General features: G+C 70.7%; 52 protein-coding genes (2 of these 52 only partly in view). 34 read left to right on the top strand and 18 right to left on the bottom strand.

Translation table 11 applies throughout. The annotated features are described in order from the left end of the window. The 3 genes in view from recQ to ACQPYZ_RS14155 are tightly spaced (at most 58 nt apart) and all read right to left on the bottom strand, a layout consistent with a single transcriptional unit that may run on beyond the window. Positions 1-716: the start of a DNA helicase RecQ gene (recQ, locus tag ACQPYZ_RS14145; RefSeq protein WP_433168220.1), read on the bottom strand. The gene continues 1129 nt to the left of window position 1, outside the view; only the first 716 of its 1845 coding nucleotides appear in the window; its start codon is at positions 714-716; its stop codon lies off the left edge, out of view. Between the two features lie 58 nt (positions 717-774). Then, positions 775-1212, bottom strand: a complete 438-nt coding sequence (locus tag ACQPYZ_RS14150; protein WP_433168221.1) for a VOC family protein — start codon at positions 1210-1212, stop codon at positions 775-777. Further along, positions 1142-2053 (bottom strand): helix-turn-helix domain-containing protein, encoded by a 912-nt coding sequence (locus ACQPYZ_RS14155; RefSeq protein WP_433168223.1) that lies wholly within the window; start codon positions 2051-2053, stop codon positions 1142-1144. Before ACQPYZ_RS14155 ends, ACQPYZ_RS14150 begins: the two co-directional genes overlap by 71 nt. 121 nt (positions 2054-2174) lie before the next feature. On the opposite strand from ACQPYZ_RS14155, the gene ilvD reads away from it, so the two are divergent. Further along, a complete protein-coding gene (ilvD, locus tag ACQPYZ_RS14160) occupies positions 2175-4025 on the top strand; it encodes a dihydroxy-acid dehydratase (protein WP_433168225.1) in 1851 nt (616 codons plus the stop codon). Here ilvD and ACQPYZ_RS14165 read toward each other — a convergent pair. Genes ACQPYZ_RS14165 through ACQPYZ_RS14175 form a run of 3 tightly spaced genes read right to left on the bottom strand, consistent with a single transcriptional unit; the run spans position 4022 to position 5277 of the window. Next, positions 4022-4324 (bottom strand): type II toxin-antitoxin system PemK/MazF family toxin, encoded by a 303-nt coding sequence (locus tag ACQPYZ_RS14165; protein ID WP_433168227.1) that lies wholly within the window; start codon positions 4322-4324, stop codon positions 4022-4024. The two genes, ilvD and ACQPYZ_RS14165, sit on opposite strands and share 4 nt — an antisense overlap. After that, positions 4324-4569 (bottom strand): ribbon-helix-helix domain-containing protein, encoded by a 246-nt coding sequence (locus ACQPYZ_RS14170; RefSeq protein ID WP_433168228.1) that lies wholly within the window; start codon positions 4567-4569, stop codon positions 4324-4326. Before ACQPYZ_RS14170 ends, ACQPYZ_RS14165 begins: the two co-directional genes overlap by 1 nt. A gap of 39 nt (positions 4570-4608) precedes the next feature. Further along, entirely contained in the window at positions 4609-5277 is a 669-nt protein-coding gene (locus ACQPYZ_RS14175; RefSeq protein WP_433168230.1) for an LON peptidase substrate-binding domain-containing protein, read from the bottom strand. A 101-nt stretch (positions 5278-5378) separates the two neighbouring features. Between ACQPYZ_RS14175 and hisD the strand changes: the two genes are divergently transcribed. The 11 genes from hisD to ACQPYZ_RS14230 all read left to right on the top strand — a co-directional run bounded on the left by hisD (position 5379) and on the right by ACQPYZ_RS14230 (position 17622). Beyond that, the gene (hisD, locus tag ACQPYZ_RS14180; RefSeq protein ID WP_433168232.1) at positions 5379-6716 is read left to right on the top strand and encodes a histidinol dehydrogenase; all 1338 of its coding nucleotides are present in this window, start codon (positions 5379-5381) and stop codon (positions 6714-6716) included. Further along, a complete protein-coding gene (locus ACQPYZ_RS14185) occupies positions 6716-7834 on the top strand; it encodes a histidinol-phosphate transaminase (RefSeq protein WP_433168234.1) in 1119 nt (372 codons plus the stop codon). Before hisD ends, ACQPYZ_RS14185 begins: the two co-directional genes overlap by 1 nt. Before the next feature lie 76 nt (positions 7835-7910). Then, positions 7911-8510, top strand: a complete 600-nt coding sequence (hisB, locus tag ACQPYZ_RS14190) for an imidazoleglycerol-phosphate dehydratase HisB (RefSeq protein WP_433168236.1) — start codon at positions 7911-7913, stop codon at positions 8508-8510. Further along, complete coding sequence (hisH, locus tag ACQPYZ_RS14195; protein ID WP_433168238.1) at positions 8507-9172, top strand: imidazole glycerol phosphate synthase subunit HisH; 666 nt, start codon at positions 8507-8509, stop codon at positions 9170-9172. Before hisB ends, hisH begins: the two co-directional genes overlap by 4 nt. A 125-nt stretch (positions 9173-9297) precedes the next feature. Continuing rightward, positions 9298-10113: an ABC transporter ATP-binding protein gene (locus ACQPYZ_RS14200; RefSeq protein WP_433168240.1), complete on the top strand. Its 816-nt coding sequence runs from the start codon at positions 9298-9300 to the stop codon at positions 10111-10113. Next, complete coding sequence (locus ACQPYZ_RS14205) at positions 10110-10937, top strand: ABC transporter ATP-binding protein (protein ID WP_433168242.1); 828 nt, start codon at positions 10110-10112, stop codon at positions 10935-10937. The genes ACQPYZ_RS14200 and ACQPYZ_RS14205 overlap by 4 nt, the downstream gene beginning before the upstream one ends. Continuing rightward, complete coding sequence (locus ACQPYZ_RS14210) at positions 10934-12790, top strand: AMP-dependent synthetase/ligase (RefSeq protein ID WP_433168244.1); 1857 nt, start codon at positions 10934-10936, stop codon at positions 12788-12790. Before ACQPYZ_RS14205 ends, ACQPYZ_RS14210 begins: the two co-directional genes overlap by 4 nt. Next, positions 12787-13674 (top strand): branched-chain amino acid ABC transporter permease, encoded by an 888-nt coding sequence (locus ACQPYZ_RS14215; RefSeq protein ID WP_433168246.1) that lies wholly within the window; start codon positions 12787-12789, stop codon positions 13672-13674. The genes ACQPYZ_RS14210 and ACQPYZ_RS14215 overlap by 4 nt, the downstream gene beginning before the upstream one ends. Then, positions 13671-14774, top strand: a complete 1104-nt coding sequence (locus ACQPYZ_RS14220; RefSeq protein WP_433168248.1) for a branched-chain amino acid ABC transporter permease — start codon at positions 13671-13673, stop codon at positions 14772-14774. Before ACQPYZ_RS14215 ends, ACQPYZ_RS14220 begins: the two co-directional genes overlap by 4 nt. Positions 14775-14783: 9 nt before the next feature. Beyond that, complete coding sequence (locus ACQPYZ_RS14225) at positions 14784-16085, top strand: ABC transporter substrate-binding protein (protein ID WP_433168250.1); 1302 nt, start codon at positions 14784-14786, stop codon at positions 16083-16085. A gap of 136 nt (positions 16086-16221) precedes the next feature. Next, entirely contained in the window at positions 16222-17622 is a 1401-nt protein-coding gene (locus ACQPYZ_RS14230; protein ID WP_433168252.1) for an alkaline phosphatase PhoX, read from the top strand. Here ACQPYZ_RS14230 and ACQPYZ_RS14235 read toward each other — a convergent pair whose 3' ends face one another. The 10 genes from ACQPYZ_RS14235 to ACQPYZ_RS14280 form a co-directional block, all read right to left on the bottom strand. After that, a complete protein-coding gene (locus ACQPYZ_RS14235; RefSeq protein ID WP_433168254.1) occupies positions 17623-18000 on the bottom strand; it encodes a YchJ family protein in 378 nt (125 codons plus the stop codon). It abuts the gene before it with no gap. Between the two features lie 79 nt (positions 18001-18079). Continuing rightward, complete coding sequence (locus ACQPYZ_RS14240) at positions 18080-19318, bottom strand: ATP-grasp domain-containing protein (protein ID WP_433168256.1); 1239 nt, start codon at positions 19316-19318, stop codon at positions 18080-18082. Between the two features lie 10 nt (positions 19319-19328). Then, complete coding sequence (locus ACQPYZ_RS14245; protein ID WP_433168258.1) at positions 19329-20600, bottom strand: MFS transporter; 1272 nt, start codon at positions 20598-20600, stop codon at positions 19329-19331. Beyond that, positions 20597-21847 carry an ATP-grasp domain-containing protein gene (locus ACQPYZ_RS14250; protein WP_433168260.1) on the bottom strand — a complete coding sequence of 417 codons (1251 nt, stop codon included), beginning with the start codon at positions 21845-21847 and terminating at the stop codon, positions 20597-20599. The genes ACQPYZ_RS14245 and ACQPYZ_RS14250 overlap by 4 nt, the downstream gene beginning before the upstream one ends. A gap of 1 nt (position 21848) precedes the next feature. Continuing rightward, positions 21849-22223 (bottom strand): hypothetical protein, encoded by a 375-nt coding sequence (locus ACQPYZ_RS14255; RefSeq protein ID WP_433168262.1) that lies wholly within the window; start codon positions 22221-22223, stop codon positions 21849-21851. Continuing rightward, the gene (locus ACQPYZ_RS14260; protein WP_433168263.1) at positions 22220-24574 is read right to left on the bottom strand and encodes an FAD-dependent oxidoreductase; all 2355 of its coding nucleotides are present in this window, start codon (positions 24572-24574) and stop codon (positions 22220-22222) included. The genes ACQPYZ_RS14255 and ACQPYZ_RS14260 overlap by 4 nt, the downstream gene beginning before the upstream one ends. Before the next feature lie 4 nt (positions 24575-24578). Beyond that, the gene (locus tag ACQPYZ_RS14265) at positions 24579-25931 is read right to left on the bottom strand and encodes a class I tRNA ligase family protein (protein WP_433168265.1); all 1353 of its coding nucleotides are present in this window, start codon (positions 25929-25931) and stop codon (positions 24579-24581) included. Next, entirely contained in the window at positions 25924-26277 is a 354-nt protein-coding gene (locus ACQPYZ_RS14270) for a cupin domain-containing protein (RefSeq protein WP_433168267.1), read from the bottom strand. The genes ACQPYZ_RS14265 and ACQPYZ_RS14270 overlap by 8 nt, the downstream gene beginning before the upstream one ends. Before the next feature lie 283 nt (positions 26278-26560). Continuing rightward, entirely contained in the window at positions 26561-26971 is a 411-nt protein-coding gene (locus ACQPYZ_RS14275; RefSeq protein ID WP_433168268.1) for a ferritin-like domain-containing protein, read from the bottom strand. Beyond that, positions 26968-27519 (bottom strand): cell division protein FtsK, encoded by a 552-nt coding sequence (locus ACQPYZ_RS14280; protein ID WP_433168270.1) that lies wholly within the window; start codon positions 27517-27519, stop codon positions 26968-26970. Before ACQPYZ_RS14280 ends, ACQPYZ_RS14275 begins: the two co-directional genes overlap by 4 nt. A 186-nt stretch (positions 27520-27705) precedes the next feature. On the opposite strand from ACQPYZ_RS14280, the gene rimP reads away from it, so the two are divergent. The 12 genes from rimP to ACQPYZ_RS14340 all read left to right on the top strand — a co-directional run bounded on the left by rimP (position 27706) and on the right by ACQPYZ_RS14340 (position 43469). Then, complete coding sequence (gene rimP, locus ACQPYZ_RS14285; protein WP_433168272.1) at positions 27706-28227, top strand: ribosome maturation factor RimP; 522 nt, start codon at positions 27706-27708, stop codon at positions 28225-28227. A 1-nt stretch (position 28228) separates the two neighbouring features. Further along, on the top strand, positions 28229-29221 hold the full coding sequence (gene nusA, locus ACQPYZ_RS14290) for a transcription termination factor NusA (protein ID WP_433168274.1): 993 nt from the start codon (positions 28229-28231) through the stop codon (positions 29219-29221). 138 nt (positions 29222-29359) lie between these two features. Beyond that, positions 29360-29569 (top strand): YlxR family protein, encoded by a 210-nt coding sequence (locus ACQPYZ_RS14295; RefSeq protein ID WP_433168275.1) that lies wholly within the window; start codon positions 29360-29362, stop codon positions 29567-29569. 159 nt (positions 29570-29728) lie between these two features. Next, entirely contained in the window at positions 29729-32854 is a 3126-nt protein-coding gene (gene infB / locus ACQPYZ_RS14300; RefSeq protein WP_433168276.1) for a translation initiation factor IF-2, read from the top strand. 100 nt (positions 32855-32954) lie between these two features. Beyond that, entirely contained in the window at positions 32955-33392 is a 438-nt protein-coding gene (rbfA, locus tag ACQPYZ_RS14305) for a 30S ribosome-binding factor RbfA (RefSeq protein WP_433168278.1), read from the top strand. Then, entirely contained in the window at positions 33373-34275 is a 903-nt protein-coding gene (gene truB / locus ACQPYZ_RS14310; RefSeq protein WP_433168280.1) for a tRNA pseudouridine(55) synthase TruB, read from the top strand. Before rbfA ends, truB begins: the two co-directional genes overlap by 20 nt. 315 nt (positions 34276-34590) lie before the next feature. Continuing rightward, on the top strand, positions 34591-35451 hold the full coding sequence (qcrC, locus tag ACQPYZ_RS14315; protein ID WP_433168282.1) for a cytochrome bc1 complex diheme cytochrome c subunit: 861 nt from the start codon (positions 34591-34593) through the stop codon (positions 35449-35451). Between the two features lie 75 nt (positions 35452-35526). Beyond that, positions 35527-36996 (top strand): Na+/H+ antiporter NhaC, encoded by a 1470-nt coding sequence (gene nhaC / locus ACQPYZ_RS14320; protein ID WP_433168284.1) that lies wholly within the window; start codon positions 35527-35529, stop codon positions 36994-36996. A gap of 9 nt (positions 36997-37005) precedes the next feature. Further along, positions 37006-38451, top strand: a complete 1446-nt coding sequence (locus tag ACQPYZ_RS14325) for a basic amino acid/polyamine antiporter (protein WP_433168286.1) — start codon at positions 37006-37008, stop codon at positions 38449-38451. Between the two features lie 45 nt (positions 38452-38496). Further along, positions 38497-39753 carry an arginine deiminase gene (locus tag ACQPYZ_RS14330; RefSeq protein WP_433168288.1) on the top strand — a complete coding sequence of 419 codons (1257 nt, stop codon included), beginning with the start codon at positions 38497-38499 and terminating at the stop codon, positions 39751-39753. Between the two features lie 19 nt (positions 39754-39772). Next, positions 39773-40741 carry a hypothetical protein gene (locus ACQPYZ_RS14335; protein WP_433168290.1) on the top strand — a complete coding sequence of 323 codons (969 nt, stop codon included), beginning with the start codon at positions 39773-39775 and terminating at the stop codon, positions 40739-40741. 79 nt (positions 40742-40820) lie between these two features. Further along, a complete protein-coding gene (locus tag ACQPYZ_RS14340) occupies positions 40821-43469 on the top strand; it encodes a LuxR C-terminal-related transcriptional regulator (protein ID WP_433168292.1) in 2649 nt (882 codons plus the stop codon). Here ACQPYZ_RS14340 and ACQPYZ_RS14345 read toward each other — a convergent pair. Further along, positions 43462-43674, bottom strand: a complete 213-nt coding sequence (locus tag ACQPYZ_RS14345) for a hypothetical protein (protein ID WP_433168294.1) — start codon at positions 43672-43674, stop codon at positions 43462-43464. The genes ACQPYZ_RS14340 and ACQPYZ_RS14345 overlap by 8 nt on opposite strands. Before the next feature lie 156 nt (positions 43675-43830). Here ACQPYZ_RS14345 and ACQPYZ_RS14350 point away from each other — a divergent pair, with 156 nt between their 5' ends. From ACQPYZ_RS14350 to ACQPYZ_RS14365, 4 genes are read left to right on the top strand one after another with little or no spacing between them, the layout of a single operon-like run. Beyond that, on the top strand, positions 43831-44868 hold the full coding sequence (locus ACQPYZ_RS14350) for a lysylphosphatidylglycerol synthase domain-containing protein (RefSeq protein ID WP_433168296.1): 1038 nt from the start codon (positions 43831-43833) through the stop codon (positions 44866-44868). Positions 44869-44921: 53 nt separating this feature from the next. Then, complete coding sequence (locus ACQPYZ_RS14355; RefSeq protein WP_433168298.1) at positions 44922-46022, top strand: S1C family serine protease; 1101 nt, start codon at positions 44922-44924, stop codon at positions 46020-46022. 46 nt (positions 46023-46068) lie between these two features. Beyond that, positions 46069-46926 carry an LLM class flavin-dependent oxidoreductase gene (locus ACQPYZ_RS14360; protein ID WP_433168300.1) on the top strand — a complete coding sequence of 286 codons (858 nt, stop codon included), beginning with the start codon at positions 46069-46071 and terminating at the stop codon, positions 46924-46926. A gap of 28 nt (positions 46927-46954) precedes the next feature. After that, entirely contained in the window at positions 46955-47845 is an 891-nt protein-coding gene (locus tag ACQPYZ_RS14365) for an NAD-dependent protein deacetylase (RefSeq protein WP_433168302.1), read from the top strand. Positions 47846-47912: 67 nt separating this feature from the next. Here the strand turns inward: ACQPYZ_RS14365 and ACQPYZ_RS14370 are convergent, their stop codons facing one another. After that, positions 47913-48935: an SGNH/GDSL hydrolase family protein gene (locus ACQPYZ_RS14370; RefSeq protein WP_433168304.1), complete on the bottom strand. Its 1023-nt coding sequence runs from the start codon at positions 48933-48935 to the stop codon at positions 47913-47915. Positions 48936-49055: 120 nt separating this feature from the next. Between ACQPYZ_RS14370 and ACQPYZ_RS14375 the strand changes: the two genes are divergently transcribed. From ACQPYZ_RS14375 to ACQPYZ_RS14400, 6 genes are all read left to right on the top strand, one after another. Then, complete coding sequence (locus tag ACQPYZ_RS14375; RefSeq protein WP_433168305.1) at positions 49056-50018, top strand: bifunctional riboflavin kinase/FAD synthetase; 963 nt, start codon at positions 49056-49058, stop codon at positions 50016-50018. 116 nt (positions 50019-50134) lie between these two features. Then, on the top strand, positions 50135-50407 hold the full coding sequence (gene rpsO / locus ACQPYZ_RS14380; protein WP_131351575.1) for a 30S ribosomal protein S15: 273 nt from the start codon (positions 50135-50137) through the stop codon (positions 50405-50407). A gap of 281 nt (positions 50408-50688) precedes the next feature. Beyond that, complete coding sequence (locus ACQPYZ_RS14385) at positions 50689-52920, top strand: polyribonucleotide nucleotidyltransferase (RefSeq protein ID WP_433169682.1); 2232 nt, start codon at positions 50689-50691, stop codon at positions 52918-52920. After that, positions 52917-54230, top strand: coding sequence for a M16 family metallopeptidase (locus ACQPYZ_RS14390; RefSeq protein ID WP_433168307.1), 1314 nt, complete (start codon positions 52917-52919; stop codon positions 54228-54230). The genes ACQPYZ_RS14385 and ACQPYZ_RS14390 overlap by 4 nt, the downstream gene beginning before the upstream one ends. Before the next feature lie 87 nt (positions 54231-54317). Beyond that, on the top strand, positions 54318-55697 hold the full coding sequence (locus ACQPYZ_RS14395) for an FAD-binding oxidoreductase (protein ID WP_433168309.1): 1380 nt from the start codon (positions 54318-54320) through the stop codon (positions 55695-55697). Positions 55698-55845: 148 nt separating this feature from the next. Further along, a protein-coding gene (locus tag ACQPYZ_RS14400) for an ATP-binding cassette domain-containing protein (RefSeq protein ID WP_433168311.1) crosses the window boundary here: on the top strand, positions 55846-56775 show its 5' portion. Its footprint extends 753 nt past the window's final position; 930 of the gene's 1683 nt are visible here — the first part of the coding sequence; its start codon is at positions 55846-55848; the stop codon falls past the right edge of the window.

Raw genomic sequence — 56775 nt, forward strand, 5'->3', positions numbered from 1 at the left:
CCCGCGTGCTCGGTGCGCAGCAGGTCGAGCAGTTGCCGCTGCGGGTTGTCCTTCGGGACGATCCGGTACTGGATGTTCGGCCGGTCGAAGCTGGCGACGAAGTGCTTCGCGCCGGTCAGCTTCAGCCGGGTCGCGATCTCCTGGTGCGTCGCCTCGGTCGCGGTCGCGGTCAGCGCGATCCGTGGTACGTCGGGCCAGCGCTCGTGCAACTCCGACAGCATCAGGTAGTCGGGCCGGAAGTCGTGGCCCCACTGGGACACGCAGTGCGCCTCGTCGATCGCGAACAGCGCGATCTTGCCCTGGTCGAGCAGCCGGACCGTGGACTCGACCCGGAGCCGCTCGGGCGCGAGGTAGAGCAGGTCCAGCTCGCCGGCCAGGAAGGCCTGCTCGACCTCACGCCGCTGCTCGAAGTCCTGCGTGGAGTTGAGGAACCCGGCCCGGACCCCGAGCGCCCGCAACGCGTCGACCTGGTCCTGCATCAACGCGATCAACGGCGAGATCACCACGCCCACGCCGGATCTGACCAAGGCGGGGATCTGGTAGCACAACGACTTCCCGCCGCCGGTCGGCATCAGCACCAGCGCGTCCCCACCGGCCACGACGGTGTCGATGATGTCGGCCTGCTGACCGCGGAAGGCGTCGTACCCGAACACCCGGCGGAGCACCTGCAGCGCCTCGCCGGCGGATTCGTCCAGTACTGCGGCTGTCTCGGTCACCCGGCGATTCTACGGAGATCCCCGACATCACACAGGCCGACGAGCGGCCACCTGTGGATTACTCGACGATCTCGCCCCGGTAGGTGCCGACGCTCCAGAGGTTGCCTTCGTGGTCCTTGACGGTGAAGCCGCGGGAGCCGTAGTCCTCGTCGCGCAGGCCGCGGACGACGACCGCGCCGGCGGCGATCGCCTTGGCCAGCAGGCGGTCCGGGTCGTCGTGGACCAGGTAGACCGACTGCGGATGCTCGGCCAGCCAGGAGAAGTCGTCCTGCTCGCGTTGCCGGCCGACGGAGCTCACCATGACCCCGCCGCCCGGCGGCCAGGCCAGCTCGGAGTGCGCGATCGAGCCGTCCGCGTCACCGGCGTACAGGCAGATCTGGGTGAAGCCCAGGCCCTCGGTGAGGAACTTCAGGGCAGCTTGGCCGTCACGGTAGACCAGCGTCGGCCAGACGCCGACGACGATCTTCTTCTCGGTGGTCGTGTCTGTCGTGTTCATGCTCCGACTCTGCGCCCACCCCGCCCGGCTCGTCTTGAACGTTTGGGAAAACCTCCTCGGCGATCCACTGCCGTGGCGAGCAGCCGGCGATCGTGTTCCACTCCCGGGTCAGATGCGCCTGGTCGGCGTACCCGAGGTCGGCCGACAGGTCCGCCAACCGGAGCGTCGGGTCGCGGCGCAGCCGCCCGACCGCCCGCTCGAAGCGCATCACCCGGCCGGCGACCTTCGGCCCCAGGCCGTACTCGTTCGTGAACCGGTCGGTCAGGTGCCGCCGGCTCCAGCCGACCTCGGTCGCCAGATCCTCGACCCCGACCGCCCCGGCCGTCTCGCGGAGACGACGCCAGGCCCACCCGAGCTCCGCCCGCGTCTCGGGTGCGGGCTCGTCCGACCAGTGCTCGAGCAGCACGCGCTCGACGAGGTCGAAGCGATCCACCCAGGTCGGCGCAGCCCGCAGACGATCACCGAGCGTCCGCGCCGAGTTGCCGAGGACGTCGTCCAGCTCGACCACCGTCGACGCGAGCTCACCGGGCGGCAACCCGAGCAGAGCGCGCGCCGCAGCCGGCCTGAGCGCGAGCTGCAGCCCGGACCGGTTGGGCGACTGACTGATGTGTACGGCGGTCGAGTGCAACCCGCCGACGACGGTGTCGTACCGCGCGACCGGTGCACCCGGCCAGGCGAGGCCGAGTGGCTCGTCCAGCGTGATGACGAGCGTCAGGTACTGCGAGGGCAGGCCGCGGTGCAGCGCCGGCGGCTCCCCGGGATACGCGTACCCGGTGACCTCGGCGACGTACGGGCGCAGCGCGGGGTGCACCCGCCGCGAGTGGAACTCGAAACCCGCCATGTGCACAGGCTAGAACCGCCCGCGGACACTTTCACGCCCTCCGCGATGCGGGACCGGCGTACCGCCATCTGGACGGACATGGCACCATCGGGGGAGTCGTCCGACTGAAGGAGATGCCGTCGTGCCCGCACTGAGGTCCCGCACCGTCACCCACGGCCGCAACATGGCCGGAGCCCGCGCGCTCATGCAGGCTTCCGGGGTCGCCCGGGAGGACTTCGGCAAGCCGATCGTCGCGGTCGCGAACAGCTTCACCGAGTTCGTCCCCGGCCACACCCACCTCGCCCCGGTCGGCCGGATCGTGTCCGAGGCGATCCACGCGGCCGGCGGGATCGCCCGCGAGTTCAACACGATCGCCGTCGACGACGGGATCGCGATGGGCCACGGCGGCATGCTCTACAGCCTGCCGTCGCGGGACCTGATCGCCGACTCGGTCGAGTACATGGTCGAGGCGCACTGCGCGGACGCGCTGGTGTGCATCTCGAACTGCGACAAGATCACCCCGGGCATGCTGATGGCCGCGCTCCGGCTGAACATCCCGACCGTGTTCGTCTCCGGCGGCCCGATGGAGGCCGGCCGGGCCACGCTGGTCGACGGCACGGTGCGCAAGCTCGACCTGATCGACGCGATGTCGGAGGCGGTCAACGAGAACGTCTCCGACGCCGACATCCTGCGGATCGAGGAGAACGCCTGCCCGACCTGCGGCTCGTGTTCGGGCATGTTCACCGCGAACTCGATGAACTGCCTGACCGAGGCGATCGGGCTGTCCCTGCCGGGCAACGGCTCGGTGCTGGCGACGCACACCGCCCGGCGGGCGCTGTACGAGAAGGCCGGCGAGACCGTCGTCCGGATCACCCAGCGGTACTACGACACCGACGACGCGACCGTGCTGCCGCGGGCCGTGGCTTCCAAGGAGGCGTTCGGGAACGCGATGGCGCTGGACATCGCGATGGGCGGGTCGACGAACACGATCCTGCACCTGCTCGCGGCCGCCCAGGAGGCCGGGGTCGACTTCGACCTGGACGACATCAACGCGGTCTCCCGGCGCGTGCCGTGCCTGGCGAAGGTCGCGCCGAACGTGGCTCCGCAGGGCACGTACTACATGGAGGACGTGCACCGGGCCGGCGGGATCCCGGCGATCCTCGGTGAGCTGCACCGCGCCGGCCTGCTGAACGAGAACGTGCACACCGTGCACAGCGACTCGATCGACGAGTGGCTGAAGACCTGGGACCTGCGCGGCGGTTCGCCGTCGCCGGAGGCCGTCGAGCTGTGGCACGCGGCGCCCGGGTGCAAGCGGTCGGCGACGGCGTTCTCGCAGTCGGAGCGGTGGGACACGCTCGACACCGACGCGGCCGGCGGCTGCATCCGCGACCTCGAGCACGCGTACTCCGCCGACGGCGGTCTCGCGGTGCTGAAGGGCAACCTGGCGGTCGACGGCTGCGTGGTGAAGACCGCCGGGGTGGACGAGTCGATCTGGACGTTCGAGGGCCCTGCGGTGGTGTGCGAGTCGCAGGAGGAGGCGGTCGAGAAGATCCTGGCCAAGCAAGTGCAGCCAGGTGACGTCGTGGTGATCCGGTACGAGGGTCCGAAGGGCGGCCCGGGGATGCAGGAGATGCTCTACCCGACGTCGTTCCTGAAGGGACGCGGTCTGGGCAAGGTCTGCGCCCTGGTCACCGACGGCCGCTTCTCCGGCGGCACCTCCGGCCTGTCCATCGGCCACGCCTCACCCGAGGCGGCGTCCGGTGGCACGATCGCGCTCGTCGAGGACGGCGACCAGATCCGCATCGACATCCCCAGCCGCTCGATCGAGCTGCTGGTGGACGACGCCGAGCTGACCCGCCGCCGTACGGCGCTGGGCGGCGTCTACGCCCCGAGGAGCCGCGACCGCAAGGTCTCTCAGGCCCTGCGCGCGTACGCCGCGATGGCCACCAGCGCCGACAAGGGCGCCGTCCGCGACATCAGCAAACTCGTCTAGATCTCGAGGTCGAAGGCGAGGCTGATGGCCTCGGCCAGGGAGGTTTCCTGGTCGGGGTGGAGGTAGCCGATCAGGCGGCCCAGCTGGACCTTGGGGATCGTCTGGATGTTGTCGCAGGAGATCGCGCTGTCGTGGTTGAGGCCGTTGCGCGGACCGACCGGCACCTCGGTGGACAGACCGCGCACGGTGCTGGTGATGGGCGCGACCGTCACATTGGTGAGGCGCGGGCGGATCAGTTCGCGGGTCAGGACCACCACCGGCCGCGGCTTGTCCAACCGGGCGATGTGGATCGGCCGCATCAGTCGAGGTCGGTGAGCACGGTCCCGGAGGCGGCGACCGCCAGTCCGTCCAGGTCGTCCGGAACGTCGCTGTCGCCGTGCTCGGCGAGGATGGCGAGATCGCGGGCCGCCAGCTCCCGGCGCCGCTCGCGCTCCATCGCCCGGGCGACCACGGTGGCCCGGCTCGACGCCTTGTCGGCGGCCACCAACTGGTCCATGAACTCCACCAGCTCGTCCGGCAGCCGCACAGTGATCTGCTTGCTCATACCAAAAGCATACCGACCTGGGATTCAGTTCGGTAGCGCCTAGTTCGGCGCCATCGCCGACCAGTTGATGTCGGTGTGGGGGAGTGACGGGAGCGCGGCGATGGCGGACAGCTCGGTGTCCAGGAGGCCGACCAGCTGGACCAGCCGGGAGGTCGTGTCCGGGGCCTCGAGGAGCTTCTGCCGGTCGGGGGTGATCAGCGTCATCGCGGCCGACATCAGGTACGACAGTGTGCTCGGGTCGTCCGGGAGGTCGGCGATGTGCAGGCCGGGGCGGCTGATCTCGGTGACGGCGGCGGCGTACCGCCGGAAGCGGTCGAGCGCGATCGTCGCCGTACCGAGCGGGTCGTCGCCGAGATCCTCGGCCAGCCACTCGACGTCGGCGACCAGGTAGTCGCCGCTGCCGTCCAGCTCGGCCACCTTGAACCGCCGGCTGCCGGTCAGGGTGATCTCGACCGGGCCGTCGTCGTCCGCGTCCAGCGTGATCTCCGAGATGGTCGCCGAGCAGCCCGTGCCGTACAGCGAGCGGAACACCCGCTCGCCCAGCTCGTACCCGTCCCGGACGGCGAGGGCGCCGCACATCAGCTCGCCACCGTTCTCGACCAGGTCGCGGACGACCGCGCGGCCCTGGACGTCGGTGACCGGAATGGGGAGCACCAGCCCGGGGAAGATCACCGTGTCGACGGTGAGCAGCGGCAGGCGGGAGTCCATGCCGACGAGCCTAGGCCATGCCACGCCCTGATCACGCCTGGTGACGGCCAGGTTGTGGATACGGCCGCGGGACCACGGCTTGTCACCACTAGACTGAGGGCATGATTCGCCGCGTCGACCTGCGGGGCCGAGTGGCGGCCGGAGAGGTGTCCGACCTCCAAGCCGAAGTGAACGCCCTCGTCCCCCGAGCCGTGTTCGACGTCGAGAAGGCTCTCGACGTCGTCCGACCGATCTGCCTGGACGTCCGTCATCGTGGCCTCGAGGCGATCAGGGAGTACGGCGAGAAGTTCGACCATGTCCGGGTCGAGGACCTCCGGGTCCCGGCCGAGGCGCTGAAGACCGCCCTCGAGGAGCTCGACCCCGAGGTCCGCGGTGCGATCGAGGAGTCGATCCGCCGTGTCCGCGAGGTCAGCCAGGACGAGCTGACCACCGACGTCACCTCCGAGCCCGCGCCCGGCGGGCGGGTGACCCAGCGGTTCGTCCCGGTCCAGCGCGTGGGGCTGTACGTCCCGGGCGGCCGCGCGCCGCTGGCGTCCAGCGTGGTGATGAACGTCGTGCCGGCACAGGTGGCCGGCGTGCCGTCGCTGGCGGTCGCCTCACCGCCGCAGAAGGATTTCGGTGGGCTGCCGCACCCGACGATTCTCGCGGTCTGTGCGCTGCTGGGGATCGACGAGGTCTATGCGATGGGCGGCGCGCAGGCGATCGCGGGCTTCGCGTACGGCTTCGGTGCTGGTGTCACGGCATGCAAGAAGGTCAACCTGATCACCGGCCCCGGCAACATCTACGTGGTCGCGGCCAAGCGGTTCCTGCTCGGCGAGGTCGGGATCGACTCGGAGGCCGGCCCGACCGAGATCGCGATCCTCGCCGACGCCACCGCCGACCCGGCGCACGTGGCCGCCGACCTGATCAGCCAGGCCGAGCACGACCCGATGGCCGCGAGCGTCCTGGTCACGCCGTCCGAGACGCTGGCCACCGAGGTCGAGGCGGAGCTGCCTGCCCAGGTCGCGCGGACCAAGCACCGGGACCGCGTCACCGAGTCGCTCAACGGTCAGCAGTCGGCGATCGTCCTCGTCGACGACCTCGACCAGGGCACCGCGGTCGTGAACGCGTACGCCGCCGAGCACCTGGAGATCCAGACCGAGGACGCCGAGGAGCGGGCCGGGCTGATCACCAACGCCGGCGCGATCTTCGTCGGCGGCTGGTCGCCGGTGTCCCTGGGCGACTACTGCGCGGGCTCGAACCACGTGCTCCCGACGGCGGGCTGCGCCTGCCACTCGTCCGGCCTGTCCGTGCGCAGCTTCCTGAAGGCCGTGCACGTGGTGAACTACAGCCGCGACGCGCTGCAGCAGGTCGCCGGCCACGTGGTCGCGCTGGCCCACGCCGAGGACCTGCCGGCCCACGGCGCCGCGGTGAGCGTGCGTTTCCCCGGGGAGCGTTGATGGCCCGCTTCGACGGGCTGCCGATCCGCGAGGAGCTGAAGAGCTTCGAGCCGTACGGCGCCCCGCAGCTCGACGTACCGATCCTGCTCAACGTCAACGAGAACCCGTACCCGCCGAGCGAGGAGACCGTCGCCGACATCGCGGCGTCCGTCGGCGCGGCGGCCCGCGGGCTGAACCGCTACCCGGACCGCGAGTTCCTCGACCTGCGGGCGGACCTGGCGGCGTACCTGGGCCGTGAGTCCGGCGCGCAACTCACCGCCGAGCAGGTCTGGGCGGCCAACGGCTCGAACGAGGTCATGCTGCACATCCTGCAGGCCTTCGGCGGCCCGGGGCGGACGGCGTTGTCGTTCGCGCCGACGTACTCGATGTATCCGGAGTACGCGCGGGACACGAACACGGCCTGGGTCGCCGGGCGGCGGGCCGAGGACTTCACCCTAGACAAGAGCAAGGCGCTGGCCGCGATCTCGCGGCACCGCCCGTCGGTGGTGCTGCTGGCCTCGCCGAACAACCCGACCGGGACGGCGCTGCCGATCGCGGTGGTCGAGGCGATCGCGGCGCGGACCGCCGCGACGGGGTCGGTGCTCGTGGTGGACGAGGCGTACGCCGAGTTCCGCCGGGCCGGGACGCCGAGCGCGGTCAGCCTGCTGCCGTCGTACCCGAACCTCGCGGTCGCGCGGACGATGTCGAAGGCCTTCGCGCTGGCCGGCGGCCGGGTCGGGTACCTTGCCGCGAGCAAGCAGTTCGTCGACGCGCTGCGGATCGTCCGGCTGCCGTACCATCTGTCCGCGGTGACCCAGGCGGTCGCGCGGGCCGCGCTGCGGCACTCCGACGAGTTGCTCGGCCGGGTCGAGCAGTTGCGGGTCGAGCGCGACGAGACCGTCGACTGGCTGCGGTCGCTCGGGCTGCGCGCGGTCGACTCGGACGCCAACTTCGTCCTGTTCGGCACGTTCGCCGACCGGCACGCGGTCTGGCAGTCGCTGCTCGACGACGGCGTACTGATCCGCGAGACCGGGCCGGACGGCTGGCTGCGGGTCTCCATCGGCACCGGCGCCGAGATGGCCGCATTCCGCGCTTCACTGGAGCGCGTCCTCAAGACCGACGTCGGAAGGCTGACATGAGCGAGCGGAGCGAGCTCATCAGAAAGCACAGCGCGGATCGTGCCTCGTCCGCGCCCGGAGCGAAGCGAGGACGTGGATGAGCCGGACCGCACGGATCGATCGTGAGACCAGTGAGTCGAAGGTCCTGGTCGAGCTGAACGTCGACGGCGAGGGCCGCGCCGACATCTCCACCGGTGTCGGCTTCTACGACCACATGCTCAACGCGCTGGCCAAGCACGCGCTGCTCGACCTGCACGTGAACACGGTCGGCGACCTGGAGATCGACGCCCACCACACCGTCGAGGACACCGCGATCGGCCTCGGCCAGGCGCTTCGCGAGGCGTTGGGGGACAAGCGCGGGATCCGGAGGTTCGGCGACGCGACCGTGCCGCTGGACGAGGCGCTCGTGCACTGCACGGTCGACCTGTCCGGCCGGCCGTACTGCGTGCACACCGGCGAGCCGGAGGGCCAGGTGTACGCGATCATCGGCGGCGACTACGCCGGCTCGCTGACCCAGCACGTGTTCGAGACGCTCGCGTTCAACGCCGCGATCTGCATCCACATCCGGGTGCTGTCCGGACGCGACCCGCACCACATCGTCGAGGCGCAGTTCAAGGCCTTCGCCCGGGCGCTGCGGGCCGCCGCCGAGCTGGACCCGCGACAGCCGGGCATCCCGTCCACCAAGGGTGCGTTGTGAGCAAGAAGGTCGTCCTGCTCGACTACGGCTCCGGGAACATCCGGTCGGGCGAGCGGGCGCTGCAGCGCGTCGGCGCCGACGTCACCGTCACCTCGGACTTCGACGCCGCGCTGAACGCCGACGGCCTGCTCGTCCCCGGCGTCGGTGCCTTCGAGGCCTGCATGACCGGGCTCAAGGGAGTGCGCGGTGACGTGCTCGTCGACCGCCGGCTGACCGGTGGCCGCCCGGTGCTCGGGATCTGTGTCGGCATGCAGATCCTGTTCGCCCGCGGCATCGAGCACGGGGTCGAGACCGAGGGCTGCGAGCAGTGGCCGGGGACGGTCGAGCGCCTGCAGCCGCTGACCGACAGGGTGGGTTCCGGAGGCAAGGCGCTACCGGTGCCGCACATGGGCTGGAACACGGTCGACGTCCCGGCGGGCAGCACGCTGTTCGACGGCATCGAGAAGGAGCGGTTCTACTTCGTGCACTCGTACGGCGTCCGCGAGTGGGAGCTCGAGGGTGCCCGGGAGTCGGTCGCCCCGCTGGTGACCTGGACGAGGTACGGCACCGACCGGTTCGTCGCCGCGGTCGAGAACGGCCCGCTGAGCGCCACCCAGTTCCACCCGGAGAAGTCCGGCGACGCCGGCGCCGCCCTGCTCGCGAACTGGGTCCGCTCCCTCTAATACCAGTGGCGTAGCTGGTTTTACACCTGACGATCGGTCACGGTTGAGTCTTTCCGTCCGCTTTCCGGGCGTGAGGACTTCCTACTCGTGAGTTGTGCTGTCACACTCACTCGCCAGGACGGTGGTTGGGAACCTTCGGGGATCCGGGAGGCCGGGTGCTGGCGGCGAAGAACCTCGAGGTCGTCTACGACGACGTGATGCTGGTGCTGCGGGGGGTCGGGCTCGAGGTCCCGCAGGGACGGATCGTCGCCCTGCTCGGGGCGAACGGGGCCGGCAAGTCCACCTTGCTGCGCGCGCTGTCCGGGCTCCTCGACGTCCACGACGGTGAGGTCCGGCGCGGCTCGATCACGCTCGACGGCGAGCCGATCCACACGTACGGCGCCAGCCGGGTCGCCGCCCTGGGCATCAAGCAGGTGATGGAGGGCCGGCGCATCCTGGCCGACCTCACCGTCGAGGAGAACCTGCGGATCGGCGGCCACGTCAGCCCGCGGTCGATCAAGACGAACCTGGACCGGACCTACCAGCTGTTCCCGGTGCTGGCCGACCGTCGCCGCAAACTGGCCGGCTACCTGTCCGGAGGCGAGCAGCAGATGCTCGCGATCGGACGGGCGCTGATGTCGGATCCGAAGTACCTGCTGCTGGACGAGCCGAGCCTGGGGCTGGCGCCGCTGATCGTCCGGCAGATCCGGGACGTGATCGTGCAGATCAACCAGCAGGGCACGACCGTGCTGCTGGTCGAGCAGAACGCGGCGATGGCGCTGTCGATCGCCGAGCACGGGTACGTGCTGGAGAACGGCGCGATGGTGATGGACAAGCCGGCCGCCGACCTGCTCGCGGACGGCGACGTCCGCGAGTTCTACCTCGGCCTCGGCGCGGAGGGGACCACGAGGTCGTTCCGCGACGTCAAACACTACCGGCGCCGGAAGCGGTGGCTCTCATGACGGCGACCGAGGCCCGGCAGAGCGAGCGGACGGGTGAGGCCACGCCGGTGCTCACGTTCGAGGACGTCGTGCTCGGGTTCGAGGGAGTGACCGCGCTCAACGGCGTGAGCTTCACCGTGAACCCGGGGGAGTTGTTCGCGGTGATCGGGCCGAACGGCGCCGGCAAGACGTCGATCTTCAACGTGCTCTCCGGGGTCTACCGCCCGCAGCGCGGCACCGTCCGGTTCGGCGACCAGGACCTGCTCGGCCGCCGGCCGCACGCGATCGCCCGGCTCGGCATCGCCCGGACCTTCCAGAACATCGAGCTGTTCTCGAACCTGACCGTCCTGGACAACCTGATGCTCGGCCGGCACCACCATCACCCGTACGGCGTGCTCGCGGCGTTCGCGTGGCTCGGCAAGGCCCAGCGGAACGAACGGTCCAACCGCCGCGCGGTCGAGGAGATCGTCGACTTCCTCGAGCTCGCGCAGTGGCGGCGACTCCCGGTCGGGCTGCTGCCGTACGGCGTACAGAAGCGGGTCGAGCTCGGCCGGGCGCTCGCCTCGGAGCCGAAGCTGTTGCTGCTGGACGAGCCGGTCGCCGGGATGAACCTGGAGGAGACCGAGGACATGGCCCGGTTCATCCTCGACATCCGCGACGAGCTCGGGCTGCCGATGGTGATGGTCGAGCACGACATGGGCCTGGTGATGGATCTGGCCGACCGGATCATGGTGATCGACTTCGGCCGGCCGATCCGCACCGGGACGCCGAAGGAAGTGGCCACCGACCCCGACGTCGTACGGGCGTATCTCGGCGAGGAGCACCGGGTGGGGGAGAAGCCATGACGACGCTGGAGACTTCGGTGCGCACGGCAACGATCGCCACCCGGGTCCGGGACCGGGGCCGGACGATGCCACACGTGGTCGCCCTGCGGGAGAAGGACCTGGGCATCTGGCAACAGGTCAGCTGGGAGCAGTACTGGGATACTGCCGAGCTGGCCGGCCACGCGCTGATCGCCCTCGGTATCGAGCCGGGCGACCGGGTGGCGATCCATTCGGAGAACCGCCGCGAGTGGCTGTACACCGACGTCGGCACGGTCGCCGTCCGGGCCACCACGGTCGGCCTCTACCCGACCAACCCGGTCGCCGAGGTCGGCTACCTGCTCCGGCACTCGGGTGCCAAGGTGCTGATCGCCGAGGACCAGGAGCAGGTCGACAAGGCGCTGGCGATCGACGACCTGCCCGACCTGAAGCACATCGTGTACGTCGAACCACGCGGCATCCGCTTCCGGTACGACGACCCGCGGCTGATCGCCTGGCCCGACTTCCTTGCCCTCGGCACCGAGCACCGCGAGGCGTACCCGGACGCGGTCACGCAGCGGATGGCCGACTCCCGGCCGGACGACGTGGTCACGCTGATCTACACCTCCGGGACCACCGGCCCGCCGAAGGGCGTGATGCTGACGGCCGCGAACGTCGACTTCGCCATCCAGGAGCTCGTCGAGCGCGGCGGTTTCACCACGCCCCCGCCGTCGCCGCGGGACAGCGTGCTGTCCTACCTGCCGTTGTGTCACGTTGCCGAGCGGATCTTCAGCGGCTGGTTCGGCGCCGGTGCCGGCGTCACCGTGCACTTCGCCGAGTCGATAGAGACGGTCGCGACCAACCTGCACGAGGTGCAGCCGACGATCCTGTTCGGCGTACCGCGGATCTGGGAGAAGATCGCGGCCGGCGTGCAGATCCGGGTGGAGTCCGCGGATCTGGTGAAGCGTCTGGTCAACGGCTACTGGCTGCGCCGGGCGGACTGGATCGGCGGCGTGCTCGCGGCCAACGACGGACGGCACACGGCCGCGTCCAGAGCCGTCTACGCGATCGGCTGGCTGTTCTGCTACCGCGCGCTGAAGGACCGCGTCGGCCTGCGCAAGGTCCGGTACGCCGCGTCCGGGGCCGCTCCGATCGCGCCCGAAGTACTGCGGTTCTTCATGGGGCTCGGGCTGCCGATGCACGAGGTGTACGGGATGACCGAGAACACCGCGGTGGCGACGGCGAACCGGCCGGGCCGGGTCAAGGTCGGCACCGTCGGCGAACCGCACAAGGCCGTCGAGGTCAAGATCGACGAGTCCACGGGCGAAATCCTCACCCGGCATCCCGGGACGTTCGCCGGCTACTGGCAGGACCCGGAGGCGACCGCGAAGGTGATCGACGCCGACGGCTGGCTGCACACGGGCGACGTCGGCGAGTGGGTCGACGGCACGCACGTCCGGATCACCGACCGGATGAAGGACATCATCATCACCGCGGGCGGCAAGAACGTCGCTCCGTCGGAGTTGGAGAACGCGCTCAAGGCGTCGCCGTACATCAAGGAAGCGGTCGTAATCGGGGACCGGCGCAAGTACCTGACCGCGCTGATCGGCATCGAGCCGGACACCGTCGGCCACTGGGCCCAGGTGCACCGGCTGCCCTACTCGACGTACGGCGACCTGTCCGCGAAGCCGGAGGTGGTCGCGCTGGTCCAGGGCGTCGTGGACGAGGTCAACGCCCGCTTCGCGACGGTCGAGCAGGTGCGGTCGTTCCGGCTGCTGCCGAAGCTGCTGGACCACGAGGACGGCGAGCTGACCGCGACCCAGAAGGTCAAACGCTCCGCGGTCGCCACGACGTTTGCCGCGCTGGTCGAATCCATGTACGTCGGGGGTGGCCGGTGAACGAGTTCGTCGCCACGGCGGTCCGGGGTCTGGGCAACGGGTCGATCTACGCGCTGCTGGCGCTGGGCTTCGTGATCGTCTACAAGTCGATGCGGGTGATCAGCTTCGCCCAGCCGGCGTTCATGATGGCCGGTGCGCTGCTGACCGGCTACCTGGTGCTGTCGATGAACTTCTTCCTGGCGGTGCTGGTCGCGTTGCTGCTGACCGCGCTGCTCGGCGTCGGGGTGGAGCGGCTGGCGTTGCGGCCGATGATCGGCAAGCCGGTGTTCGTGATCGCGATCATCACGCTCGGCGTCGACATCGTGATCCGGACGGTGGTGAACTCGTTCATCGGCCTGGACATCCGGCAGATGGGTGATCCGTGGGGCTTGAAGCAGGTCGACGTACTCGGCGCGAAGATCGACCAGCGGCACCTGGCCACGTTGGCGACGACGCTGATCGTGGTGGCCGCGCTGTTCGCGTTCTACCGCTGGTCGCGGACCGGGCTGGCGATGCGGGCGGCGTCGTCGGACCAGGAGGTCGCGCTCGCCCAAGGCGTGTCGGTCGGCCGGGTGTTCTCGCTGTCCTGGGCGCTGGCGGCCGCGCTCGCCGGCCTCGCCGGTGTCTTCCTGTCGACGGGGATCGGGCTCGAGCAGAACCTCTGGCTGACCGCGCTCAAGGCCCTGCCGGTGATCATCCTCGGCGGCCTCGACTCGCTCGGCGGCGCGGTGGTCGCCGGCCTGACGATCGGCGTGTTCGAGGCGCTGGTCGGCAGCTACGGCGACAACCTGCACCCGGTCTTCGGCGGCGACTTCTTCCTGGTCGTCCCGTACCTGCTCATGCTCCTCGTCCTCCTCGTCAGACCCTACGGCCTGTTCGGCACCAGAGAGGTTGAGCGGATATGAGCCGACCACTGCTCTACCTGTCCTACAAGCAGGACATGGCGCTGCTGAACACGCCGGCGAAGCGGGTCTGGACCCTGGTGCTGGCCGTGGTCGCGGTCTCGCTGCCGTTCATGCTGACCGACGATCTACTGGTCGTGCTCGCGACGGCGTGTGTGGCGTCGATCGGGGCGATCGGGCTGAACATCGTCACCGGGTACGGCGGCCAGGTGTCGCTCGGGCACGCGTTCTTCCTCGGGGTCGGCGCCTACACCGCGGCGGCGTTGTCGGGTGATCCGGACAGCACCCGGCTGATCGGATTCGGGATCACCTCGTTGCCGGTCTGGTTGCTCGCGGCCGGGCTGGTCGCGGGACTGGCCGGTTTGATCGTCGCCCCACTCGCGGCCCGGTTGCGCGGGTTGTACCTGGCCGTGGTGACGCTCGGGCTGGTGTTCATCGGGGAGCACATCTTCAAGCACTGGCGTGAGCTCACCGGAGGAGTCGGGGTCGGGCGGCCGGCCGCCGTACCGGAGCTGTTCGGCTTCCAGTTCGCGGTCGACGGGGAGTTCTTCACGAAGGCGCAGAAGCTCTACCTGCTGATGCTCGTGCTGCTGGTGATCTTCGGCGTCCTGGCCCGGAACCTGGTCCGGTCGCGGATCGGCCGGGCGCTGGCCGCGGTCCGGGACCGGGACCTGGCCGCCGAGGTGATCGGGGTCGACGTGACCCGGTACAAGATGATCGCGTTCGCGGTGTCGTCGTTCTACGCCGGCGTCGCGGGCGCCCTGCTCTACGTGATGATCGGCTTCGTCGAGCCGGGGTCGTTCAACCTCGGGATGTCGGTGCAGTACATCGCGATGGTGCTGATCGGCGGTGTCGCCACGATCTCCGGATCGGTGCTCGGCGCGCTGTTCATCACCCTGTTGCCGCGGGTCACCCGCGAGCTCCCGGCCGTGCTGCCGTTCGTCAGCGGCAGTTCCGCCGCCGGGGGCATCACGGTCTTCCAGGTCGAGACGATCCTCTACGGCCTGTTGATCATCGGCTTCCTGATCTTCGAACCGCGGGGGCTGTTCGGCATCTGGGTCCGCATCCGCACCTACTGGAAGTCCTGGCCGTTCTCGCACTAAGGAGTATCGATGAGCGTTCGGAAGGGAAGCGCCATCGCGCTGGTGGCGGCGATGGTCTTGGTGGCGGGGTGCCGTAACGACGCCCCGGAAGCACAGCAGGGGGACTCGGGCGTCAAGTTCGACGTCGGGGTCACCTCCGAGCCGTGCCCGGCCGCGGTCGACAAGGCCAAGGGCTGCATCTACCTCGGCTCGATCTCGGACCTGACCGAGGGTCCGTTCAAGGCCCTGGGCGTACCGATCACCGAGAGCCAGAAGGCGTTCTGGCAGCGGGTCAACGAGGCCGGCGGGATCGGCGACTTCGAGGTCGACGTGACCAAGTTCGTCAAGGACAACAAGTACAACCCGCAGATCCACAACGAGGTGTACGCCGAGATCAAGCCGGACGTGCTCGGGCTGGTCCAGACGCTGGGGTCTCCGACCACGGCGGCGATCCTCGGCGACCTGAAGTCCAGCGGCGTGATCGGCGTACCGGCGTCCTGGACGTCGGCGTGGGCGTTCGAGGACGTGATCCTGGAGTCCGGGACGAACTACTGCTTCGAGTCGATGAACTCGGTCGACTTCGCGGTCGAGACGCTCAAGCCGAAGACCGTCGCCGCGGTGCACTTCCCCGGGGATTACGGCGACGACGCCGCGGCCGGGGCGAAGCTCGCGGCCGAGGCCAACGGTCTGACGTTCACCGACATCCCGACCGCACCGGGCCAGGAGAACCAGGGCGCGGCGATCCAGAAACTGGTCGCGGCCAAGCCGGACCTGGTCATCCTGACCACCGGCCCGACCGAGGCGGCGACCATCGTCGGCGGTGCCGCGCAGAACGGGTTCAAGGGGCAGTTCATCGGCACCAGCCCGACCTGGAACCCGGCCCTGCTGAAGAGCCCGGCCGCGCCCGCGCTGACTGCGCTCTACCGGCAGTCCGGACCGTGGGCGCCGTACGGCGCCGAGACGGCGGGCCACAAGGCTCTGGCCGAGTCGCTCGACCAGGCCACCTTCAAGGCCGCGCCGAACGACGGCTACACCGCCGGCTGGGTGTGGTCGTACCCGCTGAAGGCAGCGCTGGAGAAGGCGGTCGAGTCCAAGGACCTGACCCGCGCCGGGCTGTTGGCCGCGGTGAAGTCGCTGGAGACCGTGGACTACGAAGGGATGCTGCCGGCCGAGGCGGGCCGGTTCTCCGGCGAGCCGAACGAGCGGGTCTTCCGGGCCAGCATCATCTCCAAGGTGGACCCGACGGCGCCGACCGGCGTGGCGGTGGAGAAGGACTTCTTCACCGGCAAGACCGCCCAGGCGCACGAGTTCAGCAAGCCCTGCTACCAGTAGCCGAGCAGCGTCGAGGCACCCGCGGTCCGGCCGGATCACGGGTGCTCCGGCGCGCGGTTCGCCTTGTCGTCGTCTTCTGTTTACCTTACGTTCATCGGTGACCGGCAGATCCTTTCGCCCGAGGAGGCCCTCCACCGTGTCCGTCCAACCCAATCCCCTGTCCCGGCGGCAGTTCGTCGCCCGCGCGGCCGCGGCCGGTGTCGCGGTCAGCGTCGCCGGCTCGGTCGAGGCGCTGTACACCGCCCAGCCGGCTCTCGGTACGTCCGGCCCGAAGATCGGTTACGGGCCGCTGATCGAGGACCCGAACGGCATGCTCGACCTGCCGCGCGGCTTCCGCTACCGGATCCTGTCCCGGGAGGGCACGGTCCGCCCCGACGGCCTGAAGACGCCGAGCCGCTTCGACGGCATGGGCACGTTCCCGGACCGGCATGGCGGCTCGCGGCTGGTCCGCAACCACGAGTGCAGCCCTACCGCCACGATCAAGGTGGTCGCACCGCCCGAGCGCACCTACGACCCGGGTGCAGCCGGCGGTACGAGCACGCTGGTGGTCGACCGGCACAACTGCACCACCAAGGAGTTCGTCAGCCTCGGCGGTACGGCGATCAACTGCTCCGGCGGCATCACCCCGTGGCGCACGTGGCTGACCTGTGAGGAGACCGAGGCGAGGGCAGGCGAGACCGGGTACACCAAGGACCACGGCTTCATCTTCGAGGTCGACCCGTACGACGACCGCCGCAACGTCCGCCCGGTCCCGCTGACCGCGATGGGCCGGTTCCAGCACGAGGCGGTCGCGGTCGACCCGGCCACCGGCATCGTCTACGAGACCGAGGACGCGTTCGTCGCACCCCTCGGCGGGTTCTACCGGTTCCTGCCGAACCGTCCCCGCGGCGGCTGGGGGTCGCTGCGGGCCGGCGGCGAACTGCAGGCCATGCACATCCCCGACCTGCCCGACCTGTCCGTCGTCGAGGAGGCGGGCGCGACGTTCCGCGGCGTGCAGTGGATCACCGTGCCGGACCCGCTGGCGACGACCGAGTCGGTCCGCGCGCAGGACTACGGCAAGCCGATCACCGGCGGCTACAAGCTCGAGGGCTGCTGGTGGGGGACCCGGGACCGCTGCGTGTACTTCGTCTCGTCGTTCGCCCGGACCGAGCTCGGGCCGAAGGTCGACCACGACGGCCAGGTCTGGCGGTACGACCCGCGGAAGCGGACGCTGCGGCTCGAGGTGATCTTCACCCGGCCGTCGCCGGGGTCGGACGACCCGGAGTTCGATGCCCCGGACAACATCACGATGTCGCCGTACGGCGGGCTGATGATGTGCGAGGACGGGCTCGGCGAGCAGCACATCCTCGGCACCACCGAGGACGGCGAGGTGTTCAAGTTCGCCCGCAACCGGGTCAACAACGGCACCCCGGAGGACCCGGCGTTCGGCGAGCTGGCCGGGGCCGGGTTCTCCGCCGACGGCCGGACGATGTTCTTCAACGTGTACACCCCGGGCATCACCTACGCGATCACCGGCCCGTGGCGCCGGCGGAGGTAGCTACACGGGAGCGACGTACACCCACTCGCCGTCCTCGCGGGCGAACCGGCTGAGCTCCTGCTGGTGGCCCGGGTGGCCGTTCACCTCGTAGTGGGCGCGGAACTCGACCGTGCCTTCGGTGTGGAACGGACTGCCGTCGGTCGTGCTCAGGATTTCCAGACCGGTCCAGTGGAGGTCGTGATCCAGTTGGAGGTCGGCGGGACGGGTCGCGGCCGCCCAGGTGCGGAGCAGGTACGGCGCGTCGCGGACGGCGAAGGCCGAGTAGCGCGAGCGCATCAACTGCTCGGCGGTGGTGGCCGTGGACCGGCCGTCGTGCAGCCGGCCGCAGCACTCGGCGTACAACGGGCCGAGGCCGCAGGGGCAGGTGTTCTTGGCCATGGAGAGATTGTGGCCGAGCCCGGGCGGTGGTGGCCGCCCGGGCCTGGCTCAGGGGGTCGTTCAGCTGACTCCGGAAACGTCAGGGGGTCTCGATGACGATGCCGGCCTCCATCTCCAGTACGCGGTGGTAGTCGGCGTCGAGCGTGGCCGGGTCGCTGTGGATCAGGATGACCCAGGCCAGACAGGTGAACAGGTCGACGGTCTCCGGGACGACGGCGTCCTCGTCGTACAGGATCTTCATCCAGTGGAACGACTTCAGCTCCTCGATGCCGTCGAAGACCTCGCGGTTGCGGAAGTAGCCCTCGGCCGGCGCGATCACGAACACGCCGCGCAGGTGCTGGACCAGGTCGAACCCGTCCCGGACCTCGCCGCGGACGCGGTGCGCGACCGTCCGCTTGATGTGGTTGTCACCGGTGGCCAGTTCGCTGACCATCTGGTGACCGCCGCCGGCCGGCCGGGCCGCGACCTCGATCAACCGCGGGCCGTCGGCCGTCATCATCACCTCGACGTGACCGCAGCCGATCCGGATGCCGACGGCGTCGAGCACCTGCCGGGTGTACGGCCAGAGCGCCTGCACCTCGGGGTCGTCCTCGGCCAGGAAGTCGATCCGCCGGTAGATGCCGATCTTGTCGCCGCGGCCGACCTTCGTGTACCGGCAGACGTCGACCAGCGCGTGCTTCCCGTCCACGCTGTAGGTGTCGACCAGGTACTCCGTGCCCTCGGCGTATTCCTGGATCAGGACGGCGTCATTGGTCAGTCCCATCTTGTTGGTCCGACCGAGCACCCGGTCGAACCGCTCCCGCCAGTCGCCGTCGGAGAAGACGACGTACACCTCGTCACCCGCAGCACTCTTCGGCGGCTTGATCACCAGCCGCCGGCCGAGCAGGTCGTTCTCCTTCAGCCACTGCTCCGCCTCGGCCGGATCGGCGGTCAGGAACTGCCGCAACCGCGGCACGCCGGCGGCCGCCAGCGCCTGCGCCATCTGCCACTTGTCCCGCCGCGCGGACGCCAGCCCGGGGACGTTGCCGGTCCCGGGGACGAGGATCTCGATCAGCTGGTCGCACAGCTCGGTCCCGCTCTCGGCACCGGGGATCAGATACTCCGGCTCGTACACCCGCAGCTCCTCGGCGAGCGCCTGGACGTCGCCGGTGAAGTAGTGCACGTGCTCGAAGTTCTCCGGGTGCCAACTGCCCGTGAACGCCGGCGGCGGCTCCGGACCACTCAGTACGGCGACCGGCAGCCGGCCCGCCTCCCGGAACGCGGCCGGATATTCCTGTCCCGTGGACAACGGGTCCACGATGATCGTGTAGTCAGTCATCACAGTCCTCCTACGAGCTCTCGCTCGGCAACGGCTCGGCGGCCGGGGTCAGGTCGACGGCCGGTTCCTCGGTCTCGGCGGTCGGCGTCATGCCGAAGTACGCGAGGACGACGCCGACGGCGCCGGCCAGCCCGCACCACAGCCACACGCGCGTGCCGGCCGCGTTCCACACCCAGACGCCGAGGAACGGGCCGAGGGCGGAACCGAGGCCGAACATCGCGTGTGCGGAGCCGACGTACCGGCCGAGCAGCCGCTTCGGCGCGGCCATCCCCGGATAGGCGAACATCGTCGGCCCGCCGATGATCTCGGCCAGCGTCCACAGCAGTGTGCCGATCACGAAGATCGCCAGCCCGCCCGGCAGTGCGTAGAACGCCAGCCCGCCGCCGAGCAGCACGAACCCGGTCATCGCGACGATCCGGGCCGGCCAGTTCTGCACGACCTTCGTCACCAGCAACTCGCAGGTGATGACGATGAAGCCGTTCAGCGCGACCACCGCACTGAACCACCAGGTCGACAGCCCGTCCGCCTTCATGTGCAGTGGAAGGACGGCCAGGTACTGCATGTAGATCGCCGCGTTGATGAACATGCACAGCAGGAACAGCACGTACTTGTAGTCCCGCAGGACGGCGACGTAGCCGCCGCCGGTCGCCTCGGGCTCGTCCGCGGTGGTGTCCTGGACGGTCCGCGGCGCCCGCTTCGGCAGCGCGACGATCGCGACCACGGCGTACGCCAGGGCGGCGACCGCCTCGCCGATGAACAGCAGGTTCCACGACACCGCGACCAGGGCGGCACCGATCAGCGGTGCCGCGGTGGTCCCCAGGTTCATCGCCAGCCGGTAGACCGCGAAGATCATCACCTGGCGGTTCTTCGGCGTCAGCTCGGTCAGCAGTGCGGCCGAGGCCGGGCGGTAGAACTGCCCGACCGCACCGGCCAGCGCGACCACGGTCACCACGGCCGGGTAGCTCGGCACGTAGGCGATCGCCAGCACGAAGCCGGCCATGCCGAACATGCTGATCATCACCGCCGCCCGCGGCCCGACCTTGTCCGACAGCGATCCGCCGATGATCAGGCCGACCACCGACCCGGCGCCGTACACGCCGAGGGCGGTCCCGGCCTGGACCGGGGTGAAGCCCTTCGACGTGGTCAGGAACAGCACCAGGAAGACCTGCAGGAACCAGCCGAGCTTGTTCACGAAGACGCCGACCAGCAGCGCCTTCACCGGGACCGGGGCCTCCCGGATGGTCGACCAGATCCCGGTGCTCTCGTCGGCGGTGCTCGTCATCCGGCCGCCTCCTCGGGTTCCTTGACCTTGCCCGACCAGCGCAGCGCCTTCTCCGCCGCGTCCAGCCCGGCCCGGCACTCCTCGGTCGTGGTCGCCACCGCGGTCGCGTACGCGATCCGGCCCCACAGGGTCCCGTCCGGCGGCGGGCTGGTCGTCTGGCCGGCCTCCATCAGCGGAACCAGCAGGTCGATCGAGCCCGGCAGCCCGTCGGAGTCGAAGGTGACCTCGTCCAGCACGGTGTCATTCTCGTCCACGTAGAAGAACCGGACGCCGCCGACCATCGTGCGGTCCGGCACCAGCTCCGGTGCACGCCCGCAGGCCACCGCCGCCGCGGCCAGGCCCGGGTCGACGCCGGTGGCCTGCAGCCCGAGGTACGGGATCATGTCCCCGCCGATCCGGGCGTTGATCTCGATCACCTTCGGGCCGTCGGCCGTCATCATGATCTCGGTGTGCGTGACCCCGTCGGTGAACGCGATCGCCTTGTGCGCGTCGACCAGCACCTGCATCAGCTGGTCGTCGACGAGCAACGGGTCGGCCGCGTCCACGAAGTGCCCGATCTCCTCGGCGTACGGCGGGTAGCCGATCTCCTTGCGGGCCAGGCAGAACGGGGTCACCTGGCCCTGGAACACGGCTGCGTCGATGCTGATTTCGTAGCCGTCGGCGAACTCCTCGACCAGCACCTTCACGTCGTAGTGCGGCGCCTCGGGCACGGTGGTGTCGTGGGCGAAGTCCCAGTTCTCCCGCAGTTCCTCGGGGGAGTTCACCTTCACCACGCCGAGACTCGCGGCCAGCGCGCGCGGCTTGAGGATCCGCGGGTAACCGACGTCGACGGCCAGGGCTTCCTCGACGGTGTTCACCAGCACGGACTTCGGCTGCGGTACGCCGTGCTCGGCGAGCGCCGTCCGGGTGAGGTGCTTGTCGCGGCAGCGGTTCACCATCGCGACGTCACCACCCGGCAGCCCGAGGGCCTCGGCGACGTGTGCGGTCTGCAGGATCCGCGCCTCGTCCCAGCACAGCACGCCGTCGATCGCCTCCCGGTCGTGCAGCTCGTTGGCGGCCGCGACCAGGGCGTCGGCGTCCAGGGTGGACTCGAGCACGGTCCAGCCTTCGATGTAGTCCTTCTCCCAGGTCGGTTCGCCGTGCAGGAACATGTGGATCCGGTACTGCGGTGCGATCGACCGCAGGATGTACTCGCGGAACAGCCGCATGCCGGTGGCCACCACCAGCAGGTGAGGTCGCTCGGTCATCTCATGCCTCCCTGACAGGTGCGGGGATCTGCCGGATCCGGCTGGCCCCGGTGGTGCCGTCGCTGCGACGAAAGTGGTCGGTGATCAAAATGTTGCCCTGAGCATCGAACTCGGGGACGCTGTGGCACTCGCCGGCGATCAGCTCGCCGGCCGTGCTGAGCAGGCAGTACGCGGCGTCGAACGTGCCGTCCGGCCGCAGGTTCCCGACCAGCCGGCCGCTGCGCAGGCTGCCGCCGGCGTAGAACTCCGCCCAGACCACGTCGTCCTCGCGGTGATACTGCCCGTACGGCGCGCCGGCCGCCGGGTCGTCGACCTCGAGCCGGAACCACACCCCGTCGACGTCGGGGACCAGGGGTTCCGGGGCGGCCGCGGTCACCACTGCACCGCGCAGAGCTCGTCGGAGATCGGGTAGATCTCCCGGTCGAACATGGAGTTCAGCACGATCGCGGCCCGGACCGGCAGCTGGGTCAGGCCCGCGTTGGTCAGGCCGTGGCTGTACCGGCTGGCGTTGAAGGTGTAGATCCGGTGCCCGTTCATGCCCTTCCAGCGCACCGAGTAGTCCGGCTCGACCAGCATCTGCCCGTCGTCGTCGAACTCGATCCGCTCCCGCAGCTCGTCGTCGAACGGCGCCTCGACGTGCTCGCGACCACCCGCCACCACGACCTGCCGGACGTCGTGCTCCTCCGGCGTGGTGGACGTCGTACAGCAGAGCCTGATGTCGCCGTCCGGCAGCGGCTCCGACGACCGCACGTCGCGGCCCGGCAGCAGCGTGACCGGGAAGCGGCCGAGGGTCAGCAGGCCGTCGTAGTTGGCCTGGTAGAGCGCGCGCAGGCCGCCCGGGGTGATCGCGTCGCCGCTGTAGCGGGAGTCGTCGATCATCTCCCGGCGCTTGCTGCGGTTCAGCCCCTGCAGGAACTCGATGTGCGACGGCCGGTAGAGCTCGTTGGCCATCGGCGAGTCGTCGATGCTGCGGAACCACTGGTTGCGGCCGAGCCAGCGGATGTCGGTGAAGCCCGAGCCGAGCAGCCGCAGGACGCACTCGAGACCGGTCTGGCCGCCGCCGACGACCGCCGTCGGTGCCAGGTTGTCCAGCGCGGGCATCCGGGTGCCCAGCTCGTCCGCGATGAACGCCCGCTCCTCGGGCAGGCCGTGCAGGTACGCCGGCCGGACCGGACGGGTGCCGAGTCCGAGCACCAGGTGCTCGGAGACCGCGGCCGGCTCGCCGTCGACGGTGACCTCGAACCCGTCGTCGGTGATCGAGATCGACTCCACCCGGGAGCTGAAGTTCACCACGCCGAGCCGCTCGGTGGCCCAGGCCAGGTAGCGCTCGTACTCGATCCGGGGAAGCGAGTCGAACTGGGAGTTGATCAGCGCGTAGAGCCGCCCGGAGGTGACCAGGTAGTTCAGGAACGTCAGCTCGTGCCGTGGGTCGACCAGGGAGACCAGGTCCTTCATCCAGCCGGTCTGCATCCGGACGCCCGGGTAGAGCAGGGGAGTGTGCCAGCCGGCGCCCGGGCGGGCGTCGAACAGGGCCAGCTTCTCCGTGGTGACGTTCTTGTACAGGGCCGCCAGCGACAGGTTGGAGGGCCCGGCCCCGATACCGATCGTGTGGTAGCGGGGCGTCGTTCGCTGCTTGCCTGGTTCGGTGATGGTCATGCGCTGTGTCTCCGTCCGCGAAGTGGTGGTGCGCGTTTCTCCTGGTGCGAGCAGGTCGCTCGCGGCGGCCCGGCTTGCGGCCAGCGCGGTTTTCACGCTGCCGCCGGACCCACCGGTGAAGGTGAACAGCCGATGCGTGCTGCCGAGCACCGACCAGAGGGTCAGTACCGGCGGATCGGCATAACAGTCGGCGTGGCTGACCAGGTGGTCGGGCGCCGACAGCTTGAGGTGGGGCAGCCGCTCGCCCGCGATCCGGGCGGCACGGGCGGCCAGGTCCGGGATCGGGGCACTGCTGCCCGGTGGAACGGACCAGCGGTGCGTGTCGACACCGAGCAGCAACCTGCCGTCGGCGGTCGGCCGCCCGTACAGGTCACTGGTCTCGTCGACGAACATCGTCGGCAGAGCGCCGTCCACCTGGTAGAGGGCGATCTGGATCGACTTGGTCCGGTAGGGCTCGGCGGGCAGGGCGTTGCCCGTGAGCAGGCCCGGCGTCCACGGCCCGGCCGCGACCACGACGGCGTCGTACCGGTGGCTCTCGCCGGGGAGGCGACAGCTGACCGATCCGTCCGGGTGCGGGACGAGTCCGAGGACCGGGCCGTTGAGCACCCGGCTTCCGGGGGCTGCCGCGAGTTGTCGCAGTACGGCGGTCCGCAGCTGGTCCGGCCGGATGAACCCGGCCCGCCTCTCGCAGACGCCGACCGTCCCCTCGGGCAGACCGTGCCAGCCCCGGTAATGGAGCTGGTCGCGGTCGAGGATCTCCGTCGACCCCGGGTGCGCGTCCTCGACCTCCGCGACCGCACGCTCGAGACCGGCGTACGACGGCAGCAGGTAGGTGCACCCGGTCTCGGTGTAGCCGGCCGGTTCCTGGAGGGTCTCGAACAGCTCGGTCAGGCTCTCGATCGCCAGCCGGCGCTGCACCGGATGGGTCTCGAACCCGCGGACGCCGCCGCCGGACACCGCGGTCGCGTCGGTGCCGACCGGGCCGGTCACCAGGTCGACCTCGACCCGGCCACTCAGCCGCCAGGCGAGCAGCGTGCCGGCGATGCCGGCCCCGATCACGCAGACTCGCATCGCGCTACCCGCCCTGACCGGTCAGCGCGGCCCGCAGTGACCCGGTGTCCTCGACCCCGCCGGCCAGCAGGGCGAGCAGACTCCGGACCGCCAGCGGCAGGTCGAAACCGCTCGGCTTCAGCGCGCTCTCACCCCGGGCGCGCTCGATCGCGGCCAGCGCCGGGTCGAGCGGCTCGGTGACCGGGTGCGTGCCGGCCAGCAATGGCGCGACCCGGTCCGCGAACGCCCGGAAAGAATTGAAGGTGAAATCACTTCGGTAGCGATCCGGGCGGTCCCAGGCCAGGAACAAGCGAACGATTGACGGATCCGCGGTGCCGAGTAATTCGGTCGCGGAGATTCCGTGATTGCGGCTGGTCGAGAATTTGTCGCCGTCGAATGTGTAGAACTCGTTGACCACGAGTCCCGCCAGTGGGAGGCGGGCGACCCCGGCCGCGGACCACACCGCCGGCCAGTAGAGCGCGTACCAGAACGCGTTGTCCAGGCCGAGGAAGTGCCACAGGTGGTCCACCCGGTCGACCGCGGCCAGGTAGCCGGCCACGTCACCGGCGTCCGGGTCGACGCCGCGCGCGACGGCGTACAGGTCGGAGAGCGCGATCTCGGTGTACGGGCCGATCCGCAGGCCGGTCAGCGGGCCGTCGCCCTCGATGCCCCAGTTGGTCGGGTAGGCCAGCGCGATCTCGGGCAGGCCGGCCGCGAGGGTGCGGTCGATCAGGTCCCGGACGGCCGGCGGCAGGTCGGCCCGCAACCACGTCGCGACCAGCGCGTCGCGGTGGTCCTCCATCCGCAGTACGGGCACCGTGGCGGTGAACGGACGAGGCTCGCCGCCGCAGCGGCCGCAGACCGGATCGACCATGGTGTCGACCTGGGTGAAGCTGCCGCACTGCTCGCAGGCGCCGCCCGCCGCGGGGGCCTTGCACTCGCCGCAGAGGCCGCTGAGGTAGGACTCGTGCAGGGTCCGGCCGCAGTCGGCGCAGGCGTGCAGCGTGACCTCGCGCAGCGGAGTCGCGCCGCTGGTCACGAGGTGGTTCATGAGTTGCCGGATGATGGGCGTGTGGACGTCGCCGAGCGGGTCGGTGAAGCAGTCGAACCCGATCCTGGCCAGGTCGTACGTCGCCTTGATGTCGTCGCGGAAGTCGGCCGTCATCACGCCGACGTCCACGCCTTCGTGCTCGGCGCGGGTGAGCACGTAGTTCTGGTGGACGTCCAGGCCGGTGGTGACCACGACGCGCTCCCCGCGGGCGCGCGCGGCCCGGGCCGCGATGTCCGCGGCGAGGTACGGGCCGGACAGGTGCCCGACGTGCAGCGGCCCGTTGATGGTCGGCTGGGGGAACGTGAACACGGTGACCGGATCAGTCATGGCCGGCCGCCTCGGCCAGCGGCATCCAGTACGCGCTGAACACGGTCAGCGGTACGTCGGCCGAGCGGTTCTGGACCACGTGCTGCTCGGTGCTGCCGAGCAGGAACGCGTCACCCTGGGGGACCTCGTACTCCCGGCCGCCGACCAGGACGTGCGCGGTGCCGGCGACGACCACCGAGAGCTCGAGTTCGGGGTGCTCGTCGAGCGGGCTCTCCGAACCGGGCGGAACGGAGTACCACATCGCCTGGAACGGCAACTGCCGCTCCAGGGCGTACTGCTCCCAGCGGACCACCCGGATGTCCTTCACGAACTGGTCGTCGCCGGTGCTCAGATCGAAAGTGCGCATGCTTCGCCACCCTCCGTAGCCGGCGCTGGGCGCGGCTCGAGACGTCGAAATGACAGCGGAATTGGGACACGGAACAAGACGCGCTGGAATCAGCTGCGGATGCGCACGACCGACGCCACCAACGTGGTCGTGAAAGCTTCGGCGACCCCCCAGTCTCCGTGGCCGAAAATATAGGTAAGGTCGCGCTGCGAGTAAAGGGGAATACGGAACGAATTTCCGGCCGATGCGTAACCAGGCCGGAAGTTATTCGTTACCGCAGCGTCCCGTGGTCGAGTGACTACGCTCAGACGTCGCCGGGGAACGCGACCGGCGCCCCGCCCCAGGCGAGCTGGGCGCTCGCGGTGGCCAGCAGGCTCTGGACGGCGAGGGCCCGGACAGCCGGTTGTTCGGCCGCCTCGACCAGGTCGCCGTACACGGCGGCCAGCCGGCGCTCGATCAGCAGGACCAGCGCGGAGGCGGTCGCCGCGTTCGTCACCACCTGCGGCAGGTCGTACGCCGCCTCCGCGGCCACCGGGGTCTCGCCGGCCGCGGCCACCAACCGGGTCAGCCGGTCGCGGTTGCGGCGGTGCAGCTCATAGGTGTCGGTGGCCGCCCGGAAGCGGGCGCCGCTCAACTTGCCGCCGGCCACGCCCACGCCGTACACGGCCGCGTGCTCACCGGCGAGCGCCGCCTGCAGTGCCTCGACCTCGGTCACTCGGAGTCCGCCTTCTTCTTCGGGGTGAGCGTGGCGGCCAGTTGGGTCTCCGACGCGGCGATCATCGCGAGCAGCCGAGCGTGCTCACCGGAGAGCTTGCCGGCCCCGGCGGCGTGGGCGACCGCGGCGGCCGTCTCCCGCTTGGCCAGGTCGGCCAGCGCGGCGGCCGACGTACTCGGGACTGCCGGAGCCTTGCCGGCGACTACCTGCACGCCTGGGACCGCCTTGAGTCGCGTCAGGTGGCTCGCGTGGTACTTCGCCCCGGCCGCGAGCCGGGTGCGCAGCGCTGGGAACTTGGCGCTGGAGGCGGTGTACCGCAACGACAACTGCGTCACCACCGTGGCTGCGGCGGTGAGGGCCGCGACGACCGCCGGATCGGTGCTGGGGGTCTCTTCGGCAGGCTGGACCCCGTCGTCGGAGTTCTTCGCTCCGCCCTGGGTGCCGGAACCGCTCGAGTCGTCGGTGCAGGCGGCCAACGCGACCGCGCCGGGCACCACGGCGGCAGTGACGACGACACGGCGTCGCGAGAGGCGGGGTTGATTCGGCACGGCGGAACGATACCCGGCGGGCCGGGTGACCAGTGGGTGACCGGTCCGGTGACGTGCCGGTGACGGGCCTGGGACGAGCCGGTGACGTGAGCAGCGCCGTCGGCCGGATATGGTGGGCTACTGCCCTCGGTCGGATCGCCGGGCGGCGGAACGGGTGCACAACTGGAGAGAGAGGCAGGTCTACCTGTGAGCCGAAGGACTGACCACACGGACACCTCGAGCCTCGAGAACTTCCTGCGGCCGATCGTCGAGCAGTTCGGCTGCGACCTGGAGGCCGCGGACGTCGCGCCGGCCGGCCGGCGGCGGCTGCTGCGCGTGCTCGTCGACCGTGACGGCGGGATCAGCCTGGACGACGTCGCCGAGGTCACCCGGGCCATCTCCAAGGCACTCGATGCCGACGACATCATGGGCGACGGCGCCTACACGCTGGAGGTCTCCAGCCCCGGCGTCGACCGCCCGCTCACCCTGCCCCGGCACTGGCGCCGCAACGTCGGCCGCCTGGTCGCGGTCACGCCGACCGCCGGCGCGAAGGTGACCGGCCGGATCAAGTCCGCCTCCGACGAGGCGGCCGAGCTGGACGTGGACGGCAAGGTCCGGACGGTCGCGTACGCCGACGTGGCCAAGGCCAAGGTCCAGATCGAGTTCAACCGGGCTGCCGGCAAGGACGACCCCGAGACGCCGGCTGACGGCACGGTGGAGGAGAACTGACATGGACATCGACATGGCCGTGCTGCGGTCGCTGGAGCGGGAGAAGGACATCTCCCTGGACGTCGTCGTCGAGGCGATCGAGCAGGCGCTGCTGGTGGCGTACCACCGCACCGAGGGCGCCCAGCAGCACGCCCGCGCCGAGCTGGACCGCAAGACCGGGCACGTCACCGTGTACGCGCGCGAGTTCGCCGAGGACGGCACGCTGGCCCGGGAGTACGACGACACGCCGCACGACTTCGGCCGGATCGCGGCCACCACGGCCAAGCAGATCATCCTGCAGCGGCTGCGCGACGCCGAGGACGAGGTCCGGTACGGCGAGTTCTCCGGCAAGGAGGGCGACATCGTCTCCGGCGTCATCCAGCAGGGCCGCGACCCGCGCTCGGTGATGGTCGACCTCGGCAAGATCGAGGCGGTGCTGCCGGCACCGGAGCAGGTGCCGGGGGAGAAGTACGAGCACGGCTCCCGGCTGCGGGTCTACGTGGTCGGCGTCCGCAAGGGCTTCAAGGGTCCGCAGATCACCGTCAGCCGGACGCACCCGAACCTGGTGAAGAAGCTGTTCGCGCTCGAGGTGCCGGAGATCGCCGACGGCACGGTCGAGATCACCGCGATCGCGCGCGAGGCCGGTCACCGCACCAAGATCGCGGTCCGGACGCTGAACCCGTCGGTGAACGGCAAGGGTGCGTGCATCGGGCCGATGGGTCAGCGGGTGCGCAACATCATGCACGAGCTGCACGGCGAGAAGATCGACATCATCGACCACAGCGACGACCCGGCCACCTTCGTCGGGAATGCGCTGTCCCCGGCGCAGGTTACGTCTGTGGAGGTCGTCGACGCCGCGGCCCGGGCGGCGCGCGTCGTCGTACCGGACTACCAGTTGTCGCTCGCGATCGGCAAGGAGGGCCAGAACGCCCGCCTCGCCGCCCGGCTGACGGGCTGGCGGATCGACATCCGGCCGGATACCGATGTGACTCGTGAGGACGAGAAGGTAGACTGACGTCTCGGTCGGTCGACTGAGTCGCAACCACTCCCGAAGGATCACCTGACAGTGACTGTGGAGGCGCGCCCGGGCAAGCCCAGGGAGCGTACCTGCATCGGGTGCCGGAAGCGGTCCAGTCCGGCTGACCTGCTGCGGATGACGGTTTCCGGAGGACAGGTCCTCCCGGATCCCGCTCATCGGGCGCCTGGCCGCGGGGCGCATCTGCACCCGGTGGCCGAGTGCCTCGAGCTCGCCGAGCGACGCAAGGCGTTCCCACGGGCCTTCCGGGTCCCGGGTCCGCTTGAGCTGGAGCTGGTGCGGGAACATGTAGCGCAGCGCAGTAACGAAGCAGTGCAGTCGCAGTAACCATGGCGGCCACCCGGCCGCCCGCGACGAACGTCGCGACGACATGAAGGCGGGTCATCGACTCATGACCACTCGATGAGTGTCTACCGATGAGTGCAAAGCGATGAGCACGTACGTCAACTAACGGTCCGCGCCCAGGCTCGGACCAGAGGGAGAGTAGTGGCAAAGGTCCGGGTCTACGAGCTCGCGAAGGAGCTCGGAGTTACCAGCAAGGTCGTTCTGACCAGACTGAACGACATGGGCGAGTTCGTCCGATCGGCGTCCTCGACGATCGAGGCGCCGGTGGTCCGCAGGTTGGCGGAGGAGTTCGAGAAGAACCCGCCGAAGAAGCGTGCGGCCAAGAAGGCCGCCGCCAGCACGTCCGCCGCGCCGCAGGCGACCGCACCGGTCGCGCCTGCCGAGCCGGCGAAGAAGGCCGCGCCCGCGGCCCCGGCCGAGCGTCCCGCGCCGGCCGCCGAGGCGACCCCGGCTCCGGTGACCGCCGAGCCGACGGTCACCGAGAAGGCCACGCCGGCTCCGGCCAAGGCCGCGCCGTCCCCGGCCAGGCCGGGTCCGCGTCCTGGTCCCAAGCCGGGTCCGCGCCAGGAGACCGCTCCGGCGGCTCCGGCCGAGGCGCCCGCGCCGGCCGTCGAGGCGCCGGCCGCCAAGGCCTCTCCGGAGGCCCCGGCCCGTACGCCGGATCGGCCGGCCGCGCAGGCTACATCGGCTGGGCCGGCTGCCCCGACGTCGCAGCGTCCCGCTGCGGACTCCCCGGCCCGGCCCGCGCCGCGTCCGGGTGGTCAGGGTTCCGGTCCGCGTCCGGGGGCGCCGGGTGCGTCCCCGCGCCCGGGTGCCCCGCGTCCCGGCGCTCCGCGTCCGGGTGGCGCGCCGCGTCCCGGTGCGCCGGGTGGTCAGGCCGGTAGCGGCCGTCCGGGTGCTCCGCGTCCGGGCAACAACCCGTTCAGCTCGACCCAGGGCATGCAGCGCGGTGGCGCTCGCCCGGGTCCCGGCGGCGAGCGCGGTCCCGGCCAGGGTGCGAGCCCGGCCGGCATGCCGCCGCGTCCGCCGCAGGCCCGCGGTGGCGGCGGTAGCGACCGTCCGCGTCCGTCGGGTGTGCCCGGTGCGCCGCGGCCCAACCCGGCGATGATGCCGAAGTCCTCGGCCGGTACGTTCACCGGCCGCCCGTCCGGTCCCGGTGGTGGCGGCGGTGGCGGTGGCGGTCGTGGCCGTCCCGGCGGCGGTTCCGGCGGACCGGGTGCTGGTGCGCGCTCCGGCGGCGGCGGTGGCGGCGGTGGCGGCTTCCGTCCGGGTGGCGGCGGCCCGAGCGGCCCGCCCGGTGGCGGCGGTCGTCCGGGTCCGGGCAACCGCGGCCGCGGTGGCACCCAGGGTGCCTTCGGCCGTCCGGGTGGTCCGGCCCGTCGTGGCCGCAAGTCGAAGCGGGCCAAGCGCCAGGAGTTCGACAACATGCAGGCGCCGGCGGTCGGCGGCGTCCGGGTCAAGCACGGTGACGGCGAGGTCGTCCGGCTCGCCCGCGGCGCCTCGCTGACGGACTTCGCCGAGAAGGTCGGCGTCGACCCGGCGTCGCTCGTGCAGGTGCTGTTCCACCTCGGCGAGATGGTGACCGCGACCCAGTCGGTCAACGAGGAGACGCTGCAGCTGCTCGGCACCGAGCTGAACTACGACGTCCAGATCGTGTCCCCGGAGGACGAGGACCGCGAGCTGCTGCAGTCGTTCGACATCGAGTTCGGCGCCGACGACGGCGACGAGGCCGACCTGGCTCCGCGGCCGCCGGTGGTGACCGTGATGGGTCACGTCGACCACGGTAAGACGAAGCTGCTGGACGCGATCCGGATGGCGAACGTCGTGGCCGACGAGGCCGGCGGTATCACCCAGCACATCGGTGCGTACCAGGTGACCACCGAGGTGGACGGCGAGCAGCGGGCGATCACCTTCGTCGACACCCCGGGTCACGAGGCGTTCACCGCCATGCGTGCCCGTGGTGCGCAGGCCACCGACATCGTCATCCTGGTGGTCGCGGCCGACGACGGGGTGATGCCGCAGACGATCGAGGCGCTGAACCACGCCCGGGCGGCGGGTGTCCCGATCGTGGTCGCGGTGAACAAGATCGACGTCCCGGCGGCGGACCCGGCCAAGGTGCGCGGTCAGCTGACCGAGTACGGCCTGGTGCCCGAGGAGTACGGCGGCGACACGATGTTCGTCGACGTCTCGGCGAAGTCCCGGATCAACATCGAGGGCCTGCTCGAGGGCGTCGTGCTGACCGCGGACGCGGCGCTGGACCTGCGGGCCAACCCGGACATGCACGCCGAGGGCATCGCGATCGAGGCGAACCTCGACAAGGGCCGTGGTCCGGTGGCGACCGTGCTGGTGCAGCGCGGGACGCTCCGGGTCGGCGACTCGATGGTGGTCGGCCCGGCGTACGGCCGGGTCCGGGCCATGCTCGACGAGCACGGCAACAACGTCGAGGAGGCGACCCCGTCGCGTCCGGTCCTGGTGCTCGGCCTGACCGCCGTGCCGGGGGCCGGTGACAAGTTCCTGGTGGTCGACGACGACCGCCGGGCGCGGCAGATCGCGGAGAAGCGGGAAGCCCGTGCCCGGGCGGCGGCCAACGCGAAGCGTCGCGTCCGCCGTACCCTCGAGGACTTCATGGCCTCGATGGAGAAGGGCGAGGCCCAGGAGCTGCTGCTCATCCTCAAGGGCGACGTGTCCGGTTCGGTCGAGGCGCTGGAGGACGCGCTGGTCCGGATCGAGGTCGGCGACGAGGTGTCCCTGCGGATCATCGACCGCGGTGTCGGTGCGATCAACGAGAACGACGTCAACCTGGCCATCGCGTCGAACGCCGTCATCATCGGCTTCAACGTGCGGCCGGCGGGCAAGGCCGGTGACCTGGCCGAGCGCGAAGGCGTGGATGTCCGGTACTACTCGGTCATCTACTCGGCGATCGACGACATCGAGGCCGCGCTGAAGGGCATGCTCAAGCCGATCTACGAGGAGGCCACCCTCGGCCAGGCGGAGATCCGGGAGATCTTCCGCTCCTCGAAGGTGGGCAACATCGCCGGTTGCTGGGTGACCAGTGGAGTCATCCGCCGCAACGCCAAGGTCCGGTTGATCCGGGACGGCGCGGTGGTGGTCGACAACACCGAGCTGTCGTCGCTGAAGAGGTTCAAGGACGACGCGTCCGAGGTCCGGGAGGGCTTCGAGTGCGGTCTGACCATCAACAACTTCAACGACATCAAGATCGGCGACGTCGTGGAGTCCTTCGAGCTGCGCGAGAAGCCGCGCAACTGATCCGCTGACGGTGGCCCGGCGCGTGCCGGGCCACCGGAGTAACGTCCGGGGAGGCGATGGTCTCTCCGGACGTTACGCATGAATGAGGGAGTGAGCCCTGATGGGTGAAGCAAGGGCGAAGCAGCTGGCCGACCGGATCCAGGTGCTGGTGGCGGAGCTGCTCGAGCGCCGGGTGAAGGACCCCCGGCTGGGGTTCGTCACGGTGACGGACGCCCGGCTGACCGGCGACCTGCGCGAGGCGAGCATCTTCTACACGGTGTACGGCGACGAGCAGGCGCGCGCCTCGACCGCGGCCGCCCTGGAGTCGGCCCGCGGGCTGATCCGCAGCGAGGTCGGCAAGGCCCTCGGCCTGCGGCACACCCCGAGCGTGGCGTTCTTCCTGGACGCCGTCCCCGAGACCGCCGGGCACATCGAGGACCTGCTGGCCAAGGCCCGGGAGGCCGACGCCGAGGTGGCCAAGGCGGCCGCCCAGGCCAAGCCGGCCGGCGAGGCCGACCCGTACAAGCACCGCGGGGACGATGACGCCGACGACGAGTGAGGGTACGCCGGTCGTTGCCGACGGCATCGTCGTCGTCGACAAGCCGGCCGGGCTGACCTCGCACACCGTGGTCGCCCGGATCCGTCGGCTGGCCGGCACCCGCAAGGTCGGCCACGCGGGCACGCTGGACCCGATGGCGACCGGCGTCCTGGTCGTCGGGCTGAACCGCGCGACCCGGCTGCTCGGCCACCTCCAGCTGGCGGACAAGTCGTACGACGCGACCGTCCTGCTCGGCGCGACCACGACGACCGACGACGCCGAGGGCGAGATCCTCACCACCGCGCCGGTCGACGGGATCACCGCCGAGGCGATCGAGGCCGCGGTGGCCGGCTTCCGGGGCGAGATCTCGCAGGTGCCGTCGAAGGTGTCCGCGATCAAGGTCGACGGCCGGCGCGCGTACGAACGCGTCCGGGCCGGCGAGGAGGTCGCGCTCAAGGCGCGGAACGTCACGGTGTCCCGGTACGACGTCGTCGACGTCCGCACCGGGCCGTCCGGGCTAGAGGTGGACATCTCGGTCGACTGCTCCAGCGGGACGTACATCCGGGCGCTCGCCCGGGACCTCGGCGCCGAGCTCGGCGTCGGCGGTCACCTCACCGCGCTGCGTCGTACCCGGGTCGGGTCCTTCGGCCTGCCGGTCGCGCACACGCTGGAGTCTTTGGCGCGGTCGTTCGAGTGGCTGCCGATCGCGGAAGTTGCCGCAGGCACCTTTCCCCGGTACGACGCCAACGCCGAGCAGGCCGCCGCGATCCGCACCGGCCGGCCGTTGCCCGGCCTGAAACTGCCCGCCGGGCAGACGGCGATGTTCGATCCCAGCGGCACCTTCCTGGCCCTGTACGAAGCCCACGGCCCGGTGGCGAAACCCACCGCGGTCTTCGTCGGGTAGCTACCCCCGGCGTGAGCCCGCCTGGCGGTTCCCGGACAGCGTCGGCGACCGGCCGGGGCAACGAGGCGACGCTCGTGGGGGAGAGTCGCAGGCCCTGCGCTGCCGGCCTGGCCGTCCGGGTAGTGGGGTAATCACCGCCAGGCGAACACCTCAACCCTACGGGCTCCGGACCGGACGGTACCGGAATGTGGAGCAAGTGCACCGCTGAGCGGACGCGCCCCGCCCGGTTCGGGTGACCCCGTGGAGAGCCCGACGGTTTATGGTGGCGGCATCGCGGTCGCGATCGGCGACCCGGGGCGGGTAGGGATCAAACGATTGTCTGCAGCACGTCCGCGCTCGGCGCGACGACGGCACCGGTCGGCCGGTCTCGTCGTACTCCTGCTCGGCCTGCTGGCCGTCGGTTCGGCGTACGCCGCCGTCGTACCGGACGCCGCGGTCGCGGACCGCTCCTCCCAGTCGCAGACGATCGAGGAGGGCCGCAAGCTCTTCGCGGTCGGGTGTTCCAGCTGCCACGGTCTGAACGCCGAGGGCGCCGGCAACGGTGAGGGCGAGCTGGCCGGTCCGTCGCTGATCGGCGTCGGGGCGGCCGCGGTCGACTTCCAGGTCGGTACCGGCCGGATGCCCGCGGTGCAGCCGGGTGCCCAGATCCCGCAGAAGCCACCGTCGTACACGCAGGAGGAGATCGAGGCGCTCTCGGCGTACGTCGCCTCGCTGGCTCCCGGACCGGCGGTGCCGGCCGAGGAGTCGTTTGACGTCAGCAACGTGACGGACGAGCAGATCACCCGCGGCGGCGAGCTGTTCCGCACCAACTGCACGGCGTGCCACAACTTCGCCGGCAAGGGCGGCGCGCTGCCGAACGGCCGGTACGCGCCCTCGCTGATGGACAGCACGCCGCGGCACATCTACCAGGCGATGCTGACCGGTCCGCAGCAGATGCCGGTCTTCTCCGACCAGGTGCTGCAGCCGGAGGACAAGCGCGACATCATCGCCTACATCGTCGCGCTGCAGGAGCAGAAGGATCCCGGTGGTTTCGGTCTCGGCCGGCTCGGTCCGGTGTCCGAGGGCCTGTGGGGCTGGCTGGTCGGCATCGGCCTGCTGGTCGCGGTGGCCGTCTGGATCGGCGCCAAGGGCATGAAGGCGAAGGGGAGGACACCGGACACGCCGGAGAAGGGCTGACCGCCGCGGAGACGGCGAGGGAATCACCCGATCCAGGTGATCAGCCGGCGCCGTGCCGTCGGCATAGTGCGAGGCGTGGCCACCGCAGACCCGCCCGTTCGGGTTCCGTCGTTGTTCGACGCGGCCGTGCCGCTGCTGGCGCTCGCGGTGCTGATCGGTGGCTCGATCGCGCTGTTCGGCCTGGACGCGCTGGACGGACCGATCCAGGCCGCGCTGGTGCTGTGCGCCCTGATCGCGGCGCTGATCGCGCTGAAGAACGGCCACAGCTGGGAAGCGATCCAGCGGGCCGCGCAGGGCGCGCTGTCCTCGGTCACCAGCGCGATCTTCATCCTGCTCGCGGTCGGCGCGCTGATCGGGATCTGGAACCTCTCCGGCACCATCCCGACGCTGGTGTACTACGGCATCCAGGTGCTGTCACCCGGGTGGTACTACGCGGCGACCGCGCTGATCTGTGGCGTCATCGCGATGAGCATCGGCAGTTCCTGGACCACCGCCGGCACGATCGGCGTCGGGCTGGTCGGGATCGCGCTGATGCTCGGGGTGTCGCCGGCCGTCACCGCCGGCGCGGTGATCTCGGGTGCCTACCTCGGGGACAAGCTGTCACCGCTCTCGGAGACGACCATCCTGACCGCGCAGATGGTCAAGGTGGACGTCTACGAGCACATCAAGCGGCAGGCCTGGACGTCGGTTCCGGCCTTCGTGATCGCGGTCGTGGTGTTCCTGTTCCTCGGGCTGGTCTCCGGGCCGTCGGTGAACGACACGGTCGCGACCACGACCGAACTGGCGAAGCTCGGGGAGATCTACCGGATCACGCCGGTGAACCTGGTGCCGTTGCTGCTGCTCGCGTACCTGTCGATCAGCAAGGTCCCGGCCACGCTCGCACTGATGGCGTCGGCGCTGTTCGCCGGGATCCTCGGTGCGTTCCTGCAGCCGGAGGTCATGCGCGACTTCGTCGGCGGCGCTGGCAACGTCGTGATCGAGTCGGTCAAGGGCATCTGGCGGGCGATGGCCAACGGGTTCGAGATCAACTCCGGGATCGGCGAGATCGACGGGCTGCTGTCACGCGGCGGGATGGACAGCATGCTGCTGACGCTGTGGCTGATCATGGCCGCGGTCACCTTCGGCGCGCTGCTCGAGGAGTTCGGGCTGATCGGCCGGCTGGTCGACCCGATGATCCACGCGGCCAAGAGCACCGGCCGGCTGTACCTCACGGTGTTCGCGTCCGCCTTCGGCCTGAACGTGGTCGCCGGCGACCAGTACATCGCGCTCGTGCTGCCGTCCCGGATCTTCCGGGCGGAGTTCGCCCGGCGCGGCCTCGCGCCGACCAACCTGTCCCGGCTGGCCGCCGACAGCGGCACGGTCACGTCGCCGTTGGTCCCGTGGAACTCGTGCGGCGCGTTCATGGGCGCCGTCCTCGGCGTACCGACGCTGCTCTACCTGCCGTACTGCGTGTTCAACATCGCGAGCCCGACGTTGAGCGTGCTGTACGGCGTGACCGGTTTCAAGATCGAGAAAGTCGAGCCGGCGGACGTCCCGTCCGCCTAGGAGGAAGTGATGGCCGGCGCAGACACCGTCTCGACCACGTCGTCGGCGCAGAAGCTGACGTTCCTGACCATGACCGCGATGGTCGTGGGCTCGATGGTGGGTGCGGGCGTGTTCTCGCTGCCGCGCCGGTTCGCGCAGGAGACCGGCGTCGCCGGGGCGCTGGTCGCCTGGGCGATCGCCGGCACCGGCATGCTGATGCTCGCCTTCGTCTTCCAGACCCTCGCGGTCCGCAAGCCGGACCTCGACGCCGGCGTCTATGCCTACGCCAAGGCGGGCTTCGGCGAGTACCTCGGCTTCTTCTCCGCGTTCGGCTACTGGGCCAGCGCGTGCGTCGGCAACGTGACCTACTGGGTGCTGATCATGTCGACCGTCGGCGCCCTGTGGCCGGCCCTCGGCGACGGCGACACGGTGACCGCCGCCGTGCTGTCGACCGTCGGCATCTGGGTGTTCTACCTGCTGATCCGGCGGGGCGTGCAGGAGGCCGCGATCATCAACCGGATCGTCACCGTGGCCAAACTGGTGCCGATCCTGGTCTTCATCCTGATCGCCGCGATCTACCTCGACCCGAAGGTCTTCGCGGACAACTTCAGCGGGACCGGGAACTACGGGTCGCTGTACGACCAGGTCACCGGCACGATGCTGGTCACCGTCTTCGTGTTCCTCGGGGTCGAGGGTGCGAGCGTCTACTCGCGGCACGCGAAACGCCGCGAGGACGTCGGCCGGGCCACCGTGCTCGGCCTGCTCAGCGTGCTGGCCGTCTTCGCCTCGGTGACGGTGGTGTCCTACGGCATCCTGCCGATCAGCGAGATCTCCCAGCTGCGCCAGCCGTCGATGGCCGGCGTGCTCGAGTCGGCGGTCGGCAACTGGGGCGAGGTTTTCGTCAGCGTCGGCCTGATCGTCTCCGTGCTGGGCGCGTACCTGGCCTGGACGCTGATGTCCGCCGAGGTGCTGTTCGTGGCCGCGCTGGACGACGACATGCCCCGGTTCCTGCGCCGGTCGAACGCGGCCGACGTACCGACCGCGGCGTTGCTGATGACAACGATCCTGATCCAGGTCGTGCTGGTGGTGACGATGTTCTCCGAGGACGCGTTCAACTTCGCCCTCGACCTGACCAGCGCCCTCAGCCTGATCCCGTTCCTGCTCGCGGCCGGATATGCGCTGAAGCTGGCGGTGACCCGGGAGACGTACACCGACGCGCCGGCGGGCCACACCCGCGAACTGGTCGTCGGCGCGCTGGCGACGATCTACACCGCGTTCCTGCTGTACGCCGCCGGGCCCAGGTTCATCCTGCTGTCGTTCATCATCTACGCGCCCGCCAGCATCCTGTTCGTGATGGCCCGCCGGGAGCAGGGCCGCCGGCTGTTCACCCCGGGCGAGCTCGTCCTGCTCGTCGTCTCGATCCTCGGCGCCGCGCTCGGCGTCGTCGCCCTCGCGGCCGGCTGGATCTCGATCTGATCCGCCGGGCCGGCCGACCACCATCCGCGCAAGGAGTCCATCCGCATGACCAGTCACGACCCCACCTCGACGTACGGCGTCCACTCCGAAGTCGGCCGGCTGCGCAAGGTTCTCGTCTGCTCACCCGGTCTGGCCCACCGCCGGCTCACTCCGACCAACGCCGACGACCTGCTGTTCGACGACGTGATGTGGGTGGAGAACGCCCAGCGCGACCACGCCGACTTCGTCAACAAGCTGATGAACCGCGGGGTCGACGTGGTCGAACTGCACGACGTGCTCGCTCAGACGGTCGCGTCCGACGAGGCGCGCTCGTGGCTGCTCGACCGCAAGCTCCTGGTCAACGACGTCGGCCTCGGACTGGTCGACGGCACCCGGAGCTTCCTGGAGACGCTCGAGCCGCGACAGCTCGCGGAGTTCCTGATCGGCGGCCTCGCCACCTCGGACCTGCCGGAGGAGTACCGCACCGGGTACGTCGGCCTGGCCCGCGAGGGCACCGGCAGCCGGGAGTACCTGATGCCGCCGCTGCCCAACACGCTGTACACCCGCGACACGACCTGCTGGCTGTACGGCGGCGTGACGCTGAACCCGCTCTACTGGCCGGCCCGGCACGACGAGACCCTGCTGATGAAGGCGATCTACCAGTTCCACCCCGACTTCGCCGGCTCGACCGTGTGGTGGGGCGACCCGGAGCAGTCGTGGGGCCGGGCGACGTTCGAGGGCGGCGACATCATGCCGGTCGGGAACGGCGTCGTGCTGATGGGGATGAGCGAGCGGACCTCCCGGCAGGCGATCACCCAGGTCGCGGCCGCGCTGTTCGACAAGGGTGCGGCCGAGCACGTGATCGTGGCCGGGATGCCGAAGCTGCGGGCCGCGATGCACCTGGACACCGTGATGACGTTCGCGGACCGCGACATCGTCACGCTGTACCCGACGATCATGGACGGCGTGCACACGTTCTCGCTGCGGCCGGCGGACCGCGCGCCGGGCGTGGACGTGGTCGACGAGGGGTCGCGGCGGTTCGTCGACGTCGTCGCCGAGGCGCTCGGGCTCTCGGAGCTGCGGGTCCTGGAGACCGGCGGGGACGTGTACGAGTCCGAGCGGCAGCAGTGGGACAGCGGCAACAACGCGGTCGCGCTCGAGCCCGGGGTGGTCTTCACCTACGACCGCAACACCCGGACGAACACCCTGCTGCGCCAGGCCGGCGTCGAGGTGATCACCATCGTCGGCGCCGAGCTCGGCCGCGGCCGCGGCGGCGGCCACTGCATGACCTGCCCGATCATCCGCGACCCCGTCGACTTCTGACCGACCCACCCGCCGCGTCATGAACGACCCCGCCGGCGGTCGGCGATGGCGCAGTACGACGGCCGTCGTACTGCTCACGCTGTCGTGCCTGCTGGCGCCGCCGGCGGTCGCGGCCGTCTGGGCGTCGCAGCAGGTCACCGACACCGACCGGCACGTGGCGTCGGTCGCTCCACTGGCCGCCGACCCGGTGGTGCAACACGCGGTCGCGGACCGGGTGACGCACGAGATCCTGACCGCGGTCGACGTCCGCGCGATCACGACCGAAGCCCTGGACTCGGTGGCGAACGGGCTGCCGCCGCGGATCGAGGCGAACGTCCGGGCGCTGCGGGCGCCGTTGGCCGACGCTGTCGCCGACTTCATCCGGAGACAGGTGCTCGAGTTCGTCCGCAGTCCGGCCTTCGCCACCTTGTGGGCGCAGGCGAACCGGATCGCGCATGCGCGCCTGGTCGTCCTCCTGGAAGGACAGCAGGACCGGGTGGTGACCGCGCAGGCGGACTCGGTCACGCTCAACCTGGCGCCGGTCATCTCCGCGGTCAAGGAGCGGCTCCTGGCGGCCGGCTACAGCACCGCGCGCTTCATCCCGGTCGTGGACCGATCGGTCGTGCTGATGCAGTCGAGCGCGGTGACGAGGGCACAGGACGGGTTCGGGTTGCTGAACACCCTGCGGGCCTGGTTGCCGTTGACGACGTTCGCGCTGCTCGTCGCGGGGCTGTTCCTGGCCCGCGACCGGCGCCGGGCACTGGTCGGATGGTCGGCGGGCATCGTGGCCGGCATGGTCGCGCTGGCCCTCGCGGTCGCGGTCCTCCGAACGCGCTACCTGAACGCGTTGCCGACCGAGGCCCTGTCCCGCGACGCCGCGGGTGCCGTCTTCGACGTCCTGGTGGACTCGCTGCGGCGCGACCTGTGGCTGATCGGGGTGCTCGCGGTCGTCGTCGCCCTGGTCGCGTTCGGGGCCGGTCGCTTGCTTCGCCGTCGCGTCGGCGCGTGACCGGCGCGCGCCGAGGCTTGCCATTCGGTGGGGTGTGGGCGGACTCTGAAGAGTGCCCGACGGAGGGGAGCTGGTGGGCATGGGCGGCGACTTTGCCCGGAAGACAGCGCAGTCGGGGGCAGCCGCTCGGGCGACCGCGCGGGCCGGTCCGCCCGCCGTTCGCGTCTGGGTCGAACGAACGGCGCTGATGCGCCTGCTCGACGACGCGCTCGCCCGGCCGGTCACCCTGGTGGTCGCGCCCGCCGGAACCGGCAAGACCCTCACCCTGGCCCGCTGGACCTCGGAACGGGCGGAGCTGCCGGTGACCTGGCTGACCTCGGGCAAGGACCTCGATCCGCACCGCTTCGCCAACCAGCTGCGGGTGGCGGCCGGCGTACGGCCGTTAGCGGGCCGGCCGCCACCGGCCGCACTGATCAGTCGGTCGGCCGACGACCTGATCGGCAAAGAGGCACAGCAGATCGTCGTCGTGGACGACGCCCACCTGATGGCCGCCCGGTGCTTCGCCCTCGTGGACGAGCTGCTGAACACGTGCCCGTCCGCGATCAGGCTCGTGCTGCTGTGCCGCTGGGATCCACCGATGGACCGGCTGATCCCGTCGCTCCAGGGCGACCTGTCGGTGATCCGCGGGCGCGCCTTCCAGATGTCGGCGCAGGAGTCCGCGGACCTGGTCCTGGCCCACGCTGAGGATCTCCCGCCCGAGGTGGTGGCGGCGATCGTACGGCGGGCCGGCGGCTGGGCCGCGGTGATCGCGCTCGCCGCTCGCACGGTCGCCGGGTTCCCGGATCCGATGCGGGTCGAGGAGTACCTGACCGAACGCGGTTGGGGACTCGCGGACCAGCTGGCCGGCCAGGTGTTCTCGACCCTGGCGGCCCGCACCCGGCATCTGCTGCTGTGCGTCGCGTTCGAGGAGACCGTGGACCCGGAGACGGCGGTGTGGCTGTCCGGGGATCCGGGCGCGGGGGAGTTGCTGGCGGAGCTGGAGGCGTCCGGTCTGCTGGTCAGCCGGGAGGACCGTGGCCGGGCGGGCGAGCCGGTCCGCTACCGGATCCACCCGTTGCTCTCGGAGGTACTGCGCCGGCAGGCACACGCCGGCGGGGTCGACGTGACGCGGGCTCGCGCGGTCCTCCGCCGGGCGGCCCGCTGGGACGCCACCCACGGCGACCTCGACCAAGGCTTCCGGCGGCTGGTCGCGGTCGAGGCGTGGGACGACGCCGTCCGGCTGATCGCCGACCACGGGGTCGAGCTGCTGATGCTCGGTCACGGTCCGCTGATCCGTACGGTCGCGCGGGCGGCACCGGAGACGGTGGACGCCGTACCTCGCACCTGGGCGATCCTGGCGATCGAGCGCCTGCTGCACGCCGACCAGGCCGGCGCCCGGCACTGGACCGATCGCCTCGACGGCGAGGAGTCCTTGGCCCGCTCGGCCGATGTGGCGTCGTTGCGACTCGTGCAGGCGTGGTCGGATCGCCGTACCCTCGCGGCCGAGGTCGACCAGGCCACCCGCCTCGTGAACGCGTCCGGCGATGCCACGGCCACCAGCGCGCCGCACGCCTGGTTGCTGGCCGAGCTCGGGTCGGCCGAGAACTGGCTCGGCCGGCTTGCGCAGGCCCACGGTCACCTGCGGCAGGCGGCCGCGATCGCGAGGTCGCTCGGCCTGACCAGGCTGGTCGCGTCCGCGCTGTCCCACCTGGCGATGACCGAGTACATGGTGGGCCGGGACCAGAACTGCCTCGTGCTGGCCAACCGCGCACTGCAGTTGGCGCCGGCCGCCGCGCAGGACGGTACCTACACCCGTGCCCGGATCGCGCAGGAGCTGGCCCGGCCGAGCTCGACGGACCTGTCGGATCTGGTCGAAGCGCCCGGGCCACTCGATCCGACGACCGCGGTGTGGAAGCTGATCCTGTCCGCCCGGCTCCGGCTCTCGTCCGGCGCGGTGGACGACGCGGCCGCGCTGCTCGACCTGCCGCCGGAGCTTCCGCCGGTCCCACCACACCTGGCCGCGGTCCTGATCGGGGAGCGCTGTCTGCGGGCGTTGATGCACAACGACCGCGAGGTGCTGGCCACTCTGGTGACCGAGTTCGGTCAGGTCGGGGCGGCCGCCGAGGCGGCCCTGGCCCGTGCGTTCCACGCCGACATCGGTGGTGACCGCCAGGCTGCCACCGCCGCGCTGGCACCGGTCCTCGACGGGGAGCTGCGGCAACTCCTGCCCACCACCCGCATCGTCGCCACGATCTACCAGGCGCAGCTGCAGGACAGCCTCGGCTACCGGACCGCGGCCGACGGCCTGGTGCTCGAGGCGGTCCGCGGGACCGCCGATCAGCGGATCGCCTGGCCGTTCCTCGGCTGGAGCATGAACGGTACGCCGACCCACGACCTGCTGCACCGGATCGCCGACCACAGCCCGACCCCGTGGTTGCTCGAGCTCTGCGCGTTCGTCGACGAGCGGGCCGGCTTCGCGGCGGTCATGCGGCGGGTGCGCCAGTCACCGCCGCCGAACTACGACCCGGAGCGCGCCGGCGCCGGGCTGGCCCACGTGCCCGGGCTGACCCACCGGGAGCACGACGTACTGCTCCAGCTGGCGAGTGGCGGCTCGTACGCCGACATCGCGGACGCCCTGTTCATCAGCGAGAACACCGTGAAGACGCACGTCTCCTCGCTGTACGCGAAGCTCGGGGCGACCCGGCGGAGCCGGGCGCTGAAGATCGCCCGGACGCTGCACCTCATCTGACCGTGTGGTCCGGTATCCGCACCAGCTCGACCAGGGTCACGCCCAGCGCGGTCAGGTGGTTGATGATGCCGGTCAGCTCGGCGGCGTCCTCGACCGGCCCGGTGAGTAGCGTCTGGGTCAGTTCGAGGTCGACGGAGAGCTGGGGGAACGCGGAGATCAGGCCGGGCGAGAGTTCGCCCTCGACTCGGAGCAGGTACTGGGTCATGACTCACCAACAGGGATTCGGCGTCTGTCTCATCGTCGGCGCTCGGGCAAGCCGGCGCTTCCCCCGCATCGGGCGAGGTTGTCGGCTCACCCGGAGCAGGGGAGGCCGGGGCCTGCGGACGGGGGGAGGATGGCCGGTGGCGGAAGGAGAGCCCGGATGAGGCGTCGGCCGTCTGGGACGTCGTCGCCGGGCACACCGCGCCGGTTCGTGTGGTGGGCGGTCCGGGTGCTGGCGGTCGGGGTCGTCGGCTGGCTGTTCCTCGTCCTGGTCCGTGGCATCGACTGGTCCGCGGTCGGCTTCGCCCTCACCCACCTGTCCGGCTGGCAGTACTTGCTCCTGCTGCTCCTGGCCTGCGCGCGGCTGGCCGTCCTGGCCGGGCCGTTGACCCTGCTGATCGCCGGGCTGCCCTACCACCGGTCGCTGATGAACGAGGCCGCCGGCGCGGCGGTGGCGACGATCGCTCCGGACCCGAGCGACGTGGTGGTCCGGCTGGCCATGTTCAAGTCCTGGCGCGTGGAGACCACGGCCGCGACCTCCGGGCTCGCGCTCCGGACGATCCTGTTCTACGTGATCCGGCTGGCCGCGCCGGTTCTGGGTCTCGCGGTCCTCTGGGCCGTTCACGGACTCGACACCGCGTTCGTCTGGTTCGCCGTACTGAGCTTCCTCGCTGCCGCGGTGCTGCTGGGCGGATTGCTGTTCGCGCTGCGAGCCGCGAGTACGGCGGCCGTCGTGGGCCGGCTCATCGGGACAGTGGTCGGCCGGGTCCGGCCGTCGGCTGGTGGACCTGAGGTCTGGACCGATCGGTTGGTGCAGTTCCAGGCGCACAGCGCCACCACCATGCGTCGGCGCGGTGCCGCGGCCGGTCTGAACCTGCTCGGGTACGCCGTCGTGGAGGCGATCGTGCTCGTGTGTTGCATGGCATTCGTGGGTGTCCGCCTGGACCTGGCGACGGCGGTGCTGATCGGCTGCGGCTTCCTGCTGGTGTACCCGATGTCCGGCCTGCCGATGATGGGGCTGGGCGTCCTGGACGCGGCGCTCATCACGTTCGTCACCGAGCACACCGCGGTCGAGTCGACGTACCTGGTGGCGGGAATGGTGGTCTGGCGGGTGGCGGCCCAGCTCTTCCCGGTCGTCGCCGGGCTGCTCACGCTGGCCTGGTGGCGCCGTTCCGACCGCGTGACCGCCGGCTCCTGATTTCGCCCTGGACGGGTGATGCCGGCCATCCCGCTTGGTGGTGACCATGAGGCATGACCGAGGCACCCCCGGAGAACGCGCCGCAGGGGCGGCGTTCGTGGCTGCAGTCCGACCGGTGGCCGCTGGTGGTTGCCCTGACCGTCATCTCGCTGGTCGCCCTGGTGGCGGCGGTCGGCTGGGCGCGCGGTGGCGACCGGCAGTGCGACGCCCGCTCGGTCGCCCGGACCGCGATGCCGTCGGTGGTCACCATCTACGTCCAGTCGAGCACCGGCGCCGGCAGCAACGGCTCGGGTGAGTTCCTCGACACCGACGGGCACATCCTGACCAACAACCACGTGATCTCGTCCGCCGTCGGCGGCGGCACGATCACCGTGCTGCGCCCGAACGGCGAGGAACTCAGCGCGACGCTGGTCGGCCGTGACATCCAGACCGACCTCGCGGTCATCTCGGTCACCCCGAAGTCGACGGTGGTGCCGATCGAGTTCGGGCCGCCGCCGTCGGTCGGTGACCAGGTGTTCGCGATCGGCGCTCCGCTGGGGCTGACGGACTCGATCACGTCCGGCGTGGTGAGCGCGCTCGGCCGGTCGACCCGGGTCCCGGCGGACAACAACACCACGGCGCTGCTGACGTCCGCGATCCAGACCGACGCGTCCATCAACCCGGGCAACAGCGGCGGGACGCTGGCGGACTGCGAGGGCCGGCTGGTCGGCGTACCCACCGCGGGGGCGACCGCCAACGACTCCCGCGGCGAGCCGGTCGCCGGGAGCATCGGCCTCGGGTTCGCGATCCCGGCGCCGACGGCCCGGACGATCGCGGACCGGCTGATGGCCGACGGCCGGGTCGTCCACGGGTACTTCGGGCTGGCCGTCGTACCGATCTCGCGGGGGGACAGCGTGATCGCGCCGGACGCGCTGTACGTCTCGTCCGCGCCACCCGGCGGACCCGCCGCGGCGGCCGGTCTTCGGCGCAGCGACGTGATCACCAAGCTCGACGGCAAGGCCGTCAGCAGCGGCGACCAGGTGCAGGAGATCTCGCTGAACAAGCAGCCGGGTGCGACCGTGACGGTCGACTTCGAGCGCGGCGGGGAGGCCCGGTCGACGACGATCACGCTCGGCCCGCAGCCGGACCCGACCGCCGGGCGGCCGGCCGGCTGACTCGTCCCGCAGCTGGTTGTCGGTGGCGGCCGTTAGCGTCTGGGAGATGAGATACGGCTTCGTGATGGCGTACGGCGATGCGCGGGCGGCTGCCGAGTTGGCGGCGCTGGCGGAGGAGCACGGGTGGGACGGGTTCTTCGTCTGGGAGTCGGTGTGGGGCATCGACGCCTGGGCGATGCTGGCCGCGGCCGCGATGACGACCGACCGGATCCGGCTGGGGACGATGCTGACCCCGCTGCCGCGGCGGAAACCGTGGGACCTGGCCGGCCAGACCTCGACGGTGGACAACCTGAGCAACGGGCGGGTGACGCTGTCGGTCGGGCTCGGTGTCGCCGGTGACGACCGGTTCTGGCTGTTCGAGGACGATCCGGGCCGCAAGGTGCGGGCCGAGCTGATGGACGAGTCGCTGGAGATGCTGCAGCACCTGTGGCGCGACCAGCCGTTCGAGTACGCCGGGAAGCACTTCCGCTCCCGCAAGATCGCCGGCCTGATGCCGCCGGCGCCGCCGCCACCGGTGCAGCAGCCGCGGATCCCCACCTGGGTGGTCGGCGCGTGGCCGCGACCGAAGTCGATGCGGCGCGCCGCCCTGCAGGACGGCTGGCTGCCGAACTACGTCGTACCGCCCGGGGCGGAGCCTGGCGAGTGGAGTCCCGGCCTGTTGGCCGAGGGAGTCGAGTGGATCCGCCGCGAACGCGCCGAGCACGGCCTCACCATGGACGGGTACGACGTCGTCGCCGAAGGCACCACCGCCGCCGACGACCCGAAGGCGGCCGACACCGTCCGCCCGTGGGCCGACGCCGGCGCGACCTGGTGGATCGACGCCGACTGGTCGTCGATGGACCCGGCGAAGGTCCGCGCCGCCGCCGAACGCCGCCTCACCGCAGGCCCGCCAAGAGTCAGCTGAGCTGGGCTGCCCTGGTTACGCTGGGAGGGTGCGTTCGCGTCCGACACTCCAGTGGCAACCCGGTCCGGACGTGTTGGCGCTCGAGCCTGGGTCGACGGACATCACGCCGGTCGCGGAAGTGGTGGCCGGCGGCGACGTCGTCGTACTGACCGGTGCCGGGATCTCCACCGAGTCCGGCATCCCGGACTACCGCGGCGAGACCGGCAGCCTCCGGACGCACACCCCGATGACGTACGGCGACTTCGTGGCGAGCGTCTCCGGCCGGCAGCGGTACTGGGCCCGCAGCCACCTCGGCTGGCGCACGATCGCCCGCGCCGCCCCGAACGCGGGCCACCGGGCGGTTGCGGCGCTACAGGCCCGCGGCTACCTGACCGGCGTCATCACCCAGAACGTCGACGGTCTGCACCAGGCCGCCGGCGCCGGCGACGTGATCGAGCTGCACGGCAATCTCGACCGGGTCATCTGCCTGAACTGCCGGACGACGTCGGCGCGCGAGACCCTGGACCGACGTCTCCGGGCCGCGAACCCGGAGTTCGAGGCCGAGGTGACCCGGATCAACCCCGACGGCGACGCGGAGCTGCCCGATCAGGCCGTCCGCGGCTTCCGGGTCGTGGACTGCACGGTCTGCGGCGGCGTCCTGAAACCCGACGTGGTGTTCTTCGGCGAGAACGTGCCCAAGCCGCGGGTCGAACGTTGCTACCGCCTGATCGACGACGCCGCGGCCATGCTCGTGCTCGGGTCGTCCCTGACGGTGATGTCCGGCTTCCGCTTCGTCCGGCACGCGGCCAAGGCCGGCAAGCCGGTGCTGATCGTCAACCAGGGCATCACCCGTGGCGACCCGTACGCCGCCCACCGCGTCGACCTCCCGCTCGGCCGCGCGCTGACCGAGCTGACCGACCGGCTGTCGGGCCGGCTGTAAAACACCGCCGGGCCGAGCCATGCGTGAGGTGGCTCGACCCGGGGTCCGCGCTACGGATTGGAAAGGGTCAGCGTTGCGCGCTGGTCCGTAGCCGGTTCAGGGAGGCCTCGACGGCCTTGGGGGATGCGGCTGCCTGCCGCGACAACTCGCGGCCGCGGGCGGACCAGGCGGCCTGCTCGGCCGCGGTCACCACGGCGGGTGCGCCGGTCAGCGTCTTGTACGTCAGCGACGCGACACCGGCCTGGCCTTCGTAGCGCGGGTGGTAGTTCAGCGCGCGGAGCAGGTTGATGTCCTTGCCCTGGATCCACGCCTGCCCGTCGGGCGCGCAGGCGTCGTGCCCGGTCGACGGCCCGAACGTGTCGACGTACGTCGCGCCGGTCGCGGCGGCCGCGGTCGCGACGGCCGCGTTGAGCGCCTGCTCGATCGAGTACAGGTAGGCGTAGTCGCCGTCGGCGAACGGGAGGATCGCCGGGCACGTCCCCGTCTCGGGCGCGATCTTCGGGTAGCCGATCAGCGCGATCTTCGCCTGCGGGGACCGCTCCTTGATGCCCTGGACCACAGCGGTGATCCGGACCTGGGTCTGCGCGATCCGGGCCTTCAGCGTGTCCACACCGTTGACGGTGAAGTGCGCCTTGCACGGCGCCCCGGTCGGATCGCTCGCGCGCAGCCCCGGACAGGTGCCGATGATGTCGCCGAACACGCCGAAGTCGTTGCCTCCGATCCCGAGCGTGACCAGGTCGGTGTTCGGGCGGAGCGCGTTGAACTGCGGGGCGGCCGTGCCGAGCGGGGTGCTCTGCGGCTGCGTCATGTTCGTGGTGTCCGCGCCGCCGCAGCTGACGTCGGTGAACTGGTAGACGCGCAGCTTCGCGGCGAGCAGCTTGGGGTAGTTGCTGATCGACCGCACACAGCCCAGCGACAGCAGGTCGGGCAGTGGCACGAGCGGCGCCGACGTGTAGGAGTCCCCGAGGGCCACGTAGTGCTTGAACGGCGGTGGCTCCCACGCCGCGGAAGCGGGCGCTGCGGCGGTCAGCGCCGTACCGGGAAGGAGCAGGAACGCCAGCGCAGCCGCGGCGACTCGACGGAGTTTCACCTGTGACCTCCCCAGGAAACGACAGTGCCGACACACCCTAAGTTGAGTGACGCATCGATTACAAGGGGTGACGGCCGACCTGCCGCGCCGAACCGGGACGGGACATGGAATCCTGCTCTCATGCGTGTCTGGCACGGTTTGGACGAGGTGGACCCGGAATTCGGCCCCTCGGTCGTCACCATCGGCAACTTCGACGGCGTGCACCGGGGACACCAGGAGGTGCTCGCGCGCGCCAAGGCGCGGGCGGCCGAGCTGGGTGGCCTGCCGGTGGTCGCGCTCACCTTCGACCCGCATCCGATGCGGGTACTGCGGCCGGACCATGCGCCGCTGATGCTCAGTGACCCCGAGCAGCGCGCCGAGCTGCTCGGCCGGCACGGGGCCGACGCGGTGCTGATCCTCCCGTTCACCAAGGAGGTGTCGGGCTGGTCGCCGGAGGAGTTCATCGACCGGGCGCTGGCCGGCGCGCTGCGCGCGCAGGTCATCGTGGTCGGGGAGAACTTCCGCTTCGGCCACAAGGCGGCCGGGCACGTCGACACGCTGGTCGAGGCCGGCGCGCGGTACGGCTTCCAGGTCGAGGGCCTGAGCCTGGCGGGGGACGAGCAGCCGTGGTCGTCGACGTACGTCCGGCAGCGGCTCGCGGACGGCGACGTGGAGGGCGCGGCCGAGGCGCTCGGGCGGCCGTTGCGGGTGACCGGCGTGGTCGTCGAGGGCGACAAGCGCGGCCGCGAGCTCGGGTACCCGACCGCGAACATCCCCGCCGACCCGACCGCCGCGGTCCCACAGGACGGCGTGTACGCCGGCTGGCTGACCGTGCTCACGCCGGCGCCGGGCGCTCCGGCGTACCCGGACCCGATGCCCGCGGCGATCAGCGTCGGCAGCAACCCGACCTTCGACGGGGTGGACCGCCGGGTGGAGTCGTACGTGCTCGACCGCGACGACCTGGAGTTGTACGGCGCCCGGGTCGCGGTGGACTTCGTCGCCCGGCTGCGCGGCACGCAGATCCGGTTCGAGACCATCGACGAGCTGCTGGTGCAGATGAAGGCCGACGTCGACGGGGCCCGGCGCGTCCTGACCGGGAATTAGGGCGCCGCGTCCACGGACTGATACGCTGGCTGCTGCCGTCTGAACGGCCGCGGACTGAGAGTGCTCGGGTGACGAATGCCCCGGTGCGCCGCGCAACGGAAATCGAGAGGAACTCCGTGTCATCTGTCGATGCTGCGACGAAGAAGAAGATCATCGGTGAGTACGCCCTGACCGAGGGTGACACCGGGTCCCCCGAGGTTCAGGTGGCGCTGCTCACGCACCGGATCGCCGACCTGACCGAGCACCTCAAGGAGCACAAGCACGACCACCACAGCCGTCGTGGCCTGCTGCTGCTCGTCGGTCAGCGCCGCCGGCTGCTGAACTACCTGGCGAAGAAGGACATCAACCGCTACCGGTCCCTGATCGAGCGGCTCGGCCTTCGCCGATGACGTCGCGAGGAGCGGCCCCCGGATCCGGGTGGCCGCTCCTGGCGTATCCGTGCCCCGGCACGGCTGACAACTGAAGACAGAAGCACGTAAGACGAACGAGGCGACGCGAAGCGCGTGGCGGGAGGACGACCGGTCCTCGGTAGTGGCTTTCGGGACGGGCTGCCCACACGGCAGCCGGCACCCGCGGGCCTCGATCGAAGACCGGCACCCCGGAAGCTCGCGCCTCGCAGTCGTCCACTGTGAGAGAGGGGAATCCCGTGTCGGGATCCACCGGTACGCCCATGGAGGGCACCGAATTCGCTGAGGCCGTCCTCGACAACGGCAGCTTCGGCAACCGCACCATCCGCTTCGAGACGGGCCGCCTGGCCCAGCAGGCCGCCGGTTCGGCCGCGGCGTACCTCGACGGCGACACCATGGTGCTCTCGGCCACCACGGCCAGCAAGAAGCCCAAGGACCAGTTCGACTTCTTCCCGCTGACGGTCGACGTCGAGGAGCGGATGTACGCCGCGGGCCGGATCCCCGGCTCGTTCTTCCGCCGCGAGGGCCGCCCGTCCGAGGAGGCCATCCTGACCTGCCGGCTGATCGACCGCCCGCTGCGGCCGTCGTTCGTGTCCGGCCTGCGCAACGAGATCCAGGTCGTCATCACGGTCCTGGCGCTCAACCCGGACAAGCTGTACGACGTGCTCGCGATCAACGCCGCGTCGATGTCGACCCAGCTGGCCGGCCTGCCGTTCTCCGGCCCGATCGGCGGCGTCCGCGTCGCCCTGATCGAGGGCCAGTGGGTGGCGTTCCCGACCCACACCGAGCTTGAGGACGCGGTCTTCGACATGGTCGTCGCCGGCCGGGTGACCGAGTCCGGTGACGTCGCGATCATGATGGTCGAGGCCGAGTCCACCCCGGGTACCTTCGACAAGGTCGCCGCCGGTGTGCAGGCGCCGACCGAGGAGATCGTCGCCGAGGGCCTGGAGGCCTCCAAGGGCTTCATCAAGACCCTGGTCGAGGCGCAGGCCGACCTGGCCGCGCGCGCGGCCAAGCCGACCGGCGAGTTCCCGGTCTTCCCGGACTACCAGGACGACGCGTTCGCCGCGGTCGAGGCCGCCGCCACCGAGGAGCTCTCGCAGGCGCTGACGATCGCCGGCAAGGCCGAGCGGGAGTCGTCCACCGAGGCGGTCAAGGTGGCCGTGGTGGACAAGCTGGCGGCCGACTTCGAGGGCCGCGAGAAGGAGCTGTCCGCGGCGTTCCGGTCGCTGACCAAGAAGCTGGTCCGGCAGCGGGTGCTCAAGGACAAGGTCCGCATCGACGGCCGCGGGCTGGCCGACATCCGGCCGCTCAAGGCGCAGGTGCGGGTGCTGCCGCGGGTGCACGGCTCGGCGCTGTTCGAGCGCGGCGAGACCCAGATCATGGGTGTCACCACGCTGAACATGCTCCGGATGGAGCAGCAGCTGGACACGCTCTCCCCGGAGACGCGCAAGCGCTACATGCACAACTACAACTTCCCGCCGTACTCGACCGGTGAGACCGGCCGGGTGGGTTCGCCGAAGCGCCGCGAGATCGGTCACGGCGCGCTGGCCGAGCGGGCCCTGGTGCCGGTGCTGCCGTCGCGCGAGGACTTCCCGTATGCGCTGCGCCAGGTGTCCGAGGCGCTCGGTTCGAACGGTTCGACCTCGATGGGTTCGGTCTGCGCCTCGACGCTGTCGCTGCTGTCGGCCGGTGTGCCGCTGAAGGCCCCGGTCGCCGGTATCGCGATGGGCCTGATCTCGGGCGAGGTCGACGGCGAGACGGAGTACGTCGCGCTGACCGACATCCTGGGCGCGGAGGACGCGTTCGGCGACATGGACTTCAAGGTCGCCGGCACGAAGGACTTCGTTACCGCCCTGCAGCTGGACACCAAGCTGGACGGCATCCCGGCCAGCGTGCTGGGTGCGGCGCTGAAGCAGGCCAAGGACGCGCGGCTGACGATCCTGGACGTGATGGCCAAGGCCATCGACGCGCCGGGTGAGATGAGCGAGTTCGCGCCGCGGGTCATCTCGGTGAAGGTCCCGGTCGACAAGATCGGCGAGGTCATCGGCCCGAAGGGCAAGATGATCAACCAGATCACCGAGGACACCGGCGCCGACATCTCGATCGAGGACGACGGCACCGTCTACATCGGCGCGACCGACGGCCCGAGTGCGGAGGCCGCGAGAGCTGCTATCAATGCGATCGCGAACCCGACCATGCCGGAGAAGGGCGAGCGCTACCTGGGCACGGTCGTGAAGACGACCAACTTCGGTGCGTTCATCAGCCTGCTGCCGGGCAAGGACGGCCTGCTGCACATCAGCAAGCTGCGCGGCCTGGCCGGCGGCAAGCGGGTCGAGGCGGTCGAGGACGTGCTCTCGGTCGGCCAGAAGCTGCAGGTCGAGATCGCCGAGATCGACGACCGCGGCAAGCTGTCCCTCGTCCCGGTCCTCGAGGAGGACGAGAAGAAGGACGGCGACCAGGGCGCGGAGAAGGCGGCCGAGTCCGCCGAGTGACCCGAGCGATCACCAGCACACTGCTGAGCCCGGAGGCGGGCGGTCCGGTGAAACGGACCGTCCTGCCCTCCGGGCTTCGTGTGCTCTCCCAGTCCGTCCCCGGCTTCCGCTCGGTCACGTTCGGAGTCTGGGTCGGCGTCGGCTCCCGGGACGAACCGGAGCACCTGGCCGGCGCCACGCACTTCCTCGAGCACCTGCTGTTCAAGGGCACCGAGCGCCGGGACGCGCTCGAGATCTCGGCCGCGATCGACGCGGTCGGCGGCGAGATGAACGCGTTCACCGGCAAGGAGTACACCTGCTACTACGCCCGGGTGCTCGACTCCGACCTGCCGCTCGCGGTCGACGTCATCTGCGACATGATCACCTCCGCCACGCTGACGAGTGCGGACGTGGAGAGTGAGCGCGGCGTCATCGACGAGGAGATCGCGATGCACGCCGACGAGACGTCGGACCACATCCACGACCTCTTCGCCGAGCAGCTCTGGGGCCCGTCCCCGCTCGGCCGCTCGATCACCGGTACGCCGGAGTCGGTCGCCGGACTGTCCCGGCAGCAGGTCGTCGGCTGGTACCGCCGCCGCTACAAGCCGGCCAACATGGTCGTCTCGGTCGCCGGGAACGTCGACCACGCCGACGTGGTCCGCCTGGTCCGCAAGGCGTTCGAGCGCCACTGGGTGACCCGCGAGGCCGAGCCCGCTCCGGTACGCCGTGGTGCCGGCAAGCCGATGCCGACGTACGGCGGGGTGCGGGTGCACCACCGCGACGTCGAGCAGGCGCACCTGGTGCTCGGCATGCCGGGCCTGGTGCGCAACGACGAGCGCCGGTACGTCGCCGGCGTACTGCACGGGATCGTCGGCGGCGGGATGTCGTCGCGGCTGTTCCAGGAGGTCCGGGAGAAGCGCGGCCTGGCGTACTCGGTGTTCACGTTCGGGTCGGCGTACTCGGACTCCGGCATGGTCGGCGTCTACGCGGGCTGCCTGCCGAAGAAGGCCGGCGAGGTGCTGGACGTGGTCCGGTCCGAGCTCGAGTCGATTGCCGGCGGCAACATCACGCCGGACGAGCTGCTCCGCGGGAAGGGGCAGATGCGTGGCTCGGTGGTGATGGGCCTGGAGGACACCGGCGCCAAGATGACCCGGATCGCCAAGGCCGAGCTGGTGTATGGCGAGCTGCCGACGGTGGACGAGATCCTGCACCGGATCGACGCCGTCACGCTCGACGACGTGACCGCGCTGGCCGCCGACCTGTACGCCGGCACGCCGGCGCTGACCGTGATGGGTCCCTTCGACGAGGACAGCACCGCTTTCCCGCTTTGAGCCTGCGGTTCAGCCTTCACAGCCCTGCGTCGCAGGAGCAGACTGGCCAGATGTCAGGTGGCCTGGGGGAGGCTCGGGGAGCTGGTCATGAGCACGATCACCACAGAGATGCAGGCGCTCGAGGACTTCCGGGGGGAGCTGGTCCGGCCGGGCGAACCGGCGTACGACGAGCTCCGGAAGGTCTGGAACGGGTCGGTCGACCGGCGGCCCGGATTGATCGCCCGCTGCACCGGGGTCGCCGACGTCCGGTCCGCGCTGGCGTTCGCGCGTCGTACTGGCGGTCCGGTCGCGGTCCGCGGCGGCGGTCACAGCTTCCCGGGCCACTCGACGTGCGACGACGGGATCGTGCTGGACCTGTCGCTCCTCAAGGGCATCCGGGTCGACCCGGTACGGCGTACTGCCCGCGCGCAGGCGGGGGTGCTGCTCGGGGAGCTCGATCGTGAGACTCAGGCGTTCGGGCTGGCCACGCCGTCCGGCATCGTCACCCACACCGGGGTGGCCGGGCTGACGCTGGGCGGGGGGATCGGCTGGCTGATGCGGAAGTACGGGCTGAGCATCGACAACCTGCTCTCGGTCGACGTGGTGACCGCGGACGGTGAGCTGGTGACCGCGAGCGAGGACGAGAACGCCGACCTGTTCTGGGGGATCCGGGGCGGCGGCGGGAACTTCGGCGTCGTCACCGAGTTCGAGTTCCGGCTGCACCCGGTCGGCCCGATCGTGTACGGCGGGCCGATCATGTGGCCGATGACGGAGTCGCCGAGACTCCTGCGCTTCTACCGCGACTGGATCACCGACGTACCCGACGAGCTGACGACCGCGGTGATCCATCGCTGGCTGCCCGCGCTGCCGACGATCCCGCCCGAGCTGCAGGGCCGGCCGGTGGTCCTCGTGCTGGCGTGCTACGCCGGGCCGGTCGAGGACGGGGAGCGCGTCGTGGCGCCGCTCAAGGCGTTCGCGCCGCCGTTGCTCGACCTGTGCGCACCGAAGCCGTTCGTCGCGCTGCAGGGGATGTTCGACCCGAGCTTCCCGCCCGGCCGGTGGTACTACATGCGCTCCTGCGACGTTGCCGAGCTCACTGACGACGTGATCGACGTCGCGGCCGAGCGTGGTCTCGCGATCGACGGGCCACTGACGTCCTACCCGATCTTCCATCTCGGCGGCGCGATCGCCCGCGTCCCGGAGGACGCGACCGCGTTCGGCGGCCGCTCGCACGGTCACACGGTCAACTTCGTCGCCTCCACCCTCGGCCCGGACGGCTTCGACCACCAGCGCGACTGGGTCCACGACTCGTGGCGCGCGATCGAACCCCACCAGGTCGGCGCCTACGTCAACTTCCTCACCGACGAAGGCCCCGACCGCATCCGCACCGCCTACGGCCCCACGACGTACGAACGCCTCCAATCCCTCAAACGCACCTACGACCCCACCAACCTCCTCCACCTGAACCAGAACATCCCGCCGGTGTAACCTCGATGGAGTCGTGTCGCGTCACCACGTGATCTGCCGCTGGATTCCTCGCTGAACGGAATCGCACGCATTTGACGGCCGACGTGCCACACCGCGCTGGATCGACCCAGCGCGGTCTGGCCTGCCGTCTCTGCGAAGGAATCTCATTGTGCTCGCCGCATTCCGCACTGCTCGTGCCTCCCTGTCCGACGCCGCCCGGATCACCCCTGGGTGGCTGCTGCTCTACTCCGCGCTCGTCCTCCTCCAGGCCGCGCTGCCCGGTGCCCAGGTCGTCCTGATCGAGGAGCTGCTCGCCGGTGGCTCCGGCGCCTGGGGCCCGCTGCTCGGCCTGACGGTCGTCGTCGGGGCGATGTACCCGTTCGCCCAGGTGACGGTGGCGGTCGGGCAGCGGATGATGTTGCGCCTCCGGCTGCACTACCGGACCGAGCTCGCCCACGCGGCCGCACGGCTGAGTCCGAGCCGGCTGGCCGATCCGGACGTGGTGACCGATCTGGAGGCCAGCCAGTCCGCAACGCACCCGATGAGCGATATCGCGGGCAAACCGGTCCAGGTGCTGGGCGCGGCCGCGACCTCCGTCGTGTTGTGCGCCGCGATCTGGTCGTTCAACCCACTGTCCGGATTGCTGGTGCTGGCCGCGCTCGTGCCGACGGTCCTCGCCTTCACCCTCATCTCGCGGATGGAGGCGAAGAGCTGGCCGACGGTGGCCGAGCAGGACCGGCGGGCGGCGTACGCGACCGAGCAACTGATCCAGCAACGCTCCGGCACCGAGTTGGCGGTCCTCGGTTCCGGGCCGAAGGTTGCCGGCCTGATCGCGGGCCACCGGACCGAGGCGACGCGGGTCCTGGACCGGATGATCCGGACGGCGATGATCCTCGAGCTCGCCGCGGCCGTGCTGACGGCGGTGCTGTTCGGCGGTGCCCTGGTCACCCTCGTGCTCGGTGACGCCGGCGGTGCGGCGGCTGCCGCGGCGATCGCCGGCGCGATCTCCGGACTCAACGCGATCCGCCAGTGTGGCTACGCGTTCGGCACGATCGTCACCGCGACGCCGCAAGCCGGAATCTATCGTCGCTTCGTCCGA

This window comes from Kribbella sp. CA-247076 (assembly GCF_050942445.1).
GTDB lineage: Bacteria > Actinomycetota > Actinomycetes > Propionibacteriales > Kribbellaceae > Kribbella.

Bases quoted from the DNA above. Each gene is read 5' to 3' on its own strand.
- ACQPYZ_RS14330 (WP_433168288.1), top strand. From the start codon at position 38,497: ATGACCAGTCACGACCCCACCTCGACGTACGGCGTCCACTCCGAAGTC.
- ACQPYZ_RS14155 (WP_433168223.1), bottom strand. From the start codon at position 2,053: ATGGCGGGTTTCGAGTTCCACTCGCGGCGGGTGCACCCCGCGCTGCGC.
- ACQPYZ_RS14250 (WP_433168260.1), bottom strand. From the start codon at position 21,847: ATGACCGAGCGACCTCACCTGCTGGTGGTGGCCACCGGCATGCGGCTG.
- ACQPYZ_RS14205 (WP_433168242.1), top strand. From the start codon at position 10,110: ATGACGGCGACCGAGGCCCGGCAGAGCGAGCGGACGGGTGAGGCCACG.
- ACQPYZ_RS14355 (WP_433168298.1), top strand. From the start codon at position 44,922: ATGACCGAGGCACCCCCGGAGAACGCGCCGCAGGGGCGGCGTTCGTGG.
- ACQPYZ_RS14340 (WP_433168292.1), top strand. From the start codon at position 40,821: ATGGGCGGCGACTTTGCCCGGAAGACAGCGCAGTCGGGGGCAGCCGCT.
- ACQPYZ_RS14325 (WP_433168286.1), top strand. From the start codon at position 37,006: ATGGCCGGCGCAGACACCGTCTCGACCACGTCGTCGGCGCAGAAGCTG.
- ACQPYZ_RS14335 (WP_433168290.1), top strand. From the start codon at position 39,773: ATGAACGACCCCGCCGGCGGTCGGCGATGGCGCAGTACGACGGCCGTC.
- ACQPYZ_RS14270 (WP_433168267.1), bottom strand. From the start codon at position 26,277: ATGCGCACTTTCGATCTGAGCACCGGCGACGACCAGTTCGTGAAGGAC.
- ACQPYZ_RS14345 (WP_433168294.1), bottom strand. From the start codon at position 43,674: ATGACCCAGTACCTGCTCCGAGTCGAGGGCGAACTCTCGCCCGGCCTG.
- ACQPYZ_RS14150 (WP_433168221.1), bottom strand. From the start codon at position 1,212: ATGAACACGACAGACACGACCACCGAGAAGAAGATCGTCGTCGGCGTC.
- ACQPYZ_RS14265 (WP_433168265.1), bottom strand. From the start codon at position 25,931: ATGACTGATCCGGTCACCGTGTTCACGTTCCCCCAGCCGACCATCAAC.
- ACQPYZ_RS14245 (WP_433168258.1), bottom strand. From the start codon at position 20,600: ATGACGAGCACCGCCGACGAGAGCACCGGGATCTGGTCGACCATCCGG.
- ACQPYZ_RS14225 (WP_433168250.1), top strand. From the start codon at position 14,784: ATGAGCGTTCGGAAGGGAAGCGCCATCGCGCTGGTGGCGGCGATGGTC.
- hisB (WP_433168236.1), top strand. From the start codon at position 7,911: ATGAGCCGGACCGCACGGATCGATCGTGAGACCAGTGAGTCGAAGGTC.
- ACQPYZ_RS14260 (WP_433168263.1), bottom strand. From the start codon at position 24,574: ATGCGAGTCTGCGTGATCGGGGCCGGCATCGCCGGCACGCTGCTCGCC.
- truB (WP_433168280.1), top strand. From the start codon at position 33,373: ATGACGCCGACGACGAGTGAGGGTACGCCGGTCGTTGCCGACGGCATC.
- ACQPYZ_RS14175 (WP_433168230.1), bottom strand. From the start codon at position 5,277: ATGGACTCCCGCCTGCCGCTGCTCACCGTCGACACGGTGATCTTCCCC.
- ACQPYZ_RS14360 (WP_433168300.1), top strand. From the start codon at position 46,069: ATGAGATACGGCTTCGTGATGGCGTACGGCGATGCGCGGGCGGCTGCC.
- ACQPYZ_RS14375 (WP_433168305.1), top strand. From the start codon at position 49,056: ATGCGTGTCTGGCACGGTTTGGACGAGGTGGACCCGGAATTCGGCCCC.
- ACQPYZ_RS14170 (WP_433168228.1), bottom strand. From the start codon at position 4,569: ATGAGCAAGCAGATCACTGTGCGGCTGCCGGACGAGCTGGTGGAGTTC.
- ACQPYZ_RS14165 (WP_433168227.1), bottom strand. From the start codon at position 4,324: ATGCGGCCGATCCACATCGCCCGGTTGGACAAGCCGCGGCCGGTGGTG.
- ACQPYZ_RS14235 (WP_433168254.1), bottom strand. From the start codon at position 18,000: ATGGCCAAGAACACCTGCCCCTGCGGCCTCGGCCCGTTGTACGCCGAG.
- ACQPYZ_RS14350 (WP_433168296.1), top strand. From the start codon at position 43,831: ATGAGGCGTCGGCCGTCTGGGACGTCGTCGCCGGGCACACCGCGCCGG.
- ACQPYZ_RS14185 (WP_433168234.1), top strand. From the start codon at position 6,716: ATGGCCCGCTTCGACGGGCTGCCGATCCGCGAGGAGCTGAAGAGCTTC.
- nusA (WP_433168274.1), top strand. From the start codon at position 28,229: ATGGACATCGACATGGCCGTGCTGCGGTCGCTGGAGCGGGAGAAGGAC.
- ACQPYZ_RS14295 (WP_433168275.1), top strand. From the start codon at position 29,360: ATGACGGTTTCCGGAGGACAGGTCCTCCCGGATCCCGCTCATCGGGCG.
- ACQPYZ_RS14395 (WP_433168309.1), top strand. From the start codon at position 54,318: ATGAGCACGATCACCACAGAGATGCAGGCGCTCGAGGACTTCCGGGGG.
- hisD (WP_433168232.1), top strand. From the start codon at position 5,379: ATGATTCGCCGCGTCGACCTGCGGGGCCGAGTGGCGGCCGGAGAGGTG.
- ACQPYZ_RS14240 (WP_433168256.1), bottom strand. From the start codon at position 19,318: ATGACTGACTACACGATCATCGTGGACCCGTTGTCCACGGGACAGGAA.
- ACQPYZ_RS14220 (WP_433168248.1), top strand. From the start codon at position 13,671: ATGAGCCGACCACTGCTCTACCTGTCCTACAAGCAGGACATGGCGCTG.
- ACQPYZ_RS14210 (WP_433168244.1), top strand. From the start codon at position 10,934: ATGACGACGCTGGAGACTTCGGTGCGCACGGCAACGATCGCCACCCGG.
- ACQPYZ_RS14385 (WP_433169682.1), top strand. From the start codon at position 50,689: ATGGAGGGCACCGAATTCGCTGAGGCCGTCCTCGACAACGGCAGCTTC.
- rbfA (WP_433168278.1), top strand. From the start codon at position 32,955: ATGGGTGAAGCAAGGGCGAAGCAGCTGGCCGACCGGATCCAGGTGCTG.